Origin of the sequence: Geodermatophilus siccatus, from assembly GCF_900103785.1 — a bacterium.
Lineage (GTDB): Bacteria > Actinomycetota > Actinomycetes > Mycobacteriales > Geodermatophilaceae > Geodermatophilus > Geodermatophilus siccatus.
Window position 1 is genome coordinate 1 of the sequence record NZ_FNHE01000015.1, and the last position, 57,671, is coordinate 57,671.

Consider the following 57,671-nt stretch of genomic DNA (forward strand, 5'->3'; position numbering starts at 1 on the left):
ACCCGGGCGGCGGCCTGGTTCGCCGCCCACGGCGTCACCCTCCGGCGGGTGCTGACCGACAACGCCAAGAGCTACCGCGTCGGGCGGGCCTGGATCGCCGTCTGCGCCCAGCTGGGCATCGGCCGCCGGTTCATCAAGCCCGGGCGGCCCTGGACCAACGGCAAGGCCGAGCGGTTCAACCGCACCCTGCAGACCGAGTGGGCCTACGCCACCGCCTGGAGCTGCAACGACGAGCGCACCGCCGCCCTGGACAGCTGGCTGACCCACTACAACACTTCCCGCAGCCACTCCGCCCTCGGCGGCCGCCCACCGATCAGCCGACTCGCCGCGTGAACAACCTCCCTGGTCACGACACCTAGCGGAACCGGACGGCGATCAGCGCGACGTCGTCCCGCCCGTCGAGGGAGCCGGCGACCGCGGCATCGCAGAGCGCGCGCGGGCTCGCCTCGACGGGAGCGGCCGCCAGCCGGTCGACCAGCTCGGCGATGCCCTCGTCGAGGTCGGTGCCCGGCCGCTCGATGAGCCCGTCGGTGTAGGCCAGCAGCGTGGTGTCGCGCGGCAGGTCGATCGACGTCGTCCGCCGGGGCAGGCTGCCGTCGACACCGATCAGCAGGCCGGTCACGTCGTCCAGGAGCCGCACGTCGCCGTCCGCGGTGCGCAGCAGCGGCGGGGGGTGGCCGGCGCTGGCCAGGTGCAGCCGCCACGGCGCGCCGTCGTCGGCCGGGGGCACCGCCCGGGCGTAGACCATCGTCGCCATCGAGGCCACGCCCAGGCCCTGCACCAGCCGGTCCACCCGCGCCAGGACGACGCCGGGGTCGGGGTCGGGCGCCTCCCAGGCGCAGGCACGGATCAGCCCGCGCAGGTGGCCCATGGCCGCGGCGGCCGCGATGTCGTGGCCGACGACGTCGCCGATGACCACGCCGATCGACCCGTCGGGCAGGTGCAGCAGGTCGTAGAAGTCACCGCCCACGTCGGCCGCCGTGGAGGCGCTGACGTAGTGGGCGGCCGACTCCACGGCGGGGATGGCCGGCAGCTCGGGCAGCAGCGAGCGCTGCAGCGTGTCGGCGACGGTGTGCTCCTGCTGGTAGAGGCGCACGTTGTCCATGGCCAGCGCGGCGCGGCGGGCGAGGTCCTCGGCGAGGTCGACGTCCTCCTGGTCGAAGGGCCGCTCGGTGCCGGCGCGGGCCAGCAGGATGGCGCCGCGGGTCCTCCGGCGGGCGACCATGGGGACGGCGAGCAGCGAGCCCGTGCCGAGCCGCTCGGCGGCCTGGCGGGCGGCCTCGGAGGTGAACAGCCCGTCGAGATCGGCGCCGGTCCGCTGGACGAGCACCGGCCGGGAGCTGGCGATGCTGCGCCGGGTCGGCGAGCTCTCCGGCAGGTGCGGAGCGTGCTGGGTGGCCAGCACCCGCAGCTCCTCCCCGAGGCCGTCGCGGTGCCGGGAGGCGGTCTCGCGGACGGTCCCGGTGTCGTCGAGCAGGGAGATGAACACCCAGTCGGCGAGCAGCGGCACGCAGAGCCGGGCCAGCCGGTCGAGGACGTCGGCGAGGTCCAGCGTGGCGATCAGCGTGCTCGTCGCCTCGGCCATCAGCGCCAGGCGGCCCTGGATGCGCTCGGCGTCCGCGCGGGCCCGCTCGGCGTCGGCCTGCGCCCGCTCGGCGGCCGCTCGGGCCAACTCGGCCTCCTGGCGGGCGGACTGCTCCGCGGCGAAGGCGGCCTCCCGCTCGTGCTCCACCCGCACCCGCTCGGTGACGTCGGTCTGCACGCCGACGAAGCTGACCAGCTCGCCCTCGCCGTCGAAGACCGGGCTGATCGACAGGTGGTTCCAGAAGGCGGTGCCGTCCTTGCGGTGGTTGAGCAGCGTCGTGCTGACCGCCCGCTGCTCCTCCAGCGCGGCGCGGATCGCGGCGACGGCCGCGGGGTCGGTGGCCGGCCCCTGCAGGAAGCGGCAGTTGCGGCCGACGGCCTCGTCGTAGCCGTAGCCGGTGATACGGGTGAAGGAGGGGTTGACCCACACCAGCGGGTCGTCCGGCTCGCGGGGGTCGGTGATGGTGAAGGCGATGTCGGTGGCGACGACCGCCCGTTCCCGCAGCGCCCGCAGCTGGTCGTCGGCGGCGTCGCTCCCGCCGGACTCGACCTCGAGGAAGACCACCAGCGAGAGGTGCTCGTCGCCGTCGGGCCGCGACAGCGGGAAGCCGGTGACCCACAGCAGCCGGTCGGGGCGGCCGGCAGGGTCCTGGGCGGGCAGGTCGTCGTCCGCCTGGGCCAGCACCATCCGCACCGCCTCGCCGGTGACCGGGAGGCCCTGCGCGACCAGCGACAGTGGGCCGGACGTGCTGGCCAGGGGCTGGCCGCCCAGGTCGGTGAGACCCACGGAGGCGCCCCAGGTGTCGATGTCGACGGGCAGGCGGACGTTGCCGGCCAGCTCGACCGCTGCGCTGTTGGCGTAGGTGACCGCCCCGGCGCCGCGGTCGATGAGCAGCACCGCGACCGGGACGTCGGCCAGCACGCCGGGCAGCGCGGACGACGCGGTGTCGGTGCCCGAGCGCTCGACGACGGCCGCGGCGGCGCTGACGACGCCGGCCTCCTCGCGGCCCACCACGCCGTCGGGGCGCTGGAGGAGGGACGTGTCCCGCGGTCGGTCCCGCTCGGCCGGCACGGTGTCGACCCTAACCGCGCACCTCGCGCCCCGGCCACCACCGTCCGGGGCGTTGACCAGCGGGTCCACGCCCCCAGGTGTGGGACGCGGCCCGGCGGGAACCCCCTGCCCGGGGTACGCCGTTCCCCGACCGGAGGGAGACGATCGCCATGGGACTGCTCGACCGGCTCTTCGGCCGCCGCCGTTCAGACGGGTACCCCGACCCGGGCCACCAGCAGGCCGCGCCGCGGTACGGCGGCTACCAGACGGCGCCCTCGCCGCAGAGCGGCGCGCCCACCGACCAGCAGGCCATCGAGCGCTACCGCTACCTGCTGCGCACGGCGCCGCCGGACAAGATCGAGGAGGCGCACGCGGAGGCCTTCGCCCAGCTCACGCCGCAGCAGCGGCAGGAGGTGCTGGTCCAGCTGGCGGCCGCGGTGCCCTCGTCGGAGCGGCCGCGCTCGGACGACCCGCGCTCCCTCGCCCGCGCCGCCACCCGCGCGGAGGTGCGCCAGCCCGGCACGCTGGAGCGGGCCTTCGGCGGCGGCTTCGGAGGGGGCGGCTACGGACCCGGGTACGGCGGTGGCTACGGACCCGGGTACGGCGGCGGTTACGGGCGCGGCTACGGCGGGCCCAGCTTCGGCAGCACCCTGGGCGCCAGCCTGCTCGGCACCGTCGGCGGCCTGGTGGTCGGCACGGCGGTCGCCGACGCGCTGTTCGACACCGGCCTCGGTGACGGCGGTCTGTTCGGCGGCGGCGACGAGGAGGCCTACGCCCAGGGCTACGAGGACGGCGCCGGCGCTGACGGGGGCGACTACGGCGGCGACCCGGGCGGGGACTTCGCCGCCGGTGCCGACGGCGGCGACTGGGGCGGCGACTTCGGTGGGGACTTCGGCGGCGGGGAGTTCTGACCCCGGCGGGCAGCGCGCCGGTTCGCGGTGATGTGCACCTGCGGCGCACCCGGGCCTCGGGATGCACCACGAGCGCACCTCACCGCAGCGGCCCCGGCGTCCGGGCGGTGCGGCGCAGGTAGAGCAGCCCGACGACCGGGAGCACCAGCGGGATGAACAGGTAGCCGCGGCCGTACGCCGACCACACCGTCTCGTCGGGGAAGGCGGCGGGGTCCACCAGCGACAGCGTGCCGACGACGAGGACGCCGACCAGCTCGACGGTGATCGCGACGAGGGCGACCCGGCGTCCCCCACGGGCCAGGGCCACGGTGGCGACGACGTAGACGACGGCGGCCAGCGCGGACAGCAGGTAGGCCACCGGCGCCTCGGCGAAGCGGGTCGACAGCTGGACGGCGGCCCGGGCACCGGCGGCGAGGGCGAAGACGCCGTACACCGCGACCAGCACCCGACCGGGCCCGCCGGCGGCCCCCGACCGGTCCCCCGTCGTCTCAGCCACCCGTCGCCTCCCACAGCTCCTGCAGCCGCCAGATCATCACGCCCACCGCCGCGGCCGCCACGGCGAGCACGGTGCCCGCCCAGCGGCTCGGCTCCGTCCGCGCCCACAGCGCCCCGGCGACGGGCAGCAGGACGATGCCGACCAGGTAGCTGAGGAAGGTCGGGGTGTCGGCCAGCCGCTCACCGCGCAGCAGGGCGACGACGGCGAGGGCCGCCTGCACCAGCAGCAGGACCTCCAGCAGTGCTGCGCCCCACAGGTGCAGCAGGCCGATCCGCCGACGGGCGAGGGTGGAGGCGATCCCGGCCAGGGCCAGGAGCCCGGCGGCGACGGTCACCACGACCACCAGCGGGAGGGTCACCGGGCGGACGCGGGAGTGGCGGGCACGGGTGCCATCCTCCCGCCCGGCGGGCGGCCACCCTCCAGGGGCCCGCCGGCCCGCTGGGGCAGGAGGGTCCCCGTCAGCGGTGCACGCTGGACATGTCCGGGTAGCGGTCCCCCGCCGTGGCACCGACCGGCGCGGCCTCGTCCAGCCGGCGCAGGTCGTCGTCGGTCAGCCGGACGTCGGCGGCCGCGGCGTTCTCCTCGAGGTAGGCCACCCGCTTGGTGCCGGGGATCGGCACGATGACAGGCCTCCCCGCCCCACCACCCCCGGCCGGGGAACCCCCGCGGTCGCTCTGCGCCATCACCCAGGCCAGCGCGAGCTGGGTGGCGGTCACGCCCTTCTCGTCGGCGATCTCGCGGACCCGGTCGACCAGCTCCAGGTTCCTCGCGAAGTTCTCGCCCTGGAAGCGCGGGTTGTTCCGGCGGAAGTCGTCGGGGGCGAGGTCGTCGAGGCTGCGGATCCGGCCGGAGAGGAAGCCGCGACCGATCGGTGAGTAGGCGACGAAGCCGATGCCGAGCTCGGCGCAGGTGGCCAGCACGCCGTCGTCCTCGGGGTCGCGGGTCCACAGCGAGTACTCGGTCTGGACGGCGGTCACCGGCTGCACCGCGTGCGCCCGGCGGATGGTCTCGGGCGCGGCCTCGGAGATGCCGGCGTGGCGGACCTTGCCCGCCTCGACCAGCTCCCCCAGCGCGCCCCAGGTGTCCTCGACCGGGACGGTGGCGTCGACCCGGTGCTGGTAGTAGAGGTCGATGACGTCGACGCCGAGCCGCTGCAGCGAGGCGTCGCAGGCGCGGCGCACGTAGTCGGGCCTGCCGTTGATGCCGAGGAACGAGCCGTCCTCACCGCGCTCGTTGCCGAACTTGGTGGCGAGCACCACCTCGTCGCGCCGGCCGGCGATGGCCTTCCCGACGAGCCGCTCGTTGGTGAACGGGCCGTACATGTCCGCGGTGTCGAGGAAGGTGACGCCGAGGTCCAGCGCCCGCTGGATGGTGCGCTCGGCCTCCGCCTGGTCACCGGTGCCGTAGAACTCGCTCATCCCCATGCAGCCCAGTCCCTGGGCCGGGACGGTCAGCCGTCCCAGTGTGCGTGTCTCCATGGTCACTCCCCTGCCCGTCCGGACCCGGTTGACACGTGCAACGGGGGGTGTGACAGGTTAGGCATGCCTCACTTAGCCAAGCCTCACCTCTACGACAGGAGCTCGATGCGCACGCAGGCCCGGCCGCTGGCCGCCTTCTCCCTCACCGTGGTGACCGCCCTCGCCGTCAGCGCCTGCGGCGGCGGGGAGGACACCACCGCCGAGGCCGCCGCGGGGTCCGACGAGGTCACCGTGACCCACGCCCAGGGCGAGACCGCCGTCCCGGTCGACCCGCAGCGGGTCGTCGTGTTCGACGTCGGCGTGCTGTCGACCCTGGACAGCCTCGGCGTCGAGGTGGCCGGCGTGCCGGAGGCGACCTACCCCGAGTCGCTGGCGGCGTACTCGGGGGACGAGTACGCCAAGGTCGGCTCGCTGTTCGAGCCGGACTACGAGGCGGTCAACGCCGTCGAGCCGGACCTGATCATCGTCGGCGGTCGCTCGGCCGCGGTGTACCCCGAGCTCGCCGAGATCGCCCCCACCATCGACCTGACCGTCGACAACCAGGACTTCCTGGCGTCCTTCGAGGAGCGGGTGACCACCCTCGCGGAGGTCTTCGGTGAGGAGGACGCCGTCGCCGACCGGCTGGCCGCTCTGGACCAGCGGGTCGCCGAGGTGCGGGCGGCCGCGGAGGGCGCCGGCGACGCGCTGTTCGTGATGACCAACGCCGGCGAGGTCAGCGCCTACGGCCCCGACACCCGCTTCGGCCTGGTCTACGACGAGCTGGGGCTCACCCCCACCGACGAGGGGTTGACCGCCGCCGACCACGGCGACGCCATCTCGTTCGAGTACATCGCCGACGAGGACCCCGACATCCTGCTGGTGCTCGACCGCGACGCGGCCATCGGCGAGTCCGGTCAGGCCGCGCAGCAGGTGCTCGACAACGAGCTGGTCCGCGGCACGACGGCGTGGCAGAACGACGACGTCCACTACCTCGACTCGTCCGTCTGGTACATCGCGCCGAACGGTCTGCCGTCGGTCGAGCAGATGGTCGAGGAAGTCGCCACGGCGGTCGCCTGACCCCGGTGACCAGTACGGACGAACGACGCGGCGGCGCCGGACCCACCGGGGTGCGGCGCCGCCGCGGTGTGCAACGGTGGCACGTCGTCGCCGCGCTGGTCGGCCTCGTGGCGGCCGGCTCGGCATCCCTGTTCATCGGGGTCGGCGACCTGACGCCGGCCGACCTGCTCGACCCCGGCGAGGCGCAGGCGCGGGTGCTGTGGACCAGCCGCGTGCCGCGGCTGCTCGCGATCCTGCTGGCCGGTTCGGCGATGGCCGTGGCCGGGCTGGTGATGATGCACCTGACCCGCAACCGGTTCGTCTCCCCGCAGACCGCCGGGACGACGGAGTGGGTGGGGCTGGGCATCGTCGTCGCGACGCTGTCCTTCGGCGGCACCTCCGTGCTCGGCAAGATGGCGATCGGCGTGGCGTTCGCCCTGGTCGGCACCGCGCTCTTCGTCTGGCTGCTGCAGCGGATGGTGCTCACCGACGTCGTGGTGGTCCCGCTGGTCGGCATCCTGCTCGGCGGCGTGGTCACCGCGGCGACGACCTTCCTGGCCTACCGCTTCGACCTGCTGCAGTCGATGGACGTGTGGATGAACGGCGACTTCTCCGGCGTCCTGGCCGGCCGCTACGAGCTGCTCTGGCTGGTGCTGGCCGCCACCGTGCTCGCCTACCTGTGGGCCGACCGGTTCTCCGTCGCGGGCATGGGCGAGAGCTTCGCGATCAACCTCGGCGTCGCCTACACCCGCGTGGTCATGGTCGGCCTGGCCATCGCGTCGGTCGTCACCGCGATCGTCGTCGTGAGCGTCGGGTCGATCCCCTTCCTCGGCCTCGTCGTCCCCAACCTGGTGACCCTGGCGATGGGTGACAACCTGCGCCGGGTGCTGCCCGTGACCGCGCTGACCGGGGCGGCGTTCGTGCTGGTCTGCGACGTCCTGGCCCGCACCATCCGGTACCCGTACGAGGTGCCGGTCGGCATGATCGGCGGGGTCGTCGGCGGCGTGCTGTTCGTCTGGCTGCTGCTGCGCGCCCGGAAGCGGGCGTTCGCGTGACCGAGCTCGCGAGGTCCCGCCGGGGGCAGGGTGCGGCCGCCCTGACCGCGCCGCAGCGGGCCACCCGCCGCCGGCGCACGCTCGTCGTCCTCGGCGTCCTGACCGCCGTCGCCGTCGCCGCGTTCCTCACCGTCGACGTCACCGGGTCCTGGGACTACGCGCTGCAGCAGCGCGGGCGCCGGCTGGCCGCCATGGCGGTCGTCGCCGTGGCGGTCGCGGTCTCCACCGTGCTGTTCCAGACGGTGACCAACAACCGGATCCTGACCCCGGAGATCATGGGGTTCGACCGGCTGTTCGTGCTGATCCAGACGGTCGGGGTGTTCGTCCTCGGCGCGGCCACCGTCACCACGACCGACCCGCGGCTGCGCTTCGCGATCGAGGTCGTCGTGCTGATCGGCTTCGGCGCCGTCCTCTACCGGTCGCTGTTCGGCCGCACCGAGCGCGACGTGTACGTGCTGGTGCTCCTCGGGGTGGTGCTCGGCTCCACCTTCACCAGCCTCACGCTGCTGGTCTCCCGGCTGATCGACCCCAACGAGTTCCTCACCCTGCAGGACCTGCTGTTCGCCAGCTTCAACTCCGTCGACCGGCAGATGCTGGCGCTGTCGGCCGTCCTCGTCGCGTTGGTCACCGCGGGCGTGTGGCGGCTGCTCCCCCGGCTGGACGTCGTCGCGCTGGGCCGGGACACCGCGATCGGCCTGGGCGTCGACCACCGCCGGGTGGTCAACCAGGCGCTGCTGGCCGTCGCCGTCCTCGTCGCCGTCGCCACCGCGCTGGTCGGGCCGATCACCTTCCTCGGCCTGCTGGTGGCCAACCTGGCCCGCCAGCTGCTGGGCACCCACCGGCACGCCTGGGTGCTGCCCGGTGCGGCCCTGCTGGGGCTGCTCGCCCTGGTCGGGGGCCAGCTGGTCCTCGAGCAGGTGTTCGGCTTCAACTCCAGCCTCAGCGTCGTCGTCAACTTCGTGGGCGGGATCGTCTTCATCGCCCTCCTGATCAGACAGCCTCGTCAGTGAGGGAGCAGAGCCAGTGATCGAGATCGAGTCCGTCTCGAAGTCCTACGGCGGCGTCCGCGTGCTGGACGACGTCTCGCTGACCATCCCGACCGGCGGCATCACCTCGCTGATCGGCGCCAACGGCGCGGGCAAGTCCACGCTGCTCTCGGTCGCCGCCCGGCTGCTGCCGGCCGACAGCGGCCGGGTGCGCGTCGACGGGATGGACGTCGCGACGACGCCGGGCCCGGTGCTGGCCCGTCGGCTGGCCGTCCTCCGGCAGGAGAACGCGATGTCGGTGCGGCTGACCGTGCGCGAGCTGGTCGCCTTCGGCCGCTTCCCGCACTCCGGCGGTCGGCTGACGCCCGAGGACCACCGCCTGGTCGACGAGGCCATGGCGTGGTTCGAGCTCGGCCCGCTGGCCGACCGGCACCTCGACCAGCTCTCCGGCGGACAGCGGCAGCGCGCCTACGTGGCGATGGTGATGTGCCAGGGCACCGACCACGTGCTGCTCGACGAGCCGCTGAACAACCTCGACATGCGGCACGCCGTCCAGATGATGCGGATGCTGCGCGGCATGGCCGACGAGCTGGGCCGCACCGTCGTCCTCGTCGTGCACGACGTCAACGTGGCCTCCTGCTACTCCGACCGGATCGTCGCGATGCGCGAGGGGCAGCTGGTCGCCGAGGGCCCGACGTCCGAGCTGATGACGCCGGAGCTGCTGCGCAAGGTGTTCGACGTCGAGGTCGAGGTCCACGAGCTGGCCGGACGGCGGATCGGCGTCCCCTGGTCCTGACCTGGCCCGCGGGACCGGGTCACCGGCCCCGCGAGCACCTGACCGGCGGCTACCCGGCCACCAGGCCCGTCCGGACCGCGCCCGTGGGGGTGGACGCCGGCACCGGGTCGAGCGCCCCGCGGTCCTGGGTGCACACCGTCCCTGCCGGCGGGGTGGCCCCGGTCAGCAGGTACTGCGACGTGAGCGAGGCCGCGCAGGAGCTGGTGCCGAACGAGGTGTGCCCGACGCCGTCCACGGTCAGCAGGGTGCTGTTGGGCAGCAGGTCGTCCACCACCACCGCGTTGCGGTACGGGGTGGCGGGGTCGTACAGGTTGCCGATGACGAGCACCGGGTTGCGGGTCCAGCTGTTCCACGGGCCGGTGTGGCGCTCGGTCGAGCGACCGGCCCACGGCGCGCAGACGAGCCCGGCGTAGGCCCAGCGGGAGCCGACGTAGGGCGCGGTCGTGGCGTCCAGTGCGCGCCCGACCTCGCCGTAGCGGTAGGGGTCGTCCGGGTTGTCGGTGTCGGCGCAGGTGATGGCGGCTCTCGCGTCGGGGAAGTTGTCGTAGCCCTCGGGCACCGGGGGCTGCGGCAGCCTCCCCAGGCCGGCGGCGACAGCGGCGCCGTCGGCGCTGTAGGCCTCCTGCAGCAGCTCGCCGAGGACCGGCCACGTGTCCGGGGTGAAGAGCAGCGCCGCGGTCACCACGACCAGGTCCGAGTAGGTCAGCGGCTCCGCCGGCCCGTCGGGCACGGGGACCAGCAGCGGGGCGGCCCGCAGCCGGGCGGCGAGCTCGGCGTACTTCTGCTCCGGGTTCCCGTCGGCGGCGAACGCGCACTGCTGCGGTCCGGCCTCCGCGCACAGCTCGAAGAACCGGTCCAGGGTCTCCGTGCTGCCCACCTCGGTGCCCTCGCGGATCCAGCTGATGGTGCCCGGAGGACCGCTGGCCCAGCCGGGGTCCACCACGCCGTCGAGGACCAGGGCCCCGGTGCGCGTGGGGAAGGTGTTGGCGACCACCTGGCCGAGGAAGGTGCCGTAGGACAGGCCGTACAGGTTGATCCGCTGGTCACCCATCGCCGCTCGCAGCACGTCGAGGTCGCGGGCGAACTGCAGGGTGCGGACGTGGTCGAGCAGGTCCCCGTTGCGTGCCCGGCACTCCTCCGCGAACGCGCGCACCTGCGCGATCACCTGCTCCTCCTGGACCCGGTCGGTGGGGAAGTCGGCCAGCGTGGCGTAGGGCAGGGCGGCCTGCTCCGCCGTGCTGCCCGTGCAGCGCACCGGCCGGCTCTCGCCGGTCCCGCGCGGGTCGACGCCGACCAGGTCGTAACGCGCGAGCACCTCCGGCGGGAACAGCAGCCGGCCCAGCTCGCGCACGGTCGCCGCTGCGGGTCCGCCCGGGCCGCCGAAGTTGACGAACAGGGCGCCGATCCGGTTCGCCGGGTCGGCCGCGGGCAGGCGCACCGCGTGCAGGCGGAACGTGCGGCCCCGCGGGTCGGCGTAGTCGTACGGGACGTCGACGTCGGCCTGCTGGAAGCCGTCGCCCGCATCCACCCAGGTGATCGACGGGACCGGGACGCCCGGTACGCCACCCGGTGGGGGCTCCGTGGCCGCGGGCGCTGCCGGAGCGGGTGCTGCCGGAGCGGCGACCGCGACGCCCCCGAGCGGGACGGCGAGCAGGGCGGCGGACGTCGCCGCCGCACAGGCAGCGGCGGCGATCCGGCGCCGCAGGCGGGGTGCTGAGGCGATCGGCATGGGTCCCCCCGTGGTCGGGCTCGCGCACCTGGCCGTCCCGGGCTCGTCCGGCCTCGTCCGGCGAGCACTGTGCCGGTGTCCCCACCGACCGCGGAAGTGCCGACTGCGCGGCGACGACACACGGGTGGCACGACCTGCTGCGCCGGCCGCGCCGTGCGCTGGCACGCCCTGCGCGGGACCTCCCCCGGTCCCACGCCGGTGGCGGCCGCCGTTCCACGTGGAACCCGTGCTCCCACGGTGCGGCTCGCTGCGTCGCGCTCGGGTCCGTCACCACGGCGCCACGAGGCGTGCCGCGCTGCCCATCCCGGGATCGACGCGCAGGTGGCCGCCTTGCACCGGGAGCGGCTCCTGACGGGTCGCCGCAGCAACCGTCCCCGGTACGGGGCGATGACTCCGCATCCGCCGTCCGGTCGGAACTCTGACGGCGCGGCTGCGAGAAGCGGCGCGGCCACCGGGAGGAGGACCTGGTGCAGGTGAACCGGACACCGACGACCACGGCGTTGATCGGGCGGTGGCGCACGGAGGGCGAGGTGCTCGGGGACGACGGGCAGACCGTGGTGGCGACCGTCCGGGGCAGCGACGTCTACGAGGAGCTCGGCCCCACCGTCGTCCACCACGTCGACGTGGTGGTCGGCGGTCGGCGGACCCGGGCACTGGAGGTCATCGAGCCCTACGACGCCGCGCGCGGCGTCTTCCCGACCCGGGCCTATGACGACCAGGGCGGCGTCGAGGACGCGACCGCCACCGTGCGCGACGGCGAGTGGACGTTCTCCGCCGGCCCGGCATCAGCCACGCTGCGGGTGGCCGAGGACGGCGCCTCGATGTCCGCTCGATGGACGCGGCCGGGCCCGGACGGTGTCCCGCGGCCGTGGATGGAGCTGCGCTTCACCCGCGTGGGCTGATGTCGCCGCACCCCATGTGCTCTACTCCGCTACGTCGCCAGGGCGGCACGGCCGGCTGGTCGATCGGCCCGCGCCGTTCCGGCGGTTGCCGGTCCCACCTGCCCGCCACCTGGGCGGCCATGGCCGCAGGCGCCCTCGACGAGGCACGCGCCGAGGTCCTGGCCGACGTCCGCGAGCACACCTCCCCGGCGGTCGCCCGCGCCATCGAGGGCCGGTTGCCGCCCGAGGCGGCGTCCCTGACGACCGGCAGGTCGAGGAAGCGCGCGCTCGCGGCGCTGCTCGAGGCCGACGCCGACGCGGTCGACGAACGCCGCCAGCAGGCGCAGCGGCAGGCCGACGTGCGCTGCCACCCCTCACCGACGGAGGGGATGGGCACGCCGTCCGCCGACCTGCCCGCCCAGGGGCCGGCGGGCGGCCCGGGATCGACGTCCCGGGCCGCCCGCGGTCACGGCTGCGCCGCCAGGACGTCGGTGGCGCGGTGCGGCCCGGTGACGCCCTCCACCAGGACCGCCCAACCGGTGCTGGACCCGGTCCGGAGGCCCACGATCTCCTGATAGGCAGCCGACGAGTACCAGGCGCGGGCACCGGCGGCGTCCGGGAAGCCGATGACCACCAGGTCGCCCTGCCACGGGCCCTCGACGACCTCGGCGCGGGCGCCGTGCACCAGGAACCGCCCCCCGAAGGGCTCGAGGGTGGCGTCGATCCGGGCCAGGTACTCGGCGATCTCGGGGCCCATGGCCACCGTCTCGAGGTGCGCGACGGCGTAGGAGCCGAACCCGCTCACTGCTGCGGGACCCGGTCGAGGAAGCCGCAGACCCGGTCGAAGCGACCGTCCCCGTCGGTGACGGCCACGTCGGAGCCGATCACCGGCGGCTCCCCGCCCTCCGGACCCAGGCTCCAGGTGAACCGCACCTGGTCGTGGTGGGCGTCGACCGGCCCGGCGAGCCGGAAGACCCAGCCGGGGAGCTGCTCGTGCACCGCGACGATCGCCGCCTCGATGCCATCGTGCCCCCGGACGTCGACCAGCGGGTCGACGTAACGGGCGTCCTCGGTGAAGAGCGCCGCGACCGCCCGGCGGCGGGCCTGCGGCTCGGTCTCGTTCCACGCGGCGATGTACCGCTGGACCTGGGTGGCGGTGTCCTCGGGCACGGTGCGTCCTCCTCGCTGTCGGGGCCGGCGCCGGGGTGGCTGTGGCCCGGACCCGAGGCTGCGCGAGGACGGGGCGGTCCGTCGATGACCTCACAGGTCATGGACGCCTACCTCCGAGGTAGGTGTCCGGCGGCCGGGGTGCCCGTAGCGTCCGGACCGTGACGGCGACCCCGACCCGCTCCACCTTCGGGCCGCTGCTGCGTCAGTGGCGCACCCGGCGCCGGCTCAGCCAGCTCGACCTGGCCGTCGAGAGCGACGTCTCCGCGCGGCACATCAGCTTCCTGGAGACCGGCCGGTCGAAGCCCAGCCGCGAGATGGTGCTGCGGCTGGCCACCCAGCTCGACGTCCCGCTGCGCGAGCGCAACCAGCTGCTGCTCGGGGCCGGTTACGCCCCCGAGTACCGCGCCCGTCCCCTCGAGGACCCGGAGATGGCCCCGGTCCGCGCCGCGGTCGACGCCGTGCTGCGCGCCCACGCCCCGCACCCGGCCCTCGCCGTCGACCGGCACTGGGACCTGGTGAGCGCCAACGCCGGCGTCGACCTGCTCACCCGCGGGGTCGCGGCGCACCTGCTCGAGCCACCGGTCAACGTGCTGCGGTTGAGCCTGCACCCCGACGGGCTGGCCGGCCGGATCCGCAACCTGGCCGAGTGGCGTGGCCACGTGCTCGGTCGGCTGGCCCGGGAGCTCGCCGTCACCGGCGACCCCCGGACGCGGGCGCTGCTGCACGAGCTCGCGGCGCTCCCCGGCGGCCGCAGCCACGGCGCGACGAACGCCGTCGCCGTCCCCCTGCGGCTGGAGGTCGGCGGCCGGGAACTGGCGTTCCTCAGCACGGTCACGACCTTCGGCACCGCCGTCGACGTCACCCTCGCGGAGCTGAGCATCGAGGCCTTCCTGCCCGCCGACGCGGCGACGGCGGAGGTCGTGGCCGCGCTGGCCGCGGACGGACCCTGACACCGCGGACCAGAGCGTGACCTGGACCGCCCGCTCGTCCCGGGCACCGGTCGGCGCCGTCGCCGTTCCACGTGGAACGCCGCCGCGTTGCATCGGTGTGACATGGGCCGTGGGCAGTCGCGCCGGCCCGGCCGGTGGGGTTGGATCACCACATGTGCGGCCTCTCCGGTGAGATCCGGTTCGACGGCTCCCTGGCCGACACCACCGCCGTGGCGCGGATGGTCGAGTGCCTGGTCCCCCGCGGGCCGGACGGCCAGGGTGCCTGGAGCAACGGGCGGGTGGCCTTCGGGCACCGCCGGCTGTCGGTCATCGACCTGTCGCCGGCCGGCAGCCAGCCGATGGTGGACAACGAGCTCGGCCTGACCGCGGTCTTCAACGGCTGCATCTACGACTACAAGGAGCTGCGCGCCGAGCTCGAGGGCCACGGCTACCGCTTCTTCTCCACCTCCGACACCGAGGTGATCCTCAAGGGCTACCACCACTGGGGCACCGCGGTGGTGGAGCACCTGCACGGCATGTTCGCGTTCGTCATCAGCGAGCGCGACACCGGCCGCGTGGTGCTCGCCCGCGACCGGCTGGGCATCAAGCCGCTCTACCTGGCCGAGACGCCCGGCCGGCTGCGCTTCGCCTCCTCCCTGCCGGCGCTGCTGCAGGCCGGGGACGTCGACACCTCCATCGACCCGGTCGCGCTGCACCACTACCTCACCTGGCACGCCGTCGTCCCCGCGCCGCGGACGATCGTCAACGGCGTCCGCAAGCTGCCCCCGGCCACCGTGCGGGTGGTCGAGGCCGACGGCACCTCCCGCGAGCACCGCTACTGGGAGGCCCGCTACGAGCGCGACCCTGCGCACGCGAACTGGTCCGCCCGCGACTGGGAGGACGCGATCGAGGAGGCGCTGCGGGTCGCCGTCCGGCGGCGGCTGGTGGCCGACATCCCGGTCGGCGTGCTGCTCTCCGGCGGGCTGGACTCCAGCCTGATCGTCGGCCTGCTCGCGCAGGAGGGGCAGACCGGCCTGGCGACCTACTCGATCGGCTTCGAGGCCGTCGGCGGCCGGGAGGGCGACGAATTCCAGTACTCCGACGTCATCGCCGAGCGCTTCGGCACCGACCACCACCGCATCCGGGTCGCCTCCGACGAGCTCGCCGCGGCGCTCGGCCACGCCATCCACGCGATGGCCGAGCCGATGGTCAGCCACGACGTCGTCGCCTTCGACCTGCTCTCCGAGCGGGTCAGCCAGTCGATCCGGGTGGTGCAGTCCGGGCAGGGCGCCGACGAGGTCTTCGCCGGCTACCACTGGTACCCGCCGCTGCAGGGCGTGGACCGCGAGCGGGCGGTGGAGACCTACGCGAGGGCGTTCTTCGACCGGGACGCCGCCGACATGGCCCGACTCGTTGCCGACCGCTACGCGCTGGACGGCGACCCGAGCCTGGAGTTCGTCCGCCGGCACATGTCCGCGCCGCACGCCGACACCGCCGTGGACGCCGCGCTGCGCCTGGACAGCGAGGTCATGCTCGTCGACGACCCGGTCAAGCGGGTGGACAACATGTCCATGGCCTGGGGGCTGGAGGCCCGGGTGCCCTTCCTCGACCACGACCTGGTCGAGCTGGCCGCGATGTGCCCGCCGGAGCTGAAGCTGGCAGACGGCGGCAAGGGCGTGCTCAAGGCGATCGGCCGACGGATCATCCCGCCGGAGGTCATCGACCGGCCCAAGGGCTACTTCCCGGTCCCGGCGATCACCCACCTCGAGGGCAAGGTGCTCGACCTGGTGCGCGACGCGCTGACCGGCGACGCCGCCCGCGAGCGCGGGCTGTTCCGGTCGGAGTACGTCGACCGGCTGCTGGCCGACCCGAACGGTGAGCTCACCCCGCTGCGCGGCAACAAGCTGTGGCAGCTGGGTCTGCTGGAGCTCTGGCTGCAGGCCCACGGGGTCTGAGCGTGCCCCGGATCGCGGGGCACCGGCGCCGCCTCCCGGTGTCCGACACGCCTTCCACCAGCCGTCCCTGGCAGCAGGTCTCCGAGCACCAGCGGCAGGGGATGGCCTCCGACGTCGTCCTGGACCTGGCCTGGGGCCGGCTGGTCTTCGGGCAGACCTTCTCCAGCCTCGAGGGCATCGTGAAGGCGCTGCGCTCGGAGGAGAGCGGCCGGCGCGACATCTGCATCTACCCGCGCGACCCGCACGTGATGGTCGGGATGGCGCCCGACGAGCTGTTCATCGACCCCAGCTACGTCTACCGGCTCGACCTGCACCGCTACCGGCCGCGAGCCGAGCTCATCCGCGACGTCTTCGTGCGCACGGTGACCGCGCTGGACGAGATGCGGCAGGTCAACGACATCTACGCGCGCAACGGCATGGTCACCGGGGACGCCGGCACCATGTGGGCCAACCACCGCACGCGGTGCTTCACCTACCTGGTGGCCGAGGACCGGCGGACCGGCCGGATCGTCGGCACGGTCACCGGCGTGGACCACGTGCTCGCCTTCGGCGACCCGGAGGGCGGCGCCAGCCTGTGGTGCCTGGCCGTCGACGCGCAGGACGCCCCGCCCGGCACCGGTGAGGCGCTGGTGCGGGTGCTGGCCGAGCGCTACGTCGGCCGCGGCCGCGCCTACCTCGACCTCTCGGTCATGCACGACAACACCGGGGCGATCGCGCTGTACCGCAAGCTCGGCTTCCACCGGGTGCCGGCGCTGTGCGTGAAGCGGAAGAACCCGATCAACACGCCGCTGTTCGCCGCCCGCCCGCCGGGGCTGGCCGAGCTCAACCCCTACGCGCGGCTCATCGCCGAGGAGGCGCTCGAGCGCGGCATCCGCGTCGAGGTCAACGACGCCGAGTGGGGCGAGATGCGGCTGTCGCTGGGCGGGCGCACCGTGCTCACCCGGGAGTCGCTGTCGGAGTTCACCAGCGCGGTCGCGATGAGCCGCTGCGACGACAAGCGGGTCACCCGGCGGATCATGGAGCGGGCCGGCGTCCGCGTGCCCCGCGGTGCGACCGTCACCGAGGACGACCTGGCAGCCGCCCGCACCCTGCTGGCCGAGTGCGGCGAGGTCGTGGTCAAGCCCGCCCGCGGGGAGCAGGGGCGCGGCATCACCGTCGGCGTGCGCGAGGAGGCGGCGCTGGACCGGGCGGTGCGCCTGGCCCTGCAGTACTGCCCCGACGTGCTGGTCGAGGAGCTCGTCGAGGGCCAGGACCTGCGGGTGGTCGTCATCGACCACGAGGTGGTGGCCGCCGCGGTGCGCCGTCCCGCCGAGGTGGTCGGCGACGGCCGCTCCCCCGTCACCGAGCTGGTGCGCAGCACCAGCCGCCGGCGCGAGCGGGCCACCGACGGCGAGTCGAGCATCCCGCTCGACGACACGACCGCCGAGGTGGTCGCCGAGTCCGGGTACGCCATGGACGACGTCCCGCCGGTGGGCGAGCGCGTCCAGGTCCGGCGGACGGCGAACCTGCACACCGGCGGCACCATCGAGGACGTCACCGAGCGGCTGCACCCGGCGATCGCGCAGGCCGCCGTCCGGGCCAGCCGGGCGATCGGCATCCCGGTGACGGGGCTGGACTTCCTGGTGCCCGACGTCGAGGGCCCCGACCACGTGTTCATCGAGGCCAACGAACGGCCGGGGCTGGCCAACCACGAGCCGCAGCCGACCGTGGAGCGCTTCGTCGACCTGCTCTTCCCCGAGACCCGCCGGCGCTGAAGCAGGACCTCCCTGACCCCACCGCTCGCAGGCTCGCGGCGGGACCCAGGACGGGGCCAACCCCGTCACCGGGTGAAGATGGCGAGCAGGTCGTCGACCTCGCGGTGGGCCGTGCTCGGGTGCCGGAACGGCCGGTGCGGCTGCACCTCGTAGTGGGTGCGGCGGCCCCGGCGGCTGCGGGTGACGTAGTTCGCCTCCTCGAGGTCGCGCAGGATGGCCAGGACGGCGCGGGGGGTGATGCCGATCCGTGCGGCGATCTCCTCGACGCGTGCGTCCGGATCGGCGGCCACCGCGAGCAGCACGTGGCCGTGGTTGGTGAGGAACGTCCACGACGGGCGCGGGTCGTCGGTCACGGGTCTCCTCGGCGGGTTGGCACGGACGGCTGAAGTCTGCTTCACTAGTCCACGGAGGGGAGTATCCCCGCAGCGCTCCGTCGCCAGTACGTCCCCACCTCGAGGGGTCCGGCGGAGCGAGCCCGTGACGGGGCTGGGAGAGACCTCCGGTCGGTCCCGATCGGAGGAGGTCCCCCGTGGACGTCTCGCTGTCCCTCTGGCTGGCCGTGCTCGGCCTGATCGTCGGCATGCTGGCGGTCGACCTGTTCGCCCACCGCCGCGCGCACGTGATCGGCGTGCGCGAGGCGGCGGCCTGGTCGGCGGTGTGGGTGGCCATCGGCGTCGGCTTCGGCGCCTGGGTGTGGTGGGCGTACGGCGCCGAGCTCGGCCAGCAGTACTTCGCCGGCTACCTGATCGAGAAGTCGCTGGCCGTGGACAACGTCTTCGTGTGGGCGATCGTCTTCACGTTCTTCGCCGTGCCGCGGGAGTACCAGCACCGCGTGCTCTTCCTCGGCGTGCTCGGCGCACTCGTGCTGCGCGGCCTGTTCATCGCCGGCGGCGCGGCGCTCATCGCGAGCTTCGGGTGGGTGCTCTACCTGTTCGCGGCGTTCCTGCTGGTCACCGGCTGGCGGATGCTGCGGCAGCGCGACGAGCACGTCGACCCTGCCCGGTCGCGGACGCTGCGGCTGTTCCGCCGGTTCGTGCCGATGACCGACGCCTTCCACGGGCAGCGCTTCCTCATCCGGCGGGACGGCGTCCTGCTGGCCACTCCCCTGCTGGCCGTGCTGGTCCTGGTCGAGGTCACCGACGTCGTCTTCGCCGTCGACTCGATCCCGGCCATCTTCGCGGTCACCGACGAGCCGTTCCTCGTCTTCACCGCCAACGCCTTCGCCATCCTGGGCCTGCGGGCGATGTACTTCCTGCTCGCCGACCTGGTCCACCGCTTCGTGTACCTCAAGACCGGGCTGGCGCTGGTGCTGATGTGGGTCGGCGTCAAGATGCTGCTCAAGATCGACGTCTACTACATCCCCACGACGGTCAGCCTGGCGGTCATCGCCACGATCCTCGGCGTCTCGATCTGGCTGAGCCTGCGGGCCACCCGCGGCCAGGGCCGCCGGGCCCTGCAGGCGCCGACCACTCCCCCGTTCCGAGTGGCGACCCAGGAAGAGCTGGCGGCGCTCGAGCCGGTGCGGCGCCGCCGACGCGGCACCATCGACGGGCCGGTGCGGCCGGCCTCCTGACGCCCGACGATCATGGAACTGCGGTGGCGACGCACCGGACGGATGCGGTGTGTCGCCGTCGGCACGTCATGATCGCCGTGGACGACGGGAGGACGGGACGGTGGCGTACCTGCTCGCGGCGCTCGGTGGCGCGCTCGGCGCGCTGGCCCGCTGGGGCGTGGCGACGGCGCTGCCGCACTCCCCCGCCGGGTGGCCGTGGGCCACGCTGCTGGTCAACCTCACCGGCTGCCTGGTGTTCGGCGCGCTGACCGCCGTCCTCACCGCCCGCTCCCCCGAGCCGCCGTGGGCGCGGCCGTTCCTCGCCGTCGGCGTGCTCGGCGGCTACACGACCTACTCCGCGTTCGCGGTCGAGACGGTGCGGCTGGCCGAGGCCGGCGAGCTCCTCCTGGCCGCCGGCTACGTGCTCGTCTCCGTCGTCGGCGGCGTGCTCGCCGTGGCCGGCGGCGCCCTGGCGGTGCGGGCCGCCCGCGTCCGGTGACGCCGCTGCTCGTGGTGGCCGGTGCGCTGGTCGGCGCCCCGCTGCGGCTGCTGGCCACCCGGCTGGCGGCCCGCAACGGAGGCGAGCCGGCCCGCGGCACGCTGACCGTGAACGTCGTGGGCAGCGCCCTGCTGGGTCTGGTGCTGGGCGCCGCCGCGACCCCCCCGGCGGTGGTCGCCCTGGTGGGTACCGGCTTCTGCGGCACGCTGACCACCTTCTCGACGTTCGGCGCCGACGTGCTGCGGATGGTCGAGCAGCGACGACTCGTCCGTGGCCTGACCCACGTGCTCGCCACCCTCGTCCTGGGGATGGGGGCCGCCGCGCTGGGGTACGTCGTAGCCCCTGGGTGAGCCTGGCGCTGCCGGTTCCGGCTGCGCTCAGTAGGGTCGGGGGCGGTATGGCTGGGACAGCAGCAGGAGACGAGAAGGCGGACAGCCCGGTCGTCGTGGTGGCCAACCGGCTGCCGGTCGACCAGGTCACCGACCCTGACGGCAGCACCCGCTGGCAGCGCAGTCCCGGCGGCCTGGTGACCGCGCTGGAGCCCTTCGTGGCCGGCCGCGGCGGCGCCTGGGTCGGCTGGTCGGGGTCGGCCGGCGAGGCCCCCGAGCCCTTCGAGTCCGGCGGGATGTCGCTGATCCCCGTGCCGCTCTCCGAGGAGGAGGTCGACCGGTACTACGAGGGCATGTCCAACGCCTCGTTGTGGCCGCTGTACCACGACGTGGTCGAGAAGCCCGAGTACCACCGGACGTGGTGGGACACCTACGTCCAGGTCAACAAGCGCTTCACCGAGCGTGCCGCCGAGGTGGCCGCCCCGGGCGCGATCGTGTGGGTGCACGACTACCAGCTGCAGCTGGTGCCGGCCATGCTGCGCCAGCAGCGCCCGGACCTCACCATCGGCTTCTTCCTGCACATCCCGTTCCCGCCCTACGAGCTGTTCACCCAGCTGCCGTGGCGGTCGGCCGTCGTCGAGGGCCTGCTCGGCGCCGACCTGGTCGGGTTCCAGCGGCCCGCCGCGGCGGCCAACTTCGTGCAACTGGCCCGCCGGCTGCACGACCTGCCGGCCCGCGGCACGACGATCGAGTACGACGGCCGCACGGTCACCGCGCGCGCCTTCCCGATCTCCATCGACGTCAAGGCGTTCGAGGAGCTGGCGAGCCGGCCGGACGTGGTCAAGCGGGCCGAGGAGATCCGCGCCGAGCTGGGCAACCCGCGGAAGATCATCCTGGGCGTGGACCGGCTGGACTACACCAAGGGCATCACCGTCCGGCTCAACGCCTTCCAGGAGCTGCTGGAGGACGGCGTCGTCGAGGTCCCCGACACGGTGATGGTGCAGGTCGCCACGCCCAGCCGGGAGCGCGTCGAGCACTACGTGCACATGCGCGAGACGATCGAGCAGCAGGTCGGCCACATCAACGGCGTCTTCGGCACCCTCGGCGGGCCCGCCGTCCACTACATCAACCAGTCGGTGCCCCGCGAGGAGCTGGCCGCGCTCTACCGGGCCGCCGACGTCATGCTCGTGACGCCGTACCGCGACGGCATGAACCTCGTGGCCAAGGAGTACGTCGCGGCCCGCAGCGACCTCGGCGGCACCCTGGTGCTCTCCGAGTTCGCCGGCGCCGCCGCCGAGCTCAAGCAGGCGTTCCTGGTCAACCCGCACGACATCGCCGGGGTCAAGAACCAGCTGCTGCGGGCCCTGCGCATCGAGCCGGCCGAGGCGGCCAAGCGGATGCGCGCGATGCGCCGCCACCTGGCCCGCAACGACCTCGAGCACTGGGCCAACTCCTTCTTCGACGCGCTGCAGGCGAAGGCGTGAGCGGGCCGGCGGCGGCCACCGGCGCGCTGCCGGCCGACCTCGCCGAGGCGCTGGCGGACGTCGCCGGACGGCGCCCGCTGTTGGTGGCCAGCGACTACGACGGCGTCCTCGCGCCCCTGGTGGGCGACCCCTCGGCCGCCGTCCCGGTGCCGGGGGCCGCCGGAGCGCTGGCGCGGCTGGTCGCTGCTGACGGCGTCACGGTGGCACTGGTCAGCGGCCGCGGTGTGGCCGACCTGCGGGCGGTGAGCGGCTTCGAGGGCCCCTACCGCTGGATCGGCAGCCACGGGGCCGAGTACGACGGCCCGCTGACCGGGGAGCTCGCCGCCCGCCGCGACGCGCTCGCCGAGCGGCTGGCCCCGCTCGTCGCCGCGGTGCCCGGTGCCCGACTGGAGGTCAAGCCGGCCAGCGTGGCGGTGCACGTGCGGCAGGTGACCGACCGCGTCGCGGCGGCCGGGCTGCTGGAGCAGGCCCACGCCGTGGCCGATCCGTCACTGACGTTGAAGCCGGGCAAGGAGGTGCTCGAGCTCGCGGTCACCGACGCCGACAAGGGCACCGCGCTGCTGCGGCTCCGCGACGACCTCGGTGCCGTCGCGACGGTCTACCTCGGCGACGACCGCACCGACGAGGACGCCTTCCGCGTCCTCCCCCCCGGCGACCTCACCGTCAAGGTCGGCGAGGGCGAGACCGCGGCCCGCCACCGGGTCCCCGACCCGGCCGCCGTCGTCCTCCTGCTCGAGACGCTCGCCGACGCCCTGGACTGACGTCCTCCCGGTGTGCGGGAATGGCGCCGGGATGTCGACAAAGCGGTCGGTGGAATGCGGTCGCCGGCAATTCTCCGACGCCGTTCTCCGACACGCTCCGGAGTGGCGCGACACGATGGCGGAACGGCCCACCATTGCGACGCAAGCCGCAGTGGCGTCGCCCTCCCCTCTGGAGCCCTCATGTCCGTCGTCCGCACTCCCCTCCCCTCCGGGCGCTCCGGAGGCTGGTTCGCCGACCGCCCCATCGGCGTGAAGATCGGGGCCGCGGTTGCCCTCCTGGCCGCCGTGGCAGTGGGGATGACCATCCTCGCCGTGTCTCGGATCGGTGCTCTCGAGGCCGGTGCGTCGAGGATCAACGACAACGTCGTCACCCTCGCCGACCTGGCCAACATCCAGCGGTCGTGGCAGGGCGACCGCTCGCGCTACAACTCCTACGGTCTGGTCGACGCGCAGACCCGCGTCGAGCTGCGGACCGAACTCGCGGAGCGCCGCACGAAGATCGACGACCAGCTCGACGCCTACGCCGAGGTCACCGTCAACCGGGAGGCGTTCGAGACCTTCCGCGGGTACGTCGAGGACTACTACGCCATCGCCGACGGGCAGCTGGTCCCGGCAGCCGACCGTGGTGACCTCGCGACCACGGGGCAGGTCATCGCCGGGCCGCTCCAGGACGCCTCCGACGTCATCATGGACGAGTACCAGGCCATGCAGGACCGCCGCGTCGCCGCCGGTCAGACCGACACGGACGACGCGACGGAGACCGCCCGGTCGGCGATCGCGACCCTGTGGATCTCCCTCACCGTCGGCATCCTGCTGGCCGGTGCGCTGACCCTCCTCGTCGTCCGCCGGCTCATCGGCACCGTCCGCTCGGTGCAGACGTCGGTGGAGGCGCTGGCGGCGGGTGACCTGACCGTGCGCGCCGAGGTGCGCAGCCAGGACGAGCTGGGCCGGATGTCGGCGGCCCTCGGCACCGCCCAGGAGAGCCTGCGGGAGGTCCTCACCGCGGTGGCGTCGTCTGCGGACGCGGTGGCTGCCTCGTCGGAGGAGCTGAGCGCCAGCTCGGCGCAGATCTCGGCGTCGGCGGAGGAGACCTCGGCGCAGTCCGGTGTGGTGGCCGGCGCGGCGGAGGAGGTCAGCCGCAACGTGCAGACGGTGGCCGCCGGTGCGGAGCAGATGGGGGCCTCGATCCGGGAGATCGCCACGAACGCCGCGGAGGCCTCCGACGTGGCGGCGCGGGCGGTCACGGCGGCGGAGACCACCACCGCCACGGTGGCCAAGCTGGGGGAGTCCTCGGCGGAGATCGGCAACGTGGTGAAGGTGATCACCTCGATCGCCGAGCAGACCAACCTGCTGGCGCTGAACGCCACCATCGAGGCCGCCCGGGCCGGGGAGGCGGGCAAGGGCTTCGCGGTGGTGGCCAACGAGGTCAAGGAGCTGGCCCAGGAGACGGCCAAGGCGACCGAGGACATCGCCCGACGGGTGGAGGCCATCCAGAAGGACACCGGCGCCGCGGTCGGGGCGATCGGGGAGATCTCGCACATCGTCGCCCAGATCAGCGACCGGCAGACCACCATCGCCAGCGCGGTGGAGGAGCAGACCGCCACGACGACGGAGATGTCCCGCTCGGTCGCCGAGGCCGCCGGCGGCTCGGGGCAGATCGCCGAGAACATCACCGGGGTGTCGGCCGCGGCCGACAGCACCACCCAGGCGCTCACGCAGACGCGTGCGGCGGTGGACGAGCTGTCCCGCATGGCCGCCGACCTCCGCACCAGCGTCGCCCGCTTCACCTACTGACACGCACGCCCGAGAGGGGGCGGTGACCGGTTCCGGTCGCCGCCCCCTCTCCGTCGTCCGTTGTTCTCGGAATGGTCCCGGCGGATTTGTCGACATCGGAAGGAGTGGTGGCCGCACTTTCTCCTCGATGAGCTGGGACACGCTCCGAGGAATGTGATCCCCCGCTCGGGGTCCCTCTAATTTGTCCGACACCACCGCGATCCGGTCCGCGGCGGACAGGGGCGCACGAGCCCCCATTCGGCACCGGTGACGAGAACGGAACGGCATCGAGATGAGCAGCAACACGGATGGGCGGCGCGCCGGCCGCATCGGGGTCCGCGGGTCGATCCTGGCCGTCGGCGCCGCAGGCATGGCGGCCGCGGTCGCCGTTGGCGGCTTCGCCCTGAGCGGCCTCGGCAGCGCCGGCGACGCACGAGACGAGATCGGCCGCCTCGCCGGCACCCTCACCGCCGTCCAGGAGATCCAGACCTCCAACGCCGACGTGACCGGGTGGCAGACCGCCTACGCCTGGGACGCCCGCCGCATCGGCGGCGCCGCCGCGGTCCGGGACGACAGCGCCAACCGTGCCGGGTACCTCGACAGCGCCGACCGGCTGCGGAGCCAGCTCGAGGCCGTGCCCACGGACGCGCTCACCGACGCCGAGCAGACGACGTTCGAGCAGATCGAGCAGCAGTGGGATGCCTTCTTCGCGGTGGACGACCGCATCGTCGCCACCTACGCGCAGGGCACGCCGGCCGCCATCGAGGCGGCGGACGCACTCGTCGTGGGTGACGGCTACAACGTCTACTTCGAGGTGCTCCAGCTCACCGCGGAGCTGCGGGAGTCCCTGCAGGACCGGGTCCAGGCGGCGGATGCGGCTGCTGACGAACAGCAGACGCGGACGCAGTGGACCATGGTCGCCGTCGTCGCCCTGGGAGCGCTCCTGGCCCTCGCCCTGGCGCTCACCGTGGCCCGGCGCATCGTGCGGCCGATCGACGCGGTGGCCTCCGTCGCGGAGGCCCTGGCCGCCGGCGACCTGACCCGGACGACGGGGGTGAGCCGGGACGACGAGGTCGGCCGGGCCGCCGCTGCCATCGACACGGCCCTCGGCGAGCTCCGTACGGTGCTGGCCTCGGTCGCGGCTTCCTCCGACGCGGTGGCGGCCAGCTCCGAGGAGCTGTCGGCGTCCTCGGCGCAGATCTCGGCGTCGGCGGAGGAGACCTCGGCGCAGTCCGGTGTGGTGGCCGGCGCGGCGGAGGAGGTCAGCCGCAACGTGCAGACCGTCGCCGCGGGCGCGGAGCAGATGGGCGCGTCGATCCGGGAGATCGCCACGAACGCCGCGGAGGCCTCCGACGTGGCGGCGCGGGCGGTCACGGCGGCGGAGACCACCACCGCCACGGTGGCCAAGCTGGGGGAGTCCTCGGCGGAGATCGGCAACGTGGTGAAGGTGATCACCTCGATCGCCGAGCAGACCAACCTGCTGGCGCTGAACGCCACCATCGAGGCCGCCCGGGCCGGGGAGGCCGGCAAGGGCTTCGCCGTGGTGGCCAACGAGGTCAAGGAGCTGGCCCAGGAGACGGCCAAGGCGACCGAGGACATCGCCCGGCGGGTGGAGGCGATCCAGGGCGACACGACCGCGGCGGTGACCGCGATCAGCGAGATCAGCTCGATCGTCGCCCAGATCTCCGACCGGCAGACCACCATCGCCTCGGCGGTGGAGGAGCAGACCGCCACGACGACGGAGATGTCCCGCTCGGTCGCCGAGGCCGCCGGTGGAGCCGGCCAGATCGCCGACAACATCACCGGCGTCTCCGCGGCGGCGGACTCGACGACGCAGGCGCTGGCCCAGACCCGGACCGCCGTCGACGAGCTCTCCCGCATGGCCGCCGACCTGCGGACCTCGGTCGCCCGCTTCACCTACTGAGCCACGGCTCACCCGACAGGAGATCAACAGTGTCCCTCCCCCGCCTCTCCGACGTCCGTGTCGGACGTCGACTCGGCCTCGCCTTCGGCACGGTCGGGGCTCTCGTGCTGGTCAGCGCCGGTGCGGGCCTGTCCGCGGTCGGCGAGCAGCGCGACCTCGCCGAGCAGGTCAGCGCCGTCGACGGCGTCCTCGCCGACGCGGAGACGGCGCGCTTCCAGATCGCCGACGTCACCGGCTGGCAGGGCCTGGTCCTGGCGGACGTCGCCGCCTACGGTCCCGCGGTGGCCCTGGCCCCCGACGCCTACAACCGCTCGGGCATGCTCGAGGCCAAGGCGGCGGTGTACGACTGGCTGGACACGGTCGACACCTCGGCGATGAGCCCGGTGGAGCGGGAGGCCTTCGACCGGTTGCGCCCGGCCTGGGACAACTACTTCCGCTGGGACGACCAGGTCGTCGCATGGCTCTCCGCAGGCACCCACGAGAGCTACCTCGCCACCATGGAGAGCATCAACGGCGGCGAGGCCGGCGAGGGCTACGGGATCGTCCTCGACCTGGCGGACGGCATCCAGGCCTCGGCGCAGGACCGCGCCCAGGACCTCCGCCAGCAGCAGGACCAGGCGCAGACCCGGGCGACGGTCCTGCTCAGCGTCGTGGGAGCCCTCGCGGTGGTCCTCGCCGCGCTCCTCGCGGTGCTCGCGGCCCGGTCGGTGACCCGGCCGCTGCGGCAGGTCAGGGCCGCCCTGGACGCCGCCGCCCAGGGCGACCTCACGGTGGAGTCCCGTGTGGACCGGCGGGACGAGCTCGGACAGATGGCCGCGTCCCTGGCCGCCATGCAGACCGAGCTCCGCGTGGTGCTGTCCTCGGTGGTCGCGTCGGCGGACGCCGTGGCTGCCTCGTCGGAGGAGTTGTCGGCGTCCTCGGCGCAGATCTCGGCCTCGGCGGAGGAGACCAGCGCGCAGTCCGGTGTGGTCGCCGGCGCGGCCGAGGAGGTCAGCCGGAACGTGCAGACGGTCGCCGCCGGCGCGGAGCAGATGGGCGCGTCGATCCGGGAGATCGCCAGCAACGCTGCCGAGGCCAGCGACGTCGCCGCACGGGCCGTCACCGCGGCGGAGACGACGACGGCGACGGTGGCGAAGCTGGGGGAGTCCTCGGCCGAGATCGGCAACGTGGTGAAGGTGATCACCTCGATCGCCGAGCAGACCAACCTGCTGGCGCTGAACGCCACCATCGAGGCCGCCCGGGCCGGGGAGGCCGGCAAGGGCTTCGCCGTGGTGGCCAACGAGGTCAAGGAGCTGGCGCAGGAGACGGCCAAGGCGACCGAGGACATCGCCCGACGGGTGCAGGCGATCCAGGGCGACACGACCGCGGCGGTGTCCGCCATCGGCGAGATCTCGCTCATCGTCGCCCAGATCTCCGACCGGCAGACCACCATCGCCTCGGCGGTGGAGGAGCAGACCGCCACGACCAACGAGATGAGCCGCTCGGTCAACGAGGCGGCGCAGGGCTCGACCCAGATCGCCGACAACATCACCGGCGTCTCGGGCGCCGCCGACTCCACCACCCAGGCGCTGGCCCAGACCCGGGTCGCGGTCGACGAGCTCTCCCGCATGGCCGCCGATCTGCGGACCTCGGTCGCCCGCTTCACCTACTGAGCGGCACGGCCTCCGTCGAGGGGATGGCGACAGGACACCTGTCGCCATCCCCTCGCGCCATTTCCGCGACCCCGCGGACACCACTTGTCGACAATGGCGAGGCGGTCATCGGACTTTGTCGCCGGCGCCATTCGGACACGCGGTGAATTGCTCGGTGCGCCCGGTCCGGTCGCTGATCCTGTGTGCAGCGCCGGGATGTCCGGTGACCGATGGCGGTCGGAACCCGAGCGCCCCTCTCCCCACCCCCGTCCGTGCCCACGAGGAGTCCACAGCCGTGACCGCCCCCACCGCCGCCCGGGCCACCCGCCGCCGAGCGGCCTGGTTCGCCGACCGCCCCCTCGGCGTCAAGATCCTGTCCCTCATCTCGTTCAGCGCATCCGTCGGCGTCCTGCTCTGCATCGTCGCGGTGGGCCGCATCGACGCGCTCGACCAGAGCCAGCGGGACATGTACGAGGGCCACGTCGTCTCCTTCTCCGACCTGGACGCCATCCAGGGCACCTACGAGGCCGTGCGGCAGGGCTACACCGCGTACTTCCTGGCCGACCCGGCGACCCGTCAGGGGATCAAGGCCCAGGTGACCGAGGGACGGGCGCAGCTCGAGCAGCAGATGGACGCCTACGCGGAGATCACCGAGCACGCCGACCTGGTCGACACGCTGCGCAGCGACGTCGACGAGTACTTCACCGTCAGCGACGACCGGATGGTCGCGTCGCTGGACGCCGGGGACGTGGCCACCGCCAGCGCCGTCGCGGCCGGCCCCCTGGTCGAGGTGCAGAACGCCGTCACCGCCGACTTCACCGGGATCCGGACCGTGCTGCGGGAGGGGGCCGACGTGCGGACCCAGGAGGGGACCGACGCGGCGGCGTCGGCGAAGACGACGCTGTGGGTCGTCCTGGTGGTCAGCTGCCTGGTCGGGGTGGGGCTCGCGACCCTCGTCGTCCGCATGATCACGGGCACGGTCCGCTCGGTGCAGGCGTCGGTGGACGCGCTGGCCGCCGGTGACCTGACCGTGGTGCCCGAGGTCACCTCCCGCGACGAGCTGGGCCGCATGGCCGCCTCCCTCGCCCAGGCGCAGGAGAACCTGCGCGAGGTGCTGTCGTCGGTGGTCGGTGCGGCGGACGCGGTGGCGGCCAGCTCCGAGGAGCTGAGCGCCAGCTCGGCGCAGATCTCGGCGTCGGCCGAGGAGACCAGCGCGCAGTCGGGCGTGGTGGCTGGCGCGGCGGAGGAGGTCAGCCGCAACGTGCAGACGGTCGCCGCCGGCGCGGAGCAGATGGGCGCCTCCATCCGGGAGATCGCCAGCAACGCCGCGGAGGCGTCGGACGTGGCGGCACGGGCCGTCACGGCGGCCGAGACCACGACGGCGACGGTGGCGAAGCTGGGGGAGTCCTCGGCCGAGATCGGCAACGTGGTGAAGGTGATCACCTCGATCGCCGAGCAGACCAACCTGCTGGCGCTGAACGCCACCATCGAGGCCGCCCGGGCCGGGGAGGCCGGCAAGGGCTTCGCCGTGGTGGCCAACGAGGTCAAGGAGCTGGCCCAGGAGACGGCCAAGGCGACCGAGGACATCGCCCGGCGGGTGCAGGCGATCCAGGGCGACACGACCGCGGCGGTGTCCGCCATCGGCGAGATCTCGCTCATCGTCGCCCAGATCTCCGACCGGCAGACCACCATCGCCTCGGCGGTGGAGGAGCAGACCGCCACGACCAACGAGATGTCGCGGTCGGTGACCGAGGCGGCGTCCGGCGCCGGACAGATCGCGCTGAACATCAGTGGGGTCTCCGGGGCTGCTGATTCGACCACCCAGGCGCTGACCCAGACCCGGATCGCGGTCGACGAGCTCTCCCGCATGGCCGCCGACCTGCGCACCAGCGTCTCCCGGTTCACCTACTGAGCACTCCCCGCCGGCCGGGCGCCCCGGCCGGCGGGGTCGGGTCTCCCCGTTGGGCTTGACCTGGCCACCCCTCCCGCCGATCACCCACCAGAGCGCACGCACCGCTCCCGGTACGAAGAGAGAAGAGCAACGTGGACGGTCTGGACGACATCGTCGAGGAGTTCCTGGTCGAGTCGCACGAGAACCTCGACCAGCTGGACTCCGACCTGGTCGCCCTGGAGCAGGAGCCCGACTCCCGGGACCGCCTGTCGAGCATCTTCCGCACCATCCACACCATCAAGGGGACCAGCGGCTTCCTGGCGTTCCACCGCCTGGAGGAGGTCACCCACGTCGGCGAGAACATGCTGTCCCGGCTGCGGGACGGCGCCCTGGAGCTGACCCCGCAGCGGACCAGCGTGCTGCTGCGCATGGTCGACACCGTCCGCTCGCTGCTCGCCTCCATCGAGGCCACCGGCGGCGAGGGCTCGGTCGACGTCTCCGCCGTCGTCGCGGAGATCAGCGCGGCGATGGAGGACACCCCCGCCGCGCCGGCCCCGGCCGCTGAGCCGGTCCCCGCCGTCGCCGAGCCCGCCATGGCCGTCGCCGAGGCCGTCGAGGCGCCCGCGGTGCAAGCCCCGGTCGAGCCCGCAGCTGTCGTCGGGGCGCCCGCTCCCGTGGCCGAGGCCCCGGCCGTCCCCGCCGTCCCGGCCCCCCGCCCGGCGCCGGCCGCCGAGGTCGCCCCCGAGCCCGAGGGCGTCGCCGACGGCGGCAGCGGTCAGGCCCGTCGCGGGGTCGCCGACAGCACCATCCGGGTGGACGTCGACCTGCTCGACGAGCTCATGCTGCTGGTGGGCGAGCTGGTGCTCACCCGCAACCAGATCGTCCAGTACGTCGGGCGCTCCAACGACACCGACCTGGTGCGCGCCTCGCAGCGGCTCAACCTCATCGCCAGCGAGCTGCAGGAGGGCGTCATGAAGACGCGCATGCAGCCGATCGACCACATCTGGTCCAAGCTGCCGCGCGTCGTCCGGGACCTGGGCCTGCAGCTGCAGAAGTCCATCCGGCTGGACATGGAGGGCCGCGACACCGAGCTGGACAAGACGCTGCTCGAGGCGGTCAAGGACCCGCTGACCCACCTGGTCCGCAACTCCGTCGACCACGGCGTCGAGGACGCCGAGACCCGGCTCCGGGTCGGCAAGCCGGCCGAGGGCGTGCTCACCCTGCGCGCCAAGCACGAGAGCGGCCAAGTCGTGGTGGAGGTCGCGGACGACGGTGCCGGCATCGACCCGGCCCGGGTGGGCGCCAAGGCCGTCGAGCGCGGGCTGATCACGCAGGAGGCCCTCGGCCGGATGAACCCGCAGGACGTCCTGCAGCTCATCTTCCTGCCCGGCTTCTCCACGGCCGCGAAGGTCACCAACGTCTCCGGCCGCGGCGTCGGCATGGACGTCGTCAAGACCAACATCGAGTCCATCGGCGGCACCATCGAGGTCGAGTCGGTGCCCGGCAAGGGCACCTGCACCCGGCTGCGCATCCCGCTGACCCTGGCGATCGTCCCGGCGCTGACCGTCGAGTGCGCCGGCGACCGCTACGCCATCCCGCAGATCAGCCTGCAGGAGCTCGTCTCGCTCGACGCCGAGAAGGCCGCCAACGCGGTCGAGGAGGTCGGCGGCGCCCCGGTGTACCGGCTGCGCGGTGAGCTGCTGCCGCTGGTCCGCCTCACCGACGTCCTCGGGCTGACCTCCGACCGGCACGACGGGCACGTGGTCATCGCCGTCCTGCGGTCGGAGGGCCGGCGCTTCGGCCTGGTCGTCGACCGGGTCATCAACACCGAGGAGATCGTCGTCAAGGCCGTCGGCGGCCAGCTCAAGGCGATCGGTCTCTACTCCGGCGCGACCGTCCTGGGCGACGGCACCGTGGCGCTCATCCTCGACGTGCAGGCCCTGGCCCGCCGGGCGCTGCGCACCGAGACCAGCGAGCGCGGCCAGGAGGCGGCGCGTGAGGCCGCCGCGGCTGCCGCTGCCGGCGACACGGAGCGGCAGCGGATGCTGCTGGCCGCCATCGGCGGGGGCCGTCGGGTCGCCATCCCCCTGGACACGGTCACCCGCCTCGAGCAGGTGCGCACCGAGTCGGTCGAGAAGGTCGGCAACCGGGAGGTCGTGCAGTACCGCGGCGCGATCCTGCCGATCGTCCGGCTCGACCGGCACCTGGGCGCCTACGGCGAGAGCGACCGCGAGGTCCTCGAGGTCATCGTGTACAGCGACCACGGCCGCAGCGTGGCCATCGTGGTCGAGGAGATCCTCGACATCGTCGACGGCGAGGCCGCGGTCCGCAGCGACATCGACGACATGGGTCTGCTCGGCTCCGCCGTCCTCGGCGACAAGGTCACCGAGCTGCTCGACGTGCGCGCCGCGATCCTCGCCGCCGACCCGGCCTTCTACTCGTCCCCGATGACGCCGGACGGCGTCCCCGCGTCCCTCCTGGAGGCCTCCCTGTGACCACTGCCCAGGCCCCCGCCATCGGCGGCCAGCTGGCCACCTTCTGGCTCGACGGAGACCTCTACGGCGTCGAGGTGGCGCACGTGCAGGAGGTGCTCAAGAGCCAGGGGCTGACCCGCGTGCCGCTCGCGCCCGCCGCCGTGGCCGGGCTGATCAACCTGCGCGGCCAGGTGGTGACCGCGATCGAGCTGCGCGAGCGGCTCGGCCGGCCGCCGCGGCCCGAGGGCACCGACGCCGTCGTCATCGTCGTCCGGCTGCACGGTGAGGCGGTCAGCCTGCTGGTCGACGCCATCGCCGACGTCGTGGACGTCGACCCGGCCGACTTCGAGGCGCCGCCGGACACCCTCGACGGCGCCGGCCGCGAGCTGATCCGTGGGGCGTTCAAACTCGACGGCCACCTGCTGCTGGCCCTGGACGTGCACAAGGCCGTCAGCGCTTAGCAGGACCACCCCACACGCCTCGCAGGCTCAGGCGGAGGGTCCCTGAAGGGGCCGTTCCAGCACCTCACCACCTGGGCGCGGCCGGTCTTCCCCGGCGGCCACGCTCCTCCCCCCGACCCCCGGTCGGGCGGCCCCTCTCTCCGGAGGGCCGCCGGGCCGGGGGTCGCGGCGTTCCCCGGTCCCGTCGCCTACGCAGAGTCACCGGTTGAGAACGGTGCAGCACGGCGCACGACACCCCACCCCTCGGGGGTCGGGCGAACGGGTGACGCTCACGTGGCGCGGCGTCGCGGTCACGGTCAGTCTGGATCGACCTCACCTCGGGGGACGTCGATCGGGAGGCCTGCCGTGCCCTACTCACTGGTCAGTGCCGCCACGCTCGGCTTCGACCTGGTCCGCCTGCCGGCCGGCCGCGCCGTCGCGGACGCCCTGCTCACCGGGCTGGCCGCCGACGTCCCGGCGCTGGAGCAGCTGGCCGCGGTGCACCCGGCCGCGGGCCGCGACCGTGAGCAGCGCGCCGTCCTCGCCGTCCGGGCGCGCAAGGCCCGGGAGCTCGCCGTCGCCGTCCCGCACCTGCGCACCGCCGCCGACGCCCTCCCCGGCGCCGACCGGGCCGCGGCGCTGGTCGCCCAGCTCGAGCGCAGCACCATCGGGGACGCCGCCGCCGTCGAGCGGGTGCTCCGCGAGGACGTCCTCGGCCCCGAGCACCCCGTCGCCGCGCTCGCCGACGAGCAGGTCCGGGAGGCCGCCGCCGACGTCCTCGCCGACGCGGCCGTGGGCGCCTGGGCCGCCGCCGTACTGCCGCCGCTGGTCCGCCGGCAGCTCACCGGCCCGTTCCTGCTCGCCGCCTCGACCGGCGTGCCGACGACCCCCGAGCTCGACCTCGGCCCCGCCACCGGGGAGCTCTCCGAGCTGCTGACCGGCCTGCGCTCGCTGGACGCCGCCGGCCGCGCCCGCTGGATGGCCGCCGTCGACGCCTCCCGCGCCGAGCGCCGGCCGTGGGCGGCCGCGATGCACGAGGCCTCGTGGGCGGCGCACGTCTCCGGCCGCACACGCACGCTCGCCACCGCCCAGCTGCTCGCCGTCCGGGCGTTCCTCGACGCCGGCTTCGACGCCACGGCCGCCGCCGCGGGTGCCTGGAACGCCGTCGCGGGGTGCGTGCAGGGCGTCGTCATGGCCGACCTGCTCGGCAGCGACGCCCTCGCGGTGCTGTACTCCTCGTCGGCCTACCGGCCGACACCGCGGCCGGGAAACGTCCCCGACCCGGGCTGAGCCCCGTCCGGCGCTCGATCGCGGGAGCCTCCGGCCCCCACTCCTCGCACCGCCTCGCGGGGCGGCTCGCGTGCACACCGCGGCCGGGGAACGTCCCCGACCCGGGCTGAGCCCCGTCCGGCGCTCGATCGCGGGAGTCTCCGGCCCCCACTCCCCGCCGCGACCCCGAGTTGATCACGGGCTTGCTGCGGAGGGCGCGTGCGGACACGCCGCCGGCGGCTGCCAGAACCCCATGATCACGGCGGACGGCGGACGGCGGACGGCGGACGGCGGACGGCGGGGGAGCGGGTCACCAGGGGAGCCGGGACGGGGCCCTCCCTCATCCCTCCTGCTCGGGATCCGGGAAGCGGGCGCCGGCGGGGAGCTCGCTGCCGGCCGCCACCTCGGCCCGGCGGCCGACCAGGGTGACCTCGCCGTCCCCACCCACCGTGGCGCGCTCGCCGACCACGACGCCGTCGTCGAGCACCGTGCGGGTCACCGTGGCGCCGGCCCGCACGCGCGCACCCGGCAGCAGCACCGAGTCGACGACGGTCGCCCCGGCCTCCACGACGACCCCGGGGGAGAGCACCGACCCGCTCACCCGCCCGGCCACCCGGGTGCCGCCGGAGATCAGGCTGTCGTCCACCTCCGCCCCGCGCAGCACCCGGGCGGCGCTGTGCCGGCCGCCGCGGGTGTGCAGCGCCCAGCCCTCGTCGTCGAGGTCCAGGGGCGGCTCGGGGGAGCGGAACTCGTGGTGGGCCGCCCAGTAGGCCTCCACGGTCCCCACGTCGCGCCAGTAGCCCTCGAACGGGTGCGCGCGGGCCAGGCCGTCGCGGGTCTGCGCCGGCAGCAGGTGGGTGCCCAGGTCCTCCAGGCCGTCCTCACCGTGCTCGGCGGCCAACGCCTCCAGCCGGTCCAGCGTCGGGCCGGGGGAGAAGACGAAGACCTCGTTGGTGGCCGTGGTGGTGCGCGGCTCGTCGGGCTTGTAGGCGTAGTCGGCCACCTTCCCGCCGCTGCCGACCTCGACGATGCCGTAGCGCGGCGCGTCGTCCTCGGCGACCTCGGTGGTGACCATGGTGACCTCCGCGCCGGAGCCCAGGTGCCCGTCGACGACCTCGCGGTAGTCCAGCTTGTAGACGGCGTCGGCGCTGACCACGACGAGCGCGTCGGGATCGAGGTCGCGGACCAGCGGGGCGTAGCGCCACAGCGAGTTCGCCGTCCCGGAGACCCAGCCGGCGCGGTCGGTGCCCTGGTACGGCGGCAGCACGAGGAGCCCGCCGTCGGTGCGGTCGAGGTCCCACGGCCGGCCGTTGGCCAGGTGCTGCGACAGCGACGTGGGGTGGAACTGCACGGACACCCACACGTCGGCCAGGTGCGAGTGCTGGCAGTTGCTCAGCGGGAAGTCGATCAGCCGGTAGACGCCCGCGAAGGGGACGGCGGGCTTGGCGCGCTGCTCGGTGAGCAGTTCCAGCCGCCCGCCGGCGCCACCGGCCAGGACGAGGACGAGGACCCGGGGGAGTGCCATGGCCCCCGGCTACCCGAGGGGACGGCGTTCACCCTCGCGAGCACTTTCTACGGCTCTCTGGCACGGACGACAGAGAGCCGTAGACGGCACTCGACACGCTGACCCGTCGCTCCTCCGGAGACGTGTCGACAGGAGGCGGGAAATGGTAGGTGATCGTGCTCCGGCCGTTCCGGAGTTGTGGTGCGGAATTCCCGGGATCGGCTCAAGTGCGGGGGAGGAGCGGCCGACAACACCCGTGACAGGCACCGCCGGGACCCCGGGCGGACGCCGGCTGCACCCGTTCCCGACTGCCGGGCCGGTGCCGATCACAGCGCCAGTTCGCCCTGGCAGGCCCCCGCACGGGGAGACGGAGGACGCATGGACCCGATCCGGGTGTTGGTCGTCGACGACTCGGTGGTCGTCCGCAAGATCGTCACCGACGTGCTCTCCGAGGACCCGGCGATCGAGGTCGTGGGCACCGCCGTCAACGGCCGCATCGCCGTCGGCAAGCTCGAGCAGCTCAAGCCCGACCTGGTCACGATGGACATCGAGATGCCGGAGATGAACGGCATCGAGGCGGTCCGCGCCATCCGCGCCGGTGCCGGGGGTGGTGGGGCGGGACGAGGGCACAGCCGCGTGCCGATCATCATGTTCAGCACGCTCACCGAGCGGGGCGCGTCGGCCACCCTCGACGCACTCTCCGCCGGCGCCAACGACTACGTCACCAAGCCGGCCAACGTCGGCAGCGTCGCGCAGTCCATGGAGAGCGTCCGCCAGCAGCTCATCCCCAAGATCAAGGCGCTCACGGGGCGCCCGGTCACCACCGGTCCGGTGCGCGCCGCCGCACCCGCCCCGGCCGCGGTCCGCCCGCCGGCCCCGCGCGTCGGTGCGGTCAAGCAGCCCGCCGTCCTGGTCATCGGCTCCTCCACCGGCGGCCCGGAGGCGCTGGCGAAGGTGCTGCCGGCCCTCCCGGCGTCCCTGCCGGTCCCGGTGCTGCTCGTGCAGCACATGCCCCCGGTCTTCACCCGCCAGTTCGCCCAGCGGCTGGACCGCCTCTGCCCGCTCACCGTGGTCGAGGCCGTCGACGGCACCCCGCTGGCGCCCGGCACCGTGCACCTGGCCCCGGGCGACCACCACCTGACCATCCGCCGGACCGGCCGCGGCCTGTCCACCGCGCTGGACCAGTCGCCGCCGGAGAACTTCTGCCGTCCCGCCGTCGACCCGCTGTTCCGCTCCGCGGTCGAGACCTTCGACGGCGCCGTCCTCGGCGTCGTGCTCACCGGCATGGGCTCGGACGGGCGCATCGGCGCCGGTCGCATCCGTGAGGCCGGGGGCGCGGTCGTCGTCCAGGACCAGGCCACCTCCGTCGTCTGGGGCATGCCCGGCGCCGTGGCCACGGCCGGCTTCGCCGACGAGGTGCTGCCGCTCGACCGGGTCGCCGAGGCGGTCACCCGGCGGATCACCGGGCCGCGGGTCCCCGCGGCCCACCCGGCTCCCGCGCCCTCGTTCGCCGGAGGACGACGATGACCCTCACCGCGACCAGCTTCGACTGGGTCCGCCAGCTGGTGCACCGGGAGAGCGCGATCGTGCTCGCCCCGGGCAAGGAGTACCTGGTCGAAGCGCGGCTGCTGCCGATCGCCCGGTCCATGGGGCTGCCCGACGTCGGCCGGCTGGTCGACTCGGTCCGCACCCGGCCCAGCCCCGAGTCCACCCGCAGGATCGTCGAGGCGCTCACCACGAACGAGACCTCGTGGTTCCGGGACGGTGACCCGTTCACCGCCCTCACCTCGACGGTGCTGCCCTCGCTGGTGTCGGCCCGCGGGCCGGCCGAGCGGCTGCAGATCTGGTCGGCGGCCTGCTCCAGCGGGCAGGAGCCGTACACGATCGCCATGCTGCTCGAGGACGCGCTGCCCAACGCCGCGACCCGCGTCGCCATCACCGCGACCGACCTCTCCCGCGAGATGGTCGAGCGCACCCGGGCCGGGCGGTTCAGCCAGCTGGAGGTCAACCGGGGGCTGCCCGCACCGATGCTGGTGCGGCACTTCACGCGGGCGGGCACCGAGTGGGAGGTCTCCCCGTCGCTGCGGCGCATGGTGACGGCGAGCGAGTGCAACCTGGCCGCTCCGCTGCCCCGCATGGGGCCGTTCGACGTGGTCTACCTGCGCAACGTCCTCATCTACTTCGACCTGCCCACCAAGCAGGCGATCCTCCGCCGGGTGCGCGCGCTCATGCGCCCGGACGGATGGCTCTTCCTCGGCGCCGCGGAGACCACGCTCGGCGTCGACGACTCCTGGGAGCGGGTCGTCATCGGCCGCAGCTCCGCCTACCGCCCGCTGAAGGGGAACTGACGTGCGTGCACTGGTGATCGACGACTCCCGCGCCATGCGGCGCATCGTGAGCGCGGCACTGGAGGGTTTCGGCTACGAGACCCGCCAGGCCGGCCACGGGCAGGAGGCCCTCGACGTGCTGCAGGAGGGCTACGTGCCCGACCTGTGCACGATCGACTGGAACATGCCGGTGATGGACGGGCTGCAGTTCGTCTCCGCCGTCCGGGCCAACCCGGCGTGGCGCGCCCTCACGCTGATGATGGTGACCTCGGAGAGCGAGCAGGGCCAGATCGTCCGGGCGCTCGCTGCGGGCGCGCACGAGTACGTGATCAAGCCGTTCACCGCCGACGCGCTCCGCGACAAGCTCGCGCTGCTCGGCATGCTCCCCGAGGAGGCCGTCCTGTGACGCTCGCACCCGATGCCGTCGCACGCCCGACCATCCCCGAGCTCATCGACGAGGCCACCGTCGAGGCGATCGCCGGTGAGGCCTGGGTCGCCCTCGTCGGGGAGGACGAGGTGCTCGTCCCGCTGCCCGCCGACCTGCCCGCCGAGACGCTCTCGGCGTGGGTGGACGTCGTCGGCCCGTGGACCGGCAGCGTCGTCCTCACCACCGGCCGGCAGACCGCGGCCGACCTGACCCGGGCGCTGCTCGGCCAGGCCGCGCCCGAGCTGCTCGACCACGAGGACGTCGCCGACGCGTTCGGCGAGATCGCCAACGTGGTCGGCGGCAACGTCAAGGCCGCCCTCCCCGGCCCCTCCACCCTGGGCCTGCCCCAGGTCGGCGAGGCCCCCGACGTCCGCAACCCCGCGGACGTCTGCCGGCTCGAGGTCCTGTGGCGCGGCCAGCCCCTGGTCGTGTCCGTGCAGGGCGCGCTGCCGGCCCTGTCCACCCCGCACCCGAACCCCCCGCACCCGAACGGAGCGTCACTGTGAAGATCCTCGTCGCCGACGACAGCCGCGTGATGCGGCAGATCGTCATCCGCACCCTGCGCCAGGCCGGGTACGACGACCACGACATCGTCGAGGCCGAGGACGGCCGCGACGCCTACGACAAGGTCCAGGCCGAGAACCCCGACCTGGTGCTGTCGGACTGGAACATGCCGAACATGACCGGGCTGGAGTGCCTGCAGGCGCTGCGCTCGGCCGGCTCCGGCGTCCCGTTCGGCTTCGTCACCTCCGAGGGCTCGCAGGAGATGCGGGACAAGGCCAGCGCCGCGGGCGCGCTGTTCCTCATCGCCAAGCCGTTCAACGAGGAGACCTTCCGCGAGAACCTGGACGGGGTGATCGCATGAGCGCCGCGCTGACCGTCGTCCTTCCGGACGCCAAGGCCGTCAAGGACATGCTCAGCGGCCTGGTCGGCAAGTCCGTCGGCGTGCTGCCGGGCGCGCCGGTGACCCCGACGCCGAAGTCGCCGGTGTCGGTGGCCGTGTACGTGGACCCGTCGATGAACGTGAACGCGCTGTGCGTCATGGACCTCGGCGCCTCCGCCTACACCGGCGCCGCCCTCGCGCTGCTGCCCCCCGGCGGCGCGCAGGACGCCGTCGAGGAGGACGGCGAGCTGACCACGATGCTCACCGAGGCGCTGCACGAGGTCGTCAACGTGCTCTCGGCGCTGTTCAACGTGCCGGGTGCGCCGCACTCCAAGCTCTACAAGCTCTACGCCCCGGGCGACGACCTGCCCGGCGACATCGCCGGCTCGCTGGCCGCCTTCAACCGGCTCGACCTCGCCATCGACGTCCCCGGTTACGGCAAGGGCGGGCTCTCCCTGGTCATCCCCTCCGGGGCCTGACCCGGCAGACGCCCCGGGACGGCGCCGGAGACCACTCTCCCGCCGTCCCGGGCGCTCCACGACGACGGCCCCGAGGCACTGCGCCTCGGGGCCGTCGTCGCGTGCTGCAGGGGGTCCTTCTCAGTTGAACGCCGGCTCGCGGTCGTCGGTGCTCGTGGGCAGGCAGGCCCAGACGTGCTTGCAGCCGTCGTCGACGTACCAGCCGTGGGCCACCGACAGCCGGGCCACCAGGTAGAGCCCCAGGCCGCCCTGGGCGGGGTCGCGGTCGACGGCCGGGCTGGGCATGGTGTCGGGGTCGCGGTCGCTGACGTCGAGCAGCCAGCCGCCGCTGCCGGCGACCACCGTGGCGACGACGGGGGACAAGCCGTGCCGCAGCGCGTTGGACGCCAGCTCGTCGAAGGCCAGGATCAACCGCTCGGCCGCGGTGTCGTCGCCGTCCCTCGGGTAGCCGACGCCGTCCAGTCGTGCCCGCAGCACGGCTCGTGCGGCCGGGAGCTCGGCGATGGCCTGCAGGTCCCACCGCCAGACCTCGCCCCGGCCGTCCGGAAGCGGACGCAACGGCCACGCGAGTCGACCCACTGCCCTCTCCCCGTCCGTCGCGGTCTCCGACACGCAGGGGGTTCCCAGGCGGCTGGACACTCAATCGTGTCCCGGGCGTTTCCGACCCCGCGGGGTGAGGCGTCTCCCGTCCGTGCCGGTCAGCGCGGTGGGTGTACGCAGATCGCCACCAGGGCGACGTCGTCCCCGGGCGTGGCGGGCAGCATCCGCGCCAGCAGCTCGTCGGCCAGCTGCTCCAGCGGCCGGTCCGCCAGCGCGGCCAGGTGCCGGCGCAGCCGGCCCACCCCGGTGTCGACGTCGCAGTCCCGGCGCTCCACCAGCCCGTCGGTGTAGAGCAGCACGACCGCACCCGGGCGCAGCGGCACGGTGGACTCCCGCCGCACCGTCGTCGGGTCCACCCCCAGCAGCAGGTCGCCCAGCCCGTCGGCGAGCACGGTCACCGTGCCGTCGGGGTCGGCGACCAGTGGCGGTGGGTGGCCGGCGCTGGCCCAGCGCAGCCGGGTCCCGCCCTCCTCGAGCCGCGCGATCGCGGCGGTGGCCAGCGTGCCGGTGTGCATCGCGGCCATCGCGGCGTCCAGGCCGCGCAGCACCTCCGCCGGCCCGGCGCCGCTGTAGTGGGCGATGCCCCGCAGCAGCCCGCGCAGCTGCCCCATCTCGGCCGCTGCGGCGGTGTCGTGGCCGGTGACGTCCCCGATGACCACGACCGGGTCGCCGTCGGTGTGCAGGAAGGCGTCGTACCAGTCCCCACCGACGCGGGCAGCTTCCGCCGCGGGGACGTAGCGGGCCACCACCTGCGCCCCGGCGATGGTCGGCAGGTCGGTGAGCAGGCTGCGCTGCAGGCCCTCGGCGAGCTTGGCCTGCTGGCTCTGCCGGTGCACCCGGTCGACGGCGCGTCCGGCCTGTGCCGCGACCTCGCGGGCGGTGGCCAGGTCGTCGTCGTCCAGCGTGCGCCCGGGGTCGAGGTACAGGGTGAGGACGCCGACCGCGCGGCCGTCGGCGGTCAGCGGCAGGACGACGGCGGTGTCCGGGCCCAGCTCCACGAGCAGGTCGCGGGCCGGGCCCGGCGGCATGAGCTCGAGGACGGCGGCCACCGGCTGCTGCGCCTCGCTGCCCGACCGCAGCGCGCGGGCGACGGGGGAGGCCGTCGGCAGGGTGTCCAGGCGGACCTCGGCGTAGCGGTCCAGCAGCGGGCGGCGGGCCGGGTCGACGTGCCAGGAGCCGACGTCGCGAGCACGGCCCTCCCGGTCGACGACGGTGACCACGCAGCCGTCGGTGAGCGCGGGGACGACCAGCCGCGCCAGGCTGCCCAGCGCCGACTCGCTGTCCAGCGCGCCGGACAGCTCCCCGGTCACCGCGGCCAGCAGCGCCGTGCGGGCGCCGGCCCGCTCCGCGGCCCGCCGGGCCGTCTCGGCGGCGCGCCGGGCCGCCTCGGCCTCGTCCTGCGCCTGCCGGCGCGCGGTGACGTCGACGAAGACGAAGGCGGCGCCGTCCGACACCGGCCAGGCGTGCAGCGCCGACCAGCCCGGGCCGCCCCAGGGATCGGGGACCTCGAGGGAGACCGGCCCGCCCGAGGCCACGGCCTCGTGGCAGACCCGGGTGACGGCGGCGGCCGTGCCGGCGCACAGCACCTCGGTGACCGGCCGCCCGACGACGTCGGCGGCCGGGCGGTCGAGCAGCCGCTCGCCCGCCGCGTTGAGCAGCGCGACCCGTCCGGCGGGGTCCAGACAGCCCAGCGCGGCGGGCATGGCGGCCAGCACGCCGGTGGCCAGGGCGGCGCTCCGGTCGAGCGGCTCCGGCCACCCCCGCGGTCGGGGCTGCGGGCCTGGGCTCACCACGAGGACCACCTCTCTCGGCGGGCTGGTCCCTGCCCCGACCTCGGAGCGCGCCTCCCCGCCGCCCTGCGGGCCGGGAGGGTGCCCGGATCGTGGCAGCGGGCGCGCGCGCTGCCAAGGCGCACCGGCGTGGCGCGCCCGCCGTCACCCGGTCGTCCTGGACCACCCACGGGCCCAGGGTCGGACCCGGACCGCCCGGCCGGCAGAGCCCGACTGCCCGGGTGTCCTCAGTCCCGCGCGGCGGCCTCGCGGACGGCGGCGGCGACGGCCTCGACCCCCTGGGAGGCCCAGAGGATCGAGTAGTGGTTGGTGTCGGGCACCTCCCGGGCGGTGATGCCGCTGGGCTCCAGGCCCAGCTGGGCCAGCCGCACCTCGTCGTAGAGGCCCGGGATCTGGTCGAACATCCCGCGGGTCGCCCACAGCAGGGTGGCGGGCACCGGCAGGTCGGTCGTCGCCTCGAGCACCCGCTCGTTGAGCAGCACGTCGCCGCCGTCCACCCGCACGGCCTCCGGGACGCACGCGCTGCGCAGCGCCGGCGGCTCGCCGACCACGTCGCGAGCCAGGTACGCCGCCACCGAGGGGACGTCGACCCAGGGGCCGACCGCGGGGTGCTGGGACCAGAAGGCCCGGACCGCAGCGAGGTCGGGGAAGGTCATCGACAGCCGGTCGAGGGAGGGGCCGAGCAGGGCGGCCAGCATCGCGTCGACGTCGGCACCGGGCGGCGTCGGGTACGACAGGCCGCCGTCGACCAGCACCAGGCCGTGCACGCGGTCGCGGGCCACCCCGGCGGTCGCCAGCGTCGCGACGTACGCCCCCATCGAGTGCCCGACGAGCACGGCGGTGTCGGCCCCCGCGTCGTCGTCCGCGCCGAGGGAGTCGAGGACGGCGGTGACGTCGGCCGCGTGCCGCTCCAGCCCGTACGGCCCGGGCAGCCCGGCCGACGCGGCCCGGCCGCGCAGGTCCGGCGCGACCACCTCGAACCCGCCGGCCAGCGCGCCGGCCACCCGTGCCCAGGCCATCGCGTTGGCGGTGATGCCGTGGACGAGGACGGCGATGGGCGCACCGGGGGAGTCGGCGGGCCAGTGCAGCGCGGCGAGCTCACCGCCCTCCACCGGGACGCTGATCAGCTCGGGGTCTCGGGCGGGGTCGCTCACGGTCCCCAGCCTGCCCGGGCGGCGGTGCCGCCGCAGGTTCAGGCCCGCTCGATCGCGAACGCCACGAGGAAGCCCAGCGTGGTGATGACGCCGGTCCAGGTGCGGGTCCGCTCGAACGCCTCCGGGATCATCGTGTCGGCGATCATGGTGAGGATCGCGCCGGCCGCCACCGCGGTGATGACCGCGACCGCCTCGGGCGGCGCGTCCCCGAGCGCGGCGCAGCCGAGCAGCGCGGCCAGGCCACTGGCGAGCGCGATGCCGCCCCACACGCCGAAGACGTAGCGGGCCGGGCGGCCGTTGCTCTGCATCCCGGCCGCCGACGAGAGCCCCTCGGGGACGTTGGAGATGAAGACAGCCGCCAGCACCGGGGCGCTCACGCCGCCCCCGCCCAGCAGGCCCAGGCCCAGCACCACCGGCTCCGGGACGCCGTCGAGCAGCGCCCCGATCGCGATCGCCGCGCCGCTGCCGGACTGCTCCTGCTCCGAGGGCTGGTCCTCGTCGGGGTCGTTGCCCGAGCGCTTGCGGTGCCGGGCGCCGTGACGGGCCAGCGCGGCGTTCGCGGCCAGGTAGGCCAGCGCGCCGCCGAGGAAGCCCACGGCGGTCGCGGCCAGCCCGCCGGTCTCGGCGGCCTCGGCCATCAGGTCGAAGGCCACCGCGGAGATCAGCACGCCAGAGCCGAAGGCCATCACCGAGGCGATCACCGTCTGCGGCACCCGCACGAACCAGGCGACCAGCGCGCCGAGCACCAGCGCGCCACCGCCGAGGAGGCCCCACAGGCCCGCTTCCAGCCAGGTCGGCACGCGTCTGCCCCGTCCTGTCGTCGGCTCCGCGTCCCGCGGCTGCGGACGCCGGCGCCGTCAGTGCCCCGGGGTCGGCACCGCCAACCGGGGTGGCCGGTGTGCGCCGGGTGCCACGTGCTCGCGGCCGTCGGCCGTCGACCACCACGGGTCCGCAGGACCGGAGGGCAGGACGACTCCGTCCCCGCTGCGGCGCCGGCCCCACCCCCGAGGGGGACCCGTGTCCGGGACGCCGCAGCCCCTCCGCCACGACAGCGTGGTCCTCCCCGACGGCGTGCGGCTGCACGTCGTCGAGCGGGGCGACCCCGGCGGGCCGCCCGTCGCCCTCCTGCACGGCTGGCCGGACTCCTGGTCCTCCTGGAGCCGCGTCCTCGCCCACCTGGACCCGCGGCTGCGCGCCGTCGCCTACGGTCAGCGCGGGTTCGGCGACTCCGACCACCCCGCCGGCGGTCACCCCCTCGACAGGTTCGCCGACGACCTCCTGGCCCTCTGCGACGCGCTCGGCCTGGGACGGGTGCACCTGGTGGGCCACTCCTCCGGCAGCTTCGTCGTCCGCAGGGTGGCCGAGCAGCACCCGACCGGGTCGACCGGCTGGCGCTCATCGGCTCGGCCGACCGGATGGGCGACGTCCTGGTCGAGGAGGTGCGGGCGGCCGTCGCCGACCTGCCCGAGCAGGTGCCCGACGGCTTCGCGCGGGAGTCCACCGCCGGCACCGTGTACCGCGAGGTGGCACCGGACGTCTCCGACGCGCTCGTCGCCGAGAGCCGCAAGGCACCCGGGTCGGTCCACCGCGACTCCTGGGAGGGGCTGGTCCGCGTCGACGACCCCGGTCGGCTCCGCGACGTCACGGCACCCACGCTGCTGCTGCGGGGCGACGCCGACGCCCTGTTCGACCGCGGCCAGCAGGACCGGCTCCTGGCCGCGCTCCCCGACGCCCGGCTGCGCGTCTACGAGGACACGGGCACTGCCCCGCTGGGAGCGCCGGGAGGACGTCGCAGCCGACCTGGACGCCGTCCTCCTGCCCAGCCGACCTCCCCGCCCGGGACCGTCGTCACCGGTGTGAGCCGGCCGCCGCGCCGGTCACCCGGTCCGGGTAGCTCGCGGTGAACCGCACCATCGCGCAGATGACCACGACCGGCACCACCCAGTCGAGCAGCAGCTCGAGCAGGTGGGCGCCGGGGGTGCCGGTCGCGTCGGCACGGAGGGCGGTGGTGAGGAGCGAGGCCACTCCCATGAGCGTGATGGCCAGGGCCCAGGCCGTGCTGAGCACCCGGTTGATCTTGGTGAACGTCGGGGAGCCCCAGTACTCGCGGGGCGTCGTCTGGCGGGCGTACTCCGCGGTGAACGGCAGCACCGGCACGGTCAGCAGCAGGTACAGGCCCAGGACCACGCCGACCAGCGGCCTGCCCCACTCGAACAGCCACCGGTCGACCCCGGCGCCACCGACGAACCCGGTGACGGTGATGACGGCGAAGAGGACCAGCGAACCCAGGTCCAGGATCTGGGGGCCGTGCCGGCGGCGGTCCCGCAGGACCGCGACGGCCGCCATCGCCGTCGCCAGGAGCGCGCTCCACGCGACGGCGTCGGCGGCGAGCCGCTGCGAGACGACGGAGAAGACGATCCACGGCAGGAAGCCGGTGACCAGGGCCAGCGGGGTCAGCCCGGGCGGCGTCGACCGGCCGGGACGTACGGGTGCCGGGGCTGGGGTCGCGGTCATGGAGGGTGCCCCGATCGACGGGAGGACGGTCCGGGACGGCGGGACGCGGCGTCCCGCCGTCCATGTTCGTCCGGCCGCCCCGGTGCGGACCAGGGCCCTTCGGGCCGGTGCAGCGGCGCCCTACTCGGCGGGGTGGCTGAGCAGGTAGCGGCCGAAGTGCGGGACGGTGAAGGCGATCTGGCCGCGCTCGGCGGAGAAGACCAACCCCTTCTTGATCAGGGAGTCCCGCGCGGGGGAGAGGGACGCGGGCCGGCGGCCCAGCGACACCGCGACCTCCGAGGTGGAGACCGCCGCCCCGGCCGGTCCGCCCAGCTCGGCCATCGCGTGCATGTACTCGCGCTCGGCGGGGGTGGCGCGGTCGTAGCGGGAGCCGAAGAAGCCCACCGCGAGCTCGGCCTCGGCGACGGGCGCGGCCATCGCGACGTCCGCGGCGGTGATGGGGGAGGCGGCGGCGACGTCCCAGGTGACCTTGCCGTAGGCCTGCACGAAGTACGGGTAGCCGTCGGCGGCCGCGTACAGCGCGTCGAGCGCCTCGGGCTCGAAGGTGACCTCCTCCCGCTCGGCCGGCGCGAGCAGTGCCCGGTCGGCGGCAGGGCGGTCCAGCCGGTCGATGCGCAGGTAGCGGAACAGCCGCTCGGAGTAGCTCTTGGACGCCGACAGCACCGCCGGCAGGTGCGGCAGCCCCGCGCCGACGACGATCAGCGGCGCGCCCTGCTGCGAGAGCTCGTGGCAGGCCGCGCAGATGGCCGAGACGTCGTCGCCCTGCACGTCCTGCATCTCGTCGATGAACAGCGCCACGCCCTTGCCGACGTCGGCGGCCAACCCGGCGGCGTCGCTGAGCAGCTCCACCAGGTCGATCTCCATGTCGCCGGAGTCGGCCCGCCCGCTGGTCGCCGGCACGTCGATGCCCGGCTGCCAGCGGTCGCGCACCTTCGCGTCCGCGGTCTGCCGCAGCGCGAACGCCTTGAGCACCCCGAGGACGGCGTCCATCGACTCCTGGTCGGGGTGGCGCAGCTCGCGCAGCGCCATGTGCAGCGCCGAGGAGACCGGCCGGCGCAGCGACTGGTCCGGCCGCGCCTCGATCTTCCCCGTGCCCCAGCCGCGGCCGATCGCCGCCGAGCGCAGCTGGTTGAGCAGCACCGTCTTGCCCACCCCGCGCAGCCCGGTCAGCACCAGCGAGCGCTCCGGGCGGCCGTGCGCGATCCGCTCCAGGACGACGTCGAAGGCCGACAGCTCGTCGTCCCGCCCGGCCAGCTCGGGCGGGCGCTGGCCGGCGCCGGGGGCGTACGGGTTCCGCACGGGATCCATGTCGGGCACCGTATGCGCGCCTCTAGTCCGACCCGTAGAAACACCTAGAGGGTGCGATGGTGTCGTGGTCCCCGCCGCGCGTCGTCACGTCCGGTGCGCGGGCGCCCTCACGGCTGCGGGTCCTCGGCGGCCAGTTGCTGGACCCGCTGCGCCCGCTCCTCGGCGCGCTCCGCCGCGCGCAGGTGCTCCTCCCGGTTGCCCGGCTGAGGGGGGTCGAGCTCGGCCAGCCGCCGGTGCACCGCGGCGATCTCCAGCAGCTTCGAGGCGGCGTTGTAGATGGCGCCCTCGACCGCCTGGTGCTGTGCGTCCAGCAGCGTCTGGGCCGACCAGCCGTGCCCCACGTGGCAGGTGTAGCTGACCGTGCTGTCCGGTGTGGTCTCGTACATGCCGCCCTGGCACTCCGGGCAGCCGAGCGCGGTGGGGCTGCCCAGGTCGGTGACCGCGGTCGGTCCGTCCTTCATCGTCGAGCTCCTGTCCGGGAGGTCGGGCTGCGACAACCCGTCGGGGACGGGGGGAGTCGGCCGGACGAGGCCGGTCACCACGGCCGCGAGGTCGGCGGTGGCGACCCGGCGTGCCCGGCGGACGGCGGCCAGCGCGGCCCGCGGCATCGCCGACACCCGGGCCTCGGCCGGGTCCTGCACCACGACGGCGCCGTCCTGGGCGGCCACGACCGCGGCGCCCACCGCGCCGTCGTCCAGGGCGCCGGAGAGGACGACGGCGACGACGCCGGGACCGAACGCGGCGGCGGCGCTGCGGAACAGCGGGTCGACGGCCGGCCGCTGGCGGTTCTCCCGCGGCCCGCGGGTCAGCCGCACGCGCTCGCCGCGGACGGTCAGGTGGTGGTCGGGCGGGGCGACGAGGATCGCGCCGGGCGTCAGCCGCTGCCCGTCGAGCGCGGGAGAGGCCGGCAACGGGCCGCAGCGGGAGAGCAGGGCCGGCAGGTGGCTGTCGGCGGTCGCCGGCAGGTGGACGACGACCAGGACGGCCGCCGGGAGGTCCGCGGGCAGGCCGGCGACGAGCGTCTGCAGCGGCCCGATGCCGCCCGCGGACGCCCCCACCACGACCAGCCGATCGACCACCGCCGCCCCTCCGCCCGACCGGGCTCCGCCCTGGGGTTACCCGCGGGACGGGCGCCGACGCGTCAGGAGGCGGGGCCGGCCCCGTCGTCCGGACGCGGCGGGAGGGCGCAGGCCGCCGTCCCGCGGGGCAGCCGCATCCGGTTGGCCGCCACCACGCGGTAGACCCGGTCGGCCAGCACCCGGACCAGGGGCAGCTGCAGCAGCCGGCCCAGCAGCGCCCAGCCCGGGCCGGCCGCGCGGAGGGCGGCGGCCACCGCGCGCACCCCGCCGACGACGTCCCCCGTGCGCGGCACCCACAGCACCTCCCGCTGCGCGCGCTCCGCGGTGGTGCCGACGGAGCCGAGGTCGGCGCCCTGCCACGGCACGACCGCGCAGTCGGCGGGCAGCACCCGCCGGGCGACGGCCGCCGAGCGGGTGCAGAACCCGCAGTCACCGTCGAAGACCAGGGCCGGTCGCTGCACGGTCTCCACCTCTCGTCCCAGGACCCGTCCCCCGTCGACCACGGTTCGCCGCAGCGGACACGCGACGACGCGCCGGGCCGGGCGGCGACGATCCCAGGATCACGGGGCGGGGCCCGACGCGACACACAGGGTCCTGGCAGGTGCCGCCGCTAGCGTGGGCCCGGTGCTGAGGTTCCTGGTGAAGGTCGTCCTCATGGCCGGCGTCTTCTACGGCGTCGCCTACCTGCTGAACGGCATCGAGGTGATCCCGAACCCGAACGGGCCGCTCGGCGAGCCCGGCACCTACCTGTGGATCGCGCTGATCTTCGCGGTGGTCAACGCGGTCGTCGGGCCGGTCCTGAGGCTGCTGTCCTTCCCGTTCGTGCTGGTCACGCTCGGGTTGTTCCTGCTCGTGGTCAACGCGGCGCTGCTCGGCATCACCGCCGCGCTCACCGACCGGCTGCAGGTCGACGGCTTCGGCACCGCGGTCGTCGGCGGCCTGCTGCTGGCCATCGGCGGCTGGATCGCCGACCAGCTCACCGAGCGCCGCTGACGGTCGCCGCGCCGCTGTGACGGCGAGCACCTCGCCGGACTAGTTTCGCTCGTATGACCCGCACCACCGGCACGGTCCCGGCGATCCCGGTACCGGCCCCCGCGGACGACGGCACGCCCGCCGCCGCGACCGACGAACTCGCCGCCCTCGAGGCGGAACGCGACGAGAAGCGCCGCCGGCTGGAGGGGGCGGCCCGCGCGGCCCTCGGCGGCGCGCCGGGTCTGCCCGCCGGTTGCGGCGCGGACGACGTCCCGGCCCTGCTGCGCCGCTACTACTGGAGCGAGCCGGCCGCGGAGGTGCTCGACCACGACCCGGCCGACCTCGCCGCCCTCGCGCTGCGGCACCTGCGGCTGGCCGAGGTGCGCCCCCAGGGGGCGGCCACGGTCGACGTCCAGGAGCTGCCCGCCCGGGACGGCGCGGGCTCGCGCGCGCTGGTGCTGGTCGTCACCGACGACATGCCCTTCCTCGTCGACTCCGTGACCGCCGAGGTGGTCCGCCAGGGCTTCGGCCTCGAGCACGTCGTCCACCCGGTGCTGGTGGTCCGCCGCGACGTGACCGGCCGGATCCGCGCGTTCTGCGACAGCGCCGACCCCGGCGGGTGCGGCGCCGACGCGCTCGCCGAGTCCTGGATGGCCGTCCTCCTCGACGGGCCGCTGGACGACGAGGCGACCGGCGACCTGGTCGCCGGCCTGCGCACCGTGCTGGCCGACGTCCGGGCCGTGCACGAGGACGCCGCCCGGATGCGGACCCGCGCCCTCGAGCTCGCCGACCGGCTGGAGCGGACGGCCGTCCCCCAGGAGACCCCCGCCGACCCGGCCGACGACCCCGCCGAGGCAGCCGCGCTGCTGCGCTGGCTGACCGCCGGCAACTTCGTCTTCCTGGGCGCGCGCGACGTCGACCTGGTCCGGACCGACGGCCGGACGACGGCCCGCCCGGTCGCCGGCAGCGGGCTGGGCGTGCTGCGCGGCGACGCCGACATCGCCACCGCCCCCGAGTCCGCCCCGGGCACCACGCTGCTCGCGGTCACCAAGGCCGACGCGCGCTCCACCGTGCACCGCCGCACCTGGCTGGACCTGGTCACGGTCACCCTCCCCGGCCCGGACGGCGGCCCGGCCCGGCAGCACCGGCTGGTCGGGCTGTTCCCGACCGCGGCCGCCGCGCACTCGGTCCGCGACGTGCCGCTGGTGCGCCGCCGGGTGGCCGGGGTGGTCGAGCGCTCCGGCGTCCCCGCCGACAGCCACACCGGCAAGGAGCTGCTCGACGTCCTGGAGACCTACCCCCGCGACGAGCTCTTCCAGGTCGGCACCGACGAGCTGCTGCCGGTCGCGCTGGCCGTGCTGCACCTGCAGGAGCGCCGGCAGACCCGGCTGTTCCTGCGCCGCGACCCCGGCGACCGGTTCTGGTCGGCGATCGTCTACCTGCCCCGCGACCGGTACACGACCGAGGTCCGGTTGGCGGTGCAGCAGCTGCTGCTCGAGCGGCTGGGCGGCTCCAGCATCGAGTACACCGCTCGGGTCACCGAGTCGGTGCTCGCCCGGCTGCACTTCGTCGTCCGCCCGCCGGTGACACGGGGTGGACGGCCCACGCTGCCCGAGGTCGACGTCCCCGCGCTGCAGGACGCGCTGGCCGCCGTTGTCCGCAGCTGGACCGACGAGCTGGCCGAGGCCCTCGCCGCCCGCTACGGCGCGGACGCCGAGCGCCGGTTCGCCCGCGTCGCCGACGCCTTCCCGGCCGCGTACCAGGAGGACTTCCCGGCCACGACCGCCGTCGAGGACCTCGAGCGGCTCGACGGGCTGTCCGAGGGTGAGCTCGGACTGGTGCTGCGGCGTCCGGCGGGGGCGTCCGCGACCGAGCCGCGGCTGGCGGTCTACCGGGTGGGCCAGCGGCTGCTGCTCTCCGACGTGCTGCCGATGCTGCAGCACCTGGGCGTGGACGTCGTCGACGAGCGGCCCTACGAGATCGACCGGATCGGCGCCCCGCTGGCCTGGATCTACGACTTCGGGCTGACCGCGCCGGTCGGCGACCTGCCCTTCCCCGGCTCGCTGCCCGAGCGCTTCACCGAGGCGCTGTCCGCGGTGTGGCGAGGTGACGCCGAGGACGACGGCCTGGGCGCGCTGGTGCTGCTGGCCGGGCTGAACTGGCGGCAGGTGACCGTCGTCCGCGCCTACGTGCAGTGGCTGCGGCAGGCCGGCCTGCCCTTCGGCCAGCGGTACGTGGAGACGACGCTGGCCGCCCACCCCGACGTCGTCGCCCGGCTGGTGGCGCTGTTCGAGACCCGCTTCTCCCCGGGCCGGGACGGCGGGCGGGCGGCGCGCACCGACGAGCTGGTCCGGTCGTTGCGCGAGGCGATCGGCCGCGTGGAGTCGCTGGACGCCGACCGGGTGCTCACCGCGCTGCTCGCCGCCGTCCTGGCCACCCAGCGGACCACCTACTACGCCATGTCCGGCCCCCGGCCCACCCTGCTCGCGCTGAAGCTGCACCCGGCTGAGGTCCCCGACGTGCCCGAGCCGCGGCCGGCCCGCGAGGTCTGGGTGAGCTCGCCGCGGGTGATGGGCGTGCACCTGCGCTTCGGCGCGGTCGCGCGCGGTGGGCTGCGCTGGTCCGACCGGCACGAGGACCTGCGCACGGAGGTGCTCGGGCTGGTCAAGGCGCAGATGGTGAAGAACACCGTCATCGTGCCCACCGGTGCCAAGGGCGGCTTTGTCGTCCGCAGGCCGCCGGCGGAGAGCGAGGGCCGGGACGCGTGGCTCGCCGAGGGGCAGGCCTGCTACCGGCTGTTCATCGGCGCGCTGCTGTCCCTCACCGACAACCTGGTCGACGGCAGGGTGGTCCCGCCCGAGCGGGTGGTCCGGCACGACGGCGACGACACCTACCTCGTCGTCGCCGCCGACAAGGGGACGGCGACCTTCTCCGACCTGGCCAACGCGGTGGCGCTGGAGCGCGGCTTCTGGCTGGGCGACGCCTTCGCCTCGGGCGGCTCGGTCGGCTACGACCACAAGGCCATGGGCATCACCGCCCGCGGCGCCTGGGAGTCGGTGACCCGGCACTTCCGCGAGCTGGACCTGGACGTGCAGAGCCAGGACTTCACCGTGGTCGGCGTCGGCGACATGTCCGGCGACGTCTTCGGCAACGGCATGCTGCTGTCCGAGCACATCCGGCTGGTCGCCGCCTTCGACCACCGGCACGTCTTCGTCGACCCCACACCCGACGCCGCCACGTCCTTCGCCGAGCGGAAGCGGCTGTTCGAGCTGCCGCGCTCCTCGTGGGCCGACTACGACCCCGCGCTGATCAGCCCGGGCGGCGGCGTGTGGCCCCGGACGGCGAAGGCGGTGCCGGTCAGCGAGCCGACGCGGACCGCGCTCGGCCTGGCCGACGACGTCGACACGCTGTCCCCGGTCGAGCTCATCCGCGCCGTGCTGCTGGCGCCGGTCGACCTGCTGTTCAACGGCGGGATCGGCACCTACGTCAAGGCCTCGACCGAGAGCGCGCTGGACGTGGGCGACAAGGCCAACGACGCCGTCCGGGTCGACGGCCGCGACCTGCGGGTGCGCGTGGTGGGGGAGGGCGGCAACCTCGGCCTGACCCAGCGCGGCCGGGTGGAGTACGCGCGCAGTGGCGGCCGGGTGAACACCGACGCCATCGACAACTCCGCCGGCGTGGACACCTCCGACCACGAGGTCAACATCAAGATCGCGCTGGACCGGGTGGTGGAGGCCGGCGAGCTGGACGCCGAGGGCCGCGCGGCGCTGCTCGGCGAGATGACCGACGAGGTCGCCGCCGCCGTCCTGACCGACAACCACGCGCAGAACGCGACCCTCGCGGTCGAGGTGGCCTCCGCGCGCAGCCTGCTCGACGCGCACGCCCGGTTCCTGCGGGCGCTGGAGCGCTCCGGCCGGCTGGTGCGCAGCGTCGAGTTCCTCCCCGACGACCGGCAGCTGGCCGAGCGGCGGCGCGACGGGCAGGCGCTGACCAGCCCCGAGCTCTCGGTGCTGCTGGCCTACGCCAAGCTCGAGACCGGGGACGCCGTCCTGGCCTCGGACCTGCCCGACGACCCGGCGCTGGAGGAGCTGCTCGTCGGTTACTTCCCGGCAGAGCTGCGCCGCCGCTTCCCCGCGGCGGTCTCCGGGCACCCGCTGCGCCGGGAGATCGTCGCGACCGCGCTGACCAACCGGGCGGTCAACGTGGCCGGGGTGACCGGGCTGTTCCGGCTGTCCGAGGAGACCGGGGTCCCGCTGCCCGGGGTGGTGCGGGCGCACGCGGTCGCCCGGGCGGCGTTCGAGGTGGACCGGCTGTGGGACGCCGTCCGCCCGCTGGACAACCGGGTCCCCGCGACCACCCAGGTGGAACTGCGCACCGAGGCGACCCGGCTGGCCGAGCGGGCGGCGCGCTGGCTGCTGCGGCTGCCGGAGATCACCGCGGCCGAGGCCGCCCCGCTGGGCGACCTGACCGGCCGCTTCGCCGCCCCGGTGGCCGCAGTGCGCGCCGGGCTGCCGTCGTGGCTGCTGGGTGCCGAGGCGGCCGCGTTCGCCGAGCGGACCGACCGGCTGCGGCGGGCAGGGGTGCCCGAGCCGCTGGCCGCGGAGGTGGCCGCAGCACCCCTGCTGCCGGCCGCGCTGGACCTGGCGGTCGTCGCCGAGCGCACCGGCGCCCCGATCGAGCTGGCCGGGCAGGTGCACCAGGCGGTGGCCGAGCGGCTGGCGCTGGTGCCGCTGCGCGAGCTGGTCGTCGCGCTGCCCCGCGACCGCCGCTGGCCGGCGATGGCCCGCGCCTCGTTGCGTGACGACCTGGCCGGCGAGCAGGCCGCGCTGACCGCCGAGGTGCTCGGCGGGCGGACGGGGAGCGCCGAGGACGCCGGCGAGCTGGTGGCGCGCTGGGTGGCCGGCTGGGACGGCTCACAGCAGCGGGCGGCCGCGCAGCTGGTCGACATCGCCGCGGGGGACCGGCAGGAGCTGGCCGAGCTGCTGGTCGCCGTCCGGACCCTGCGCGGCCTGCGCCGCCGCGCGTAGCGGTCCACCCGCGAGCCGCCCGAGCGATGAGTACGCCGGCCGACGGCGGTCTGCACCGGCGTGACGGACACGTGGCAGGCGGTGGCGGCGGAGCGGGCCGCACTGGTGGCGGACCTGGAGTGGCTCGGCGTCGGCGCCTGGCGGACACCCTCGCTGTGCGACGGGCTCAGCGTCGAGGAGGTCGTCGCCCACCTGACCGCCGGGGCGAGCTCGGCCTTCCCCCGCTGGTTCGCCGGCCTCGTGCGGTGCCGGTTCGACGTCGACCGGATGGTCGCCATGCGCCTGCGCGAGCAGCTCGGCGCCTCCCCGGACCAGACGCTGGCGCGGTTCCGCAACGTCGTCACCAGCAGGACGGCGCCGACCCGCAGGCACGTCGACGCGTGGCTGGGGGAGGTCGTCGTGCACGGGGAGGACGTCCGCCGTCCGCTGGGGATCGACCACGCGTACGCCGCCGACGCCCTCGAGCGGGTGGCGCGGTCCTACGCCGCGCGCGACTTCACGGTCCCGTCGAAGCGGCGGACGGCGGGACTGCGGCTCCAGGCCTCCGACGGGCCGTTCGCCGCGGGGGAGGGGCCGCTGGTGCGGGGGCGCACCCTCGACCTCGTGCTCGCCATGGCCGGCCGGCCCGTCGCGCTCGACCACCTCGAGGGGCCCGGGCTGCCGGAGTTCGCGGCCCGGGTGGTCGCGCCGTCGGGTCGAGCCCCGTCTAGGGCTGTCTAGCGCCTGGCCGAGAGAACCGCAGACGTCGGTCGAGCGGACGACGGTCGAGGTTCGTCTGCGACTGTCTAACTCGACAGGTAGAGATGCTTAGACGGCCTCAGAGGGGCGGACGGCGCTCGCCGAAACGGGTCGCCCGCTCGAAGGCGTGCCCCACCTCCAGCACCCGCCGGTCGGCCCGCGGCGGCGCGACGACCTGCAGGCCCACGGGCAGGCCGTCGGTGGTGAACCCGCCGGGCACCGAGAGCGCCGGGCAGCCGGTCGGCGTGATGAGCGTGCAGGAGCGCATCCAGGCCAGGTAGCCGGTCAGCGGCTCCCCATCGATCTCGGTGGGGTACTCCTGCTCCACCGGGAAGGGCAGCACCTGCGTCGTCGGCGCCAGCAGGACGTCGTAGCGGTCGAAGAAGCCCACCACGCGCTCGTAGAGGGCCGTGTGGGCGATCTCGGCGCGGGCGACGTCGGCGCCGGTCAGCTCAGCTCCCAGGGCGGCGTTCCAGCGGATCGACTCCTTGAGCCCGTCCGGGTGCTGCCGGGCCAGGTCGCTGAACGTCGCGTCGAACACCCAGGCCCGCAGCGTGCCGAAGACGTCGTCGGAGCCGGAGAGGTCCGGGCAGTCGGCCTCCACGGTGGCGCCCAGCTCCTCGAACACCGCCACGCTCTGCGACAGCACCGACGTGATCGCCGGGTCCACGCGCACCCGCCCGCCCAGGTCCGGCGCCCAGGCCACCCGCAGCCCGTCGAGGCGCTCGGGCAGCGGCGCGGCGAACGGTGCGCCGGGGTCGTCGAGGGAGATCGGCACGCGGCGGTCCGGCCCGGCCATCGCCGAGAGCACCAGCGCGACGTCGGCCACGGTCCGGCCCATCGGCCCCTGTACCGACAGCTGGGACCAGCCCATCGCCGCCGGCCAGGTCGGCACCCGGCCCGGCGTGGGGCGCAGCCCGACGACGTTGCAGAACGCCGCCGGGTTGCGCAGCGAGCCGCCGAAGTCGCTGCCGTCGGCGACCGGCACGAACCCCGCCGCCAGCGCCGCGGCGGCGCCGCCGCTCGAGCCGCCGGCCGACGACCCGTGCCGGTACGGGTTGTGGGTGACGCCGAACAGCGGGTTGAACGTGTGCGAGCCGGCCGCGAACTCGGGCACGTTGGTCTTGCCGACGCGCACCGCCCCGGCTGCGCGCAGCCGGGCGACCACCAGCTCGTCGTCCGCCGGCACGGTGTCGGCGAGCGGGGAGCCCCAGGTGGTGCGCATGCCGCCCGTGGCGTGGGTGTCCTTGTGCGCCACCGGCAGCCCGTGGAGGGGGCCGACCTCCTCGCCGCCGGCCAGCGCGGCGTCGGCGGCGTCGGCGGCGGCACGGGCGCCCTCGGCGTCCAGCGTGACCACCGCGTTGACCCGGTCGTCGAGCGCGTCGATGCGCGCCAGGCAGGCGTCGGCCAGCTCGCGCGCGGACAGCTGCCGGGAGCGGATCAGCGCCGCCAGCTCGGTCGCCGGCCGCAGGCACAGCTCGTCAGTCGTGGTCACCGGGAGACTCTGACACGCACCGCGGGTGTTCCTCACGCCGTACCGGTCCTGCGGTGTGCGCACCGGACGACCGGTGTCGTCGATCTGCTGCGCCCCGCGCACTCTCGCGCCGGTGCGGTCACCCACGCGCGGCTGCACCGGCGCCGAGGTGGCAGGAACGACGCGCGAGCGCGTCCGGCGACGGGGCCGGTCGGGACGGTGGCGGCGTCGTCGATGCCGCGGGTGCCGCTCCAGGCCACGAGGGACACCGGCACCGCCCCCGCGGGACTCAGCCGGCGGGGTCGGGCGGGACGACGTCCGGGACGTCGTTGGGGCCGGCCTCCGCCGGGCGCGGGCGGTCCTGGCGGTGCAGGCGGACGGCGACCAGCGCGACGTCGTCCTCGGGCCGGCCGTCGACGAGCCGCTCGAGCACCTCGTCGAGCAGCTGCTGCAGCGGCAGGTGGGCGACGTCGGCCAGCGCCTCGCGCAGCCGCACCATCCCGGCGTCGAGGTCGGCGTCGCGCCGCTCGACGAGGCCGTCGGTGAACAGCAGCACCGTGGACCCGCGGTCGAGCGTCACCACCGACTCCTGGCGCGCAGTCGAGGCGTCCACGCCCAGCAGCAGGTCGCCCTTCCAGGCGGCCAGCTCGGCCACGCTGCCGTCGGGGTTGATGACCAGCGGCGGCAGGTGCCCGGCGTTCGCCCAGCGCATGCGGGTGATGCCGCGCCGGCGCTCGTCGTCGGTCTGCTCGAAGCGGGCCACCGCGGCCGTCGCCAGCACGTGGGTCTGCAGCACCGCCATCGAGGTGTCCAGCCCGCGCAGCACCTCCACCGGCGGCGCGTCGCTGTAGGTGGCGATGCCGCGCAGCAGCCCGCGCAGCTGGCCCATGGCCGCGGCCGCCTCGGTGTCGTGGCCGACGACGTCGCCGATGACCAGCATCGTCGCCCCGCCCGGCTGCAGGAACGCGTCGTACCAGTCGCCGCCGACCCGCGCGGCCTCGACGGCCGGCAGGTAGCGGACGGCGATCTCCGCGTGGTCGGGCTCCGGCGGCTCGGTCAGCAGACTGCGCTGCAGGCCCTCGGCCAGCTGCTGCTGCTGGGCGTAGAGCCGGGCGTTGTCCAGGGCCAGGCCGGCTCGGTCGGCGACGTCCTGGGCGGTGATCATGTCCTCCCGCGTCAGGGACTCCCCGACGCCCGCGTACAGGGTCAGCACGCCGAGGGTGCGCCCGCGGCCGCGCAGCGGCAGGCAGGCCGCCGACTCGGGCGCCAGGGCGGTGAGCAGGTCCTGCGCCTCGCCCGTGGGCAGCAGCGTGCGCACCTCCGCGGCCGCGGCCCGCACCGCCTCGCCCGCGAGCAGCGCGCGGGCGACGGGGGAGGTGGCCGGCATGGCGTCGAGCCGGACGGCGGCGTAGCGCTCGACCAGCGCGCGCCGGGACGGGTCGGCGTGCCACCAGCCGACGTCGCGGGCGCGGCCGTCGGCGTCGACCACGGTGACGATGCACCACTCGGCCAGCGTCGGGACGACCAGCCGGGGGAGGTGGCCGGTGGCGCTCCGCGT

At 74.8% G+C, this 57,671-nt stretch carries 52 protein-coding genes (1 of these 52 running past the window's edge); 32 read left to right on the plus strand and 20 right to left on the minus strand.

The genetic code is table 11. The features are described 5' to 3' along the window. Positions 1-333: integrase core domain-containing protein (locus tag BLS21_RS21770; RefSeq protein ID WP_139177206.1), on the plus strand; the 333-nt coding region annotated here is incomplete at its 5' end. Positions 334-355: 22 nt separating this feature from the next. Here BLS21_RS21770 and BLS21_RS21775 read toward each other — a convergent pair. Next, positions 356-2,656: a GAF domain-containing SpoIIE family protein phosphatase gene (locus tag BLS21_RS21775; protein ID WP_091223446.1), complete on the minus strand. Its 2,301-nt coding sequence runs from the start codon at positions 2,654-2,656 to the stop codon at positions 356-358. Positions 2,657-2,805: 149 nt separating this feature from the next. Here BLS21_RS21775 and BLS21_RS21780 point away from each other — a divergent pair, with 149 nt between their 5' ends. After that, a complete protein-coding gene (locus BLS21_RS21780; protein ID WP_091223448.1) occupies positions 2,806-3,546 on the plus strand; it encodes a hypothetical protein in 741 nt (246 codons plus the stop codon). 79 nt (positions 3,547-3,625) lie between these two features. Here the strand turns inward: BLS21_RS21780 and BLS21_RS21785 are convergent, their stop codons facing one another. The 3 genes from BLS21_RS21785 to BLS21_RS21795 all read right to left on the minus strand — a co-directional run bounded on the left by BLS21_RS21785 (position 3,626) and on the right by BLS21_RS21795 (position 5,520). After that, positions 3,626-4,042, minus strand: coding sequence for a hypothetical protein (locus BLS21_RS21785; RefSeq protein ID WP_091223450.1), 417 nt, complete (start codon positions 4,040-4,042; stop codon positions 3,626-3,628). Further along, positions 4,035-4,400, minus strand: a complete 366-nt coding sequence (locus BLS21_RS21790; protein WP_091223451.1) for a hypothetical protein — start codon at positions 4,398-4,400, stop codon at positions 4,035-4,037. Before BLS21_RS21790 ends, BLS21_RS21785 begins: the two co-directional genes overlap by 8 nt. Positions 4,401-4,500: 100 nt before the next feature. After that, the gene (locus BLS21_RS21795; RefSeq protein WP_091223594.1) at positions 4,501-5,520 is read right to left on the minus strand and encodes an aldo/keto reductase; all 1,020 of its coding nucleotides are present in this window, start codon (positions 5,518-5,520) and stop codon (positions 4,501-4,503) included. 105 nt (positions 5,521-5,625) lie between these two features. On the opposite strand from BLS21_RS21795, the gene BLS21_RS21800 reads away from it, so the two are divergent. From BLS21_RS21800 to BLS21_RS21815, 4 genes are read left to right on the plus strand one after another with little or no spacing between them, the layout of a single operon-like run. Further along, a complete protein-coding gene (locus BLS21_RS21800) occupies positions 5,626-6,576 on the plus strand; it encodes a siderophore ABC transporter substrate-binding protein (RefSeq protein ID WP_091223453.1) in 951 nt (316 codons plus the stop codon). Between the two features lie 5 nt (positions 6,577-6,581). Then, the gene (locus BLS21_RS21805; protein WP_245700660.1) at positions 6,582-7,610 is read left to right on the plus strand and encodes an ABC transporter permease; all 1,029 of its coding nucleotides are present in this window, start codon (positions 6,582-6,584) and stop codon (positions 7,608-7,610) included. Next, entirely contained in the window at positions 7,607-8,620 is a 1,014-nt protein-coding gene (locus BLS21_RS21810; protein ID WP_245700662.1) for an iron chelate uptake ABC transporter family permease subunit, read from the plus strand. Before BLS21_RS21805 ends, BLS21_RS21810 begins: the two co-directional genes overlap by 4 nt. A 13-nt stretch (positions 8,621-8,633) precedes the next feature. Continuing rightward, positions 8,634-9,392, plus strand: a complete 759-nt coding sequence (locus BLS21_RS21815) for an iron ABC transporter ATP-binding protein (RefSeq protein ID WP_091223457.1) — start codon at positions 8,634-8,636, stop codon at positions 9,390-9,392. A 49-nt stretch (positions 9,393-9,441) separates the two neighbouring features. On the opposite strand, the gene BLS21_RS21820 is transcribed toward BLS21_RS21815, so the two are convergent. Continuing rightward, positions 9,442-11,121: an alpha/beta hydrolase gene (locus BLS21_RS21820; RefSeq protein WP_091223459.1), complete on the minus strand. Its 1,680-nt coding sequence runs from the start codon at positions 11,119-11,121 to the stop codon at positions 9,442-9,444. Between the two features lie 467 nt (positions 11,122-11,588). On the opposite strand from BLS21_RS21820, the gene BLS21_RS21825 reads away from it, so the two are divergent. Then, complete coding sequence (locus BLS21_RS21825) at positions 11,589-12,023, plus strand: hypothetical protein (RefSeq protein ID WP_091223461.1); 435 nt, start codon at positions 11,589-11,591, stop codon at positions 12,021-12,023. 29 nt (positions 12,024-12,052) lie between these two features. On the opposite strand, the gene BLS21_RS24785 is transcribed toward BLS21_RS21825, so the two are convergent. The 3 genes from BLS21_RS24785 to BLS21_RS21840 form a co-directional block, all read right to left on the minus strand. Continuing rightward, positions 12,053-12,373, minus strand: coding sequence for a hypothetical protein (locus BLS21_RS24785; protein WP_139177248.1), 321 nt, complete (start codon positions 12,371-12,373; stop codon positions 12,053-12,055). Positions 12,374-12,468: 95 nt separating this feature from the next. After that, positions 12,469-12,807 carry a DUF1330 domain-containing protein gene (locus tag BLS21_RS21835; RefSeq protein WP_091223465.1) on the minus strand — a complete coding sequence of 113 codons (339 nt, stop codon included), beginning with the start codon at positions 12,805-12,807 and terminating at the stop codon, positions 12,469-12,471. Continuing rightward, entirely contained in the window at positions 12,804-13,172 is a 369-nt protein-coding gene (locus tag BLS21_RS21840) for a nuclear transport factor 2 family protein (protein WP_091223468.1), read from the minus strand. The genes BLS21_RS21835 and BLS21_RS21840 overlap by 4 nt, the downstream gene beginning before the upstream one ends. 158 nt (positions 13,173-13,330) lie before the next feature. On the opposite strand from BLS21_RS21840, the gene BLS21_RS21845 reads away from it, so the two are divergent. From BLS21_RS21845 to ngg, 3 genes are all read left to right on the plus strand, one after another. After that, positions 13,331-14,122: a helix-turn-helix domain-containing protein gene (locus tag BLS21_RS21845; protein ID WP_245700664.1), complete on the plus strand. Its 792-nt coding sequence runs from the start codon at positions 13,331-13,333 to the stop codon at positions 14,120-14,122. 152 nt (positions 14,123-14,274) lie between these two features. Continuing rightward, a complete protein-coding gene (locus BLS21_RS21850) occupies positions 14,275-16,056 on the plus strand; it encodes an N-acetylglutaminylglutamine amidotransferase (protein WP_091223473.1) in 1,782 nt (593 codons plus the stop codon). 38 nt (positions 16,057-16,094) lie between these two features. Further along, entirely contained in the window at positions 16,095-17,810 is a 1,716-nt protein-coding gene (gene ngg / locus BLS21_RS21855; RefSeq protein ID WP_245700665.1) for an N-acetylglutaminylglutamine synthetase, read from the plus strand. 65 nt (positions 17,811-17,875) lie between these two features. Here ngg and BLS21_RS21860 read toward each other — a convergent pair whose 3' ends face one another. Continuing rightward, positions 17,876-18,163: a helix-turn-helix transcriptional regulator gene (locus BLS21_RS21860; RefSeq protein ID WP_091223476.1), complete on the minus strand. Its 288-nt coding sequence runs from the start codon at positions 18,161-18,163 to the stop codon at positions 17,876-17,878. A 176-nt stretch (positions 18,164-18,339) separates the two neighbouring features. On the opposite strand from BLS21_RS21860, the gene BLS21_RS21865 reads away from it, so the two are divergent. From BLS21_RS21865 to BLS21_RS21920, 12 genes are all read left to right on the plus strand, one after another. Further along, positions 18,340-19,383, plus strand: coding sequence for a TerC family protein (locus BLS21_RS21865; RefSeq protein ID WP_091223478.1), 1,044 nt, complete (start codon positions 18,340-18,342; stop codon positions 19,381-19,383). Positions 19,384-19,483: 100 nt separating this feature from the next. Continuing rightward, positions 19,484-19,861 carry a fluoride efflux transporter CrcB gene (crcB, locus tag BLS21_RS21870; protein WP_091223480.1) on the plus strand — a complete coding sequence of 126 codons (378 nt, stop codon included), beginning with the start codon at positions 19,484-19,486 and terminating at the stop codon, positions 19,859-19,861. Beyond that, complete coding sequence (locus tag BLS21_RS21875) at positions 19,858-20,211, plus strand: fluoride efflux transporter FluC (protein ID WP_091223482.1); 354 nt, start codon at positions 19,858-19,860, stop codon at positions 20,209-20,211. Before crcB ends, BLS21_RS21875 begins: the two co-directional genes overlap by 4 nt. 47 nt (positions 20,212-20,258) lie before the next feature. Further along, the gene (locus tag BLS21_RS21880) at positions 20,259-21,674 is read left to right on the plus strand and encodes an alpha,alpha-trehalose-phosphate synthase (UDP-forming) (RefSeq protein WP_091223484.1); all 1,416 of its coding nucleotides are present in this window, start codon (positions 20,259-20,261) and stop codon (positions 21,672-21,674) included. Continuing rightward, positions 21,671-22,435: a trehalose-phosphatase gene (gene otsB, locus BLS21_RS21885; RefSeq protein ID WP_091223486.1), complete on the plus strand. Its 765-nt coding sequence runs from the start codon at positions 21,671-21,673 to the stop codon at positions 22,433-22,435. Before BLS21_RS21880 ends, otsB begins: the two co-directional genes overlap by 4 nt. Positions 22,436-22,615: 180 nt before the next feature. Then, the gene (locus tag BLS21_RS21890) at positions 22,616-24,229 is read left to right on the plus strand and encodes a methyl-accepting chemotaxis protein (RefSeq protein ID WP_091223488.1); all 1,614 of its coding nucleotides are present in this window, start codon (positions 22,616-22,618) and stop codon (positions 24,227-24,229) included. A gap of 271 nt (positions 24,230-24,500) precedes the next feature. Next, positions 24,501-26,132: a methyl-accepting chemotaxis protein gene (locus tag BLS21_RS21895; protein WP_091223489.1), complete on the plus strand. Its 1,632-nt coding sequence runs from the start codon at positions 24,501-24,503 to the stop codon at positions 26,130-26,132. 29 nt (positions 26,133-26,161) lie between these two features. Further along, complete coding sequence (locus tag BLS21_RS21900; RefSeq protein ID WP_091223492.1) at positions 26,162-27,784, plus strand: methyl-accepting chemotaxis protein; 1,623 nt, start codon at positions 26,162-26,164, stop codon at positions 27,782-27,784. A gap of 274 nt (positions 27,785-28,058) precedes the next feature. Further along, entirely contained in the window at positions 28,059-29,675 is a 1,617-nt protein-coding gene (locus BLS21_RS21905; protein ID WP_091223494.1) for a methyl-accepting chemotaxis protein, read from the plus strand. Between the two features lie 131 nt (positions 29,676-29,806). Continuing rightward, complete coding sequence (locus tag BLS21_RS21910; protein WP_091223496.1) at positions 29,807-32,149, plus strand: chemotaxis protein CheW; 2,343 nt, start codon at positions 29,807-29,809, stop codon at positions 32,147-32,149. Then, positions 32,146-32,589, plus strand: a complete 444-nt coding sequence (locus BLS21_RS21915; RefSeq protein ID WP_091223498.1) for a chemotaxis protein CheW — start codon at positions 32,146-32,148, stop codon at positions 32,587-32,589. The genes BLS21_RS21910 and BLS21_RS21915 overlap by 4 nt, the downstream gene beginning before the upstream one ends. Before the next feature lie 345 nt (positions 32,590-32,934). Then, on the plus strand, positions 32,935-33,858 hold the full coding sequence (locus tag BLS21_RS21920) for a hypothetical protein (protein WP_091223500.1): 924 nt from the start codon (positions 32,935-32,937) through the stop codon (positions 33,856-33,858). A 319-nt stretch (positions 33,859-34,177) separates the two neighbouring features. Here the strand turns inward: BLS21_RS21920 and BLS21_RS21925 are convergent, their stop codons facing one another. Beyond that, positions 34,178-35,362, minus strand: coding sequence for a glucose-1-phosphate adenylyltransferase family protein (locus BLS21_RS21925; protein ID WP_091223502.1), 1,185 nt, complete (start codon positions 35,360-35,362; stop codon positions 34,178-34,180). Between the two features lie 357 nt (positions 35,363-35,719). Between BLS21_RS21925 and BLS21_RS21930 the strand changes: the two genes are divergently transcribed. Genes BLS21_RS21930 through BLS21_RS21955 form a run of 6 tightly spaced genes read left to right on the plus strand, consistent with a single transcriptional unit; the run spans position 35,720 to position 39,457 of the window. Next, positions 35,720-36,868 (plus strand): protein-glutamate methylesterase/protein-glutamine glutaminase, encoded by a 1,149-nt coding sequence (locus BLS21_RS21930; RefSeq protein ID WP_091223504.1) that lies wholly within the window; start codon positions 35,720-35,722, stop codon positions 36,866-36,868. Beyond that, complete coding sequence (locus BLS21_RS21935; RefSeq protein WP_091223506.1) at positions 36,865-37,689, plus strand: CheR family methyltransferase; 825 nt, start codon at positions 36,865-36,867, stop codon at positions 37,687-37,689. The genes BLS21_RS21930 and BLS21_RS21935 overlap by 4 nt, the downstream gene beginning before the upstream one ends. A 1-nt stretch (position 37,690) precedes the next feature. Beyond that, on the plus strand, positions 37,691-38,074 hold the full coding sequence (locus BLS21_RS21940; RefSeq protein ID WP_091223508.1) for a response regulator: 384 nt from the start codon (positions 37,691-37,693) through the stop codon (positions 38,072-38,074). Then, positions 38,071-38,601 carry a chemotaxis protein CheX gene (locus BLS21_RS21945; protein ID WP_091223510.1) on the plus strand — a complete coding sequence of 177 codons (531 nt, stop codon included), beginning with the start codon at positions 38,071-38,073 and terminating at the stop codon, positions 38,599-38,601. Before BLS21_RS21940 ends, BLS21_RS21945 begins: the two co-directional genes overlap by 4 nt. Beyond that, the gene (locus tag BLS21_RS21950; RefSeq protein ID WP_091223512.1) at positions 38,598-38,960 is read left to right on the plus strand and encodes a response regulator; all 363 of its coding nucleotides are present in this window, start codon (positions 38,598-38,600) and stop codon (positions 38,958-38,960) included. Before BLS21_RS21945 ends, BLS21_RS21950 begins: the two co-directional genes overlap by 4 nt. Beyond that, on the plus strand, positions 38,957-39,457 hold the full coding sequence (locus tag BLS21_RS21955; protein ID WP_091223513.1) for a hypothetical protein: 501 nt from the start codon (positions 38,957-38,959) through the stop codon (positions 39,455-39,457). The genes BLS21_RS21950 and BLS21_RS21955 overlap by 4 nt, the downstream gene beginning before the upstream one ends. A gap of 120 nt (positions 39,458-39,577) precedes the next feature. Here BLS21_RS21955 and BLS21_RS21960 read toward each other — a convergent pair whose 3' ends face one another. The 4 genes from BLS21_RS21960 to BLS21_RS21975 form a co-directional block, all read right to left on the minus strand. Beyond that, positions 39,578-40,036: an ATP-binding protein gene (locus BLS21_RS21960; protein WP_091223515.1), complete on the minus strand. Its 459-nt coding sequence runs from the start codon at positions 40,034-40,036 to the stop codon at positions 39,578-39,580. 119 nt (positions 40,037-40,155) lie between these two features. After that, on the minus strand, positions 40,156-41,847 hold the full coding sequence (locus BLS21_RS21965; protein ID WP_245700667.1) for a SpoIIE family protein phosphatase: 1,692 nt from the start codon (positions 41,845-41,847) through the stop codon (positions 40,156-40,158). Between the two features lie 227 nt (positions 41,848-42,074). Then, a complete protein-coding gene (locus BLS21_RS21970; RefSeq protein ID WP_091223517.1) occupies positions 42,075-43,001 on the minus strand; it encodes an alpha/beta fold hydrolase in 927 nt (308 codons plus the stop codon). Positions 43,002-43,039: 38 nt separating this feature from the next. Beyond that, positions 43,040-43,801, minus strand: coding sequence for a ZIP family metal transporter (locus tag BLS21_RS21975; RefSeq protein ID WP_091223519.1), 762 nt, complete (start codon positions 43,799-43,801; stop codon positions 43,040-43,042). Between the two features lie 271 nt (positions 43,802-44,072). On the opposite strand from BLS21_RS21975, the gene BLS21_RS26480 reads away from it, so the two are divergent. Further along, complete coding sequence (locus tag BLS21_RS26480) at positions 44,073-44,861, plus strand: alpha/beta fold hydrolase (RefSeq protein ID WP_425431627.1); 789 nt, start codon at positions 44,073-44,075, stop codon at positions 44,859-44,861. Here BLS21_RS26480 and BLS21_RS21985 read toward each other — a convergent pair. The 4 genes from BLS21_RS21985 to BLS21_RS22000 form a co-directional block, all read right to left on the minus strand. Continuing rightward, complete coding sequence (locus BLS21_RS21985) at positions 44,850-45,515, minus strand: hypothetical protein (protein ID WP_091223523.1); 666 nt, start codon at positions 45,513-45,515, stop codon at positions 44,850-44,852. The two genes, BLS21_RS26480 and BLS21_RS21985, sit on opposite strands and share 12 nt — an antisense overlap. Before the next feature lie 120 nt (positions 45,516-45,635). Beyond that, positions 45,636-46,823, minus strand: a complete 1,188-nt coding sequence (locus BLS21_RS21990) for an ATP-binding protein (RefSeq protein WP_091223525.1) — start codon at positions 46,821-46,823, stop codon at positions 45,636-45,638. 107 nt (positions 46,824-46,930) lie between these two features. After that, positions 46,931-47,902: a chemotaxis protein CheB gene (locus BLS21_RS21995; RefSeq protein ID WP_091223527.1), complete on the minus strand. Its 972-nt coding sequence runs from the start codon at positions 47,900-47,902 to the stop codon at positions 46,931-46,933. Between the two features lie 62 nt (positions 47,903-47,964). Continuing rightward, positions 47,965-48,363: a thiol-disulfide oxidoreductase DCC family protein gene (locus BLS21_RS22000; RefSeq protein WP_091223599.1), complete on the minus strand. Its 399-nt coding sequence runs from the start codon at positions 48,361-48,363 to the stop codon at positions 47,965-47,967. 163 nt (positions 48,364-48,526) lie between these two features. Between BLS21_RS22000 and BLS21_RS22005 the strand changes: the two genes are divergently transcribed. From BLS21_RS22005 to BLS21_RS22015, 3 genes are read left to right on the plus strand one after another with little or no spacing between them, the layout of a single operon-like run. Further along, the gene (locus tag BLS21_RS22005) at positions 48,527-48,895 is read left to right on the plus strand and encodes a phage holin family protein (protein ID WP_091223601.1); all 369 of its coding nucleotides are present in this window, start codon (positions 48,527-48,529) and stop codon (positions 48,893-48,895) included. Between the two features lie 53 nt (positions 48,896-48,948). After that, positions 48,949-53,901, plus strand: a complete 4,953-nt coding sequence (locus BLS21_RS22010) for an NAD-glutamate dehydrogenase (protein WP_091223529.1) — start codon at positions 48,949-48,951, stop codon at positions 53,899-53,901. Positions 53,902-53,961: 60 nt separating this feature from the next. After that, positions 53,962-54,621, plus strand: coding sequence for a maleylpyruvate isomerase family mycothiol-dependent enzyme (locus BLS21_RS22015; protein ID WP_091223531.1), 660 nt, complete (start codon positions 53,962-53,964; stop codon positions 54,619-54,621). Between the two features lie 97 nt (positions 54,622-54,718). Here the strand turns inward: BLS21_RS22015 and BLS21_RS22020 are convergent, their stop codons facing one another. Both BLS21_RS22020 and BLS21_RS22025 read right to left on the minus strand, forming a co-directional pair. Next, positions 54,719-56,134, minus strand: a complete 1,416-nt coding sequence (locus tag BLS21_RS22020) for an amidase (RefSeq protein ID WP_091223533.1) — start codon at positions 56,132-56,134, stop codon at positions 54,719-54,721. 268 nt (positions 56,135-56,402) lie between these two features. Then, positions 56,403-57,671, minus strand: partial view of a SpoIIE family protein phosphatase gene (locus tag BLS21_RS22025; RefSeq protein WP_245700669.1) — the end only. 1,305 nt of this gene lie beyond the right edge of the window; 1,269 of the gene's 2,574 nt are visible here — the last part of the coding sequence; its start codon lies beyond the right edge, outside the window — the gene reads right to left on this strand; the stop codon is at positions 56,403-56,405.

Bases quoted from the DNA above. Each gene is read 5' to 3' on its own strand.
- BLS21_RS21780 (WP_091223448.1), top strand. From the start codon at position 2,806: ATGGGACTGCTCGACCGGCTCTTCGGCCGCCGCCGTTCAGACGGGTAC.
- BLS21_RS21795 (WP_091223594.1), bottom strand. From the start codon at position 5,520: ATGGAGACACGCACACTGGGACGGCTGACCGTCCCGGCCCAGGGACTG.
- BLS21_RS21800 (WP_091223453.1), top strand. From the start codon at position 5,626: ATGCGCACGCAGGCCCGGCCGCTGGCCGCCTTCTCCCTCACCGTGGTG.
- BLS21_RS21820 (WP_091223459.1), bottom strand. From the start codon at position 11,121: ATGCCGATCGCCTCAGCACCCCGCCTGCGGCGCCGGATCGCCGCCGCT.
- BLS21_RS21850 (WP_091223473.1), top strand. From the start codon at position 14,275: ATGTGCGGCCTCTCCGGTGAGATCCGGTTCGACGGCTCCCTGGCCGAC.
- BLS21_RS21880 (WP_091223484.1), top strand. From the start codon at position 20,259: ATGGCTGGGACAGCAGCAGGAGACGAGAAGGCGGACAGCCCGGTCGTC.
- BLS21_RS21890 (WP_091223488.1), top strand. From the start codon at position 22,616: ATGTCCGTCGTCCGCACTCCCCTCCCCTCCGGGCGCTCCGGAGGCTGG.
- BLS21_RS21895 (WP_091223489.1), top strand. From the start codon at position 24,501: ATGAGCAGCAACACGGATGGGCGGCGCGCCGGCCGCATCGGGGTCCGC.
- BLS21_RS21925 (WP_091223502.1), bottom strand. From the start codon at position 35,362: ATGGCACTCCCCCGGGTCCTCGTCCTCGTCCTGGCCGGTGGCGCCGGC.
- BLS21_RS21930 (WP_091223504.1), top strand. From the start codon at position 35,720: ATGGACCCGATCCGGGTGTTGGTCGTCGACGACTCGGTGGTCGTCCGC.
- BLS21_RS21935 (WP_091223506.1), top strand. From the start codon at position 36,865: ATGACCCTCACCGCGACCAGCTTCGACTGGGTCCGCCAGCTGGTGCAC.
- BLS21_RS21955 (WP_091223513.1), top strand. From the start codon at position 38,957: ATGAGCGCCGCGCTGACCGTCGTCCTTCCGGACGCCAAGGCCGTCAAG.
- BLS21_RS21985 (WP_091223523.1), bottom strand. From the start codon at position 45,515: ATGACCGCGACCCCAGCCCCGGCACCCGTACGTCCCGGCCGGTCGACG.
- BLS21_RS21990 (WP_091223525.1), bottom strand. From the start codon at position 46,823: ATGGATCCCGTGCGGAACCCGTACGCCCCCGGCGCCGGCCAGCGCCCG.
- BLS21_RS22010 (WP_091223529.1), top strand. From the start codon at position 48,949: ATGACCCGCACCACCGGCACGGTCCCGGCGATCCCGGTACCGGCCCCC.